The sequence below is a fragment of the Streptomyces griseus subsp. griseus genome (assembly GCF_003610995.1).
In the GTDB taxonomy this organism is placed as follows: Bacteria; Actinomycetota; Actinomycetes; order Streptomycetales; family Streptomycetaceae; genus Streptomyces.
The window spans coordinates 3,268,890-3,326,560 of the sequence record NZ_CP032543.1 but is presented as its reverse complement, the minus strand read 5'-3'; the positions used below and the strand labels follow the sequence as shown (position 1 = coordinate 3,326,560).

Genomic DNA, 57,671 nt, shown 5'->3' with positions numbered 1-57,671 from the left:
GGGGCGCGCCCGCAGCAACGGGACCGACCCGGCCGCGCTGACCGCCCGGCTCTCCGCGTTCGGCGATGCCGAACGGGACCGGGCTCTGCTGGACCTCGTGCGGACGCACGCGGCGGCCGTCCTCGGCCACGCCGGACCCGAGGCGGTGGACGCCGAACGCGGCTTCCTCGACATCGGCTTCGACTCGCTGACGGCGCTCGAACTGCGCAACCGGCTCACCGCTGTCACCGGCAGCCGGCTGGCCCCGACGCTGATCTTCGACTACCCCTCGGCCACCGATCTCGCCGCGCACCTGAGCCGCGTCCTGTTCGGCGACCGGGTCCCCGACGACGACCTGAGCACGGCGACCGCGGACGAGCTGTTCGATCTTCTCGACGGCGACCTCCTCGGCGGTGACACCGGACTCGACGGCGGCACCGGACTCGACGGTGACCTCGGACCCGACCGTGACACCGGACCCCTGGCATGAGTGGCCATCGAGCGAACGAGGAGCGACTGTGCTGAAGAGGGTTGTCGTCGTGGGGGCGGCGGCCGCGGGGCTGACCGCGGTGGAGACGTTGCGGAGCAAGGGGTACGAGGGGGCGGTGACGCTCGTCGGCGACGAGGTCCACCTGCCGTACGACCGCCCTCCGCTGTCCAAGGACTTCCTGGCCGAGGGGTGGGAGCCTGAGCAGACCTGGCTGCGCCGGCCCGACGCGCTCGCCGCGGTCGACGCCGATCTGCGGCTCGGCCGCCGGGCGACCGCGCTGGACCGGGCGGCCCGTACCGTCACACTCGACACGGGGGAACAACTCCCCTACGACGCCGCGGTCATCGCGACCGGGCTCCGTCCGCGCCGCCTGCCGTGGGCCGAGGGGGTCGACGGGGTGCATGTGCTGCGCTCCCTCGACGACGCGGTACGGCTCCGCGCCGAGCTGGCCGCCCGCCCCCGGGTCGCCGTGGTCGGCGCCGGCTTCCTCGGCTCCGAGATCGCGGCCAACGCGCGGGCGTTCGGGCTCGATGTCACCCTGATCGCCCCCGAGCCCGTGCCGCTGCTGGCTCAGGTCGGACCCGAGGTCGGTGCGTACGTGGCGGGCCTCCACCGGGACCACGGCGTACGGCTGCGGCTCGGCGCGAAGGCGGTGGGGCTCGCCGACGACGGGGGGCGGGTGCGCTCGGTGCTCCTCGACGACGGCACCGAGATACCCGCCGAGCTGGTCGTGACGGCGATCGGCTCCGTGCCCGCCGTCGACTGGCTCGCCGGCTCCGGCCTCAACCTCGGCGACGGAATCCTCTGCGACGCCCACTGCCGGGCCGCCCCGGGTGTGTGGGCGGCCGGGGACGTCGCCAACTGGCCGCACCCCGCCCTCGACGGCGAACGCGTACGGCTGGAGCAGCGCACCAACGCCGGACAGCAGGCCATGGCGGTCGTCGGCAACCTGCTGGCCGCCGGTGACGCCCTGCGCCCGTACGCGCCCGTCCCGTTCGGCTGGACGCACCAGTTCGACATGAAGATCTCCACGATCGGCTGGTGCCCGCCCGACGCGCGTACCGAGATCGTCAGCGGCTCCCCCCAGGACCGGGAGTTCGTCGCCGCGTACCACCGGGGCGGGAGGCTCGTCGGCGCCGTCGGCTGGAACAGCGCCCGTGGCCTGCGTCGCTGCCGGCAGTTCCTCGGTGGGTCGTCCGCGGAGTTCGCGGCCGCCGCCACCGCCGGTGCCTGAGGCCGTGCGGACCGGGCCGGTAGGGCGTAGCATCCCCGCGCGCCGGGCTTTTCCGGGCTGTCGGGGGCGGGCTACGGCAGCGTGTATAGCATATTCTCTGCGTGCGTGATACGCACGGCCCTGCATCCACGAAGGTGAGCACCTTATGACGACTGACGACGGCACCGGTACGGGAGATGTCGCTCTGCCGCACAGCATCGAGGTGCTGTGGAGCCTGCGCAGCCGCCAGCAGCGCACCGTCAGGACCGGGCTGACCGTGGAGCGGATCGTGACGGCCGCGATCGAGTGCGTGGACGCCGACGGGCTGGCCGCCCTGTCGATGGCGCGTGTCGCCAAGCGCCTCGACTTCGCGACCATGTCGCTCTACCGGCATGTGACCAGCAAGGACGAACTCCAGCAGCTGATGCTGGACATGGCGTACGGCACCCCGCCGCGCATCGACACCGCCGACTGGCGCACCGGGCTCGAACGCTGGGCGCGGGCGTTCCAGGAGGTGTTCCGGCGGCATCCGTGGATGCTCCAGATCTCGGTGAGCGGCCCCCCGCTGGAGCCGGGGCAGCTCAGCTGGCTGGAGTGCGGGCTCGGCACGCTCTCCGCCACCAGCCTGCGGCCGGACGAGAAGCTGGCCGTGATGATGCTGATGATCGGCTACGTACGCAACAACGTGCAGCTGTCCGTGGGCGTGTCCGACCAGGGCATCAGCGACGCCGACCTCATGGCCCACTACGGCCGTGCCCTGGCCAAGTACGCCGATCCCGAGACGTTCCCGGCGATCGCCGAGCTGGTCGAGGCGGGCGCCTTCGAGGAGCCCGACGACGACTTCACGTTCGGCCTCCAGCGGGTCCTGGACGGGGTCGAGGTGCTGGTCCGGATCCGCGACGGCGAGAAGCCCCTGACCTGACACACAGGCCGAAGGGGGCTGGTCCCCCGCCCCGGACTCCGGGGCGGGGGACCAGCCCCCTTCAGGTGTGCCGACCGGCACGGCCGGATCAGCCGGCAACAGCGCCCGTTCCTCCGCCCGCGACCGACAGGGACCCGGCCCCGGCCCCGGCCTTCCGGGAGCTGTCCGGGCCGGTGCTGTCGGGGGTGGTCTCGTAGTCGCCGAGCTCCATCGGGTCGACGGGCTTCTCGGTCTCGACGGGCACGTTGCGGAGCAGGAAGACCACGAGGGCGCCGACCACGACCATGGCGGCCGCGCCGGAGAGCGCGGCGACCTGGAGCCCGTGGGTGAACGCCTCACGGCTGGTGTCCATCAGCTGGGAGCCGAGCGTTCCCGGCTGCCGCGCGGCCACGGTCGCCGCCCCGCCGATCGTGTTGCGTACCGCTTCCAGCGCCTCGCCGTCGAGCCCGGGCAGCGAGGCGGCGGCCATGTCGTGCCGGTAGATCGCCGAGCCGATGCTGCCGATGACGGCGAACCCGAAGGCGCTGCCGAACTCGGTGAACGTCTCCGAGGTCGCCGTCGACGCCCCGGCCTGCTCCTTGGGCGCCGAGGTCACGACGATCTCGGCGGTCAGGGTCTTCGAGGCGGTCATACCGCCGGCCATCAGGCCTACGCCGACCAGCAGCACGGCGACGTTGGACTCCACCGTGAGGGTGCTGATCACTCCGAAACCGACCGCCATCACCAGCATGCCGGCGCCGACCAGGTACACCGGCTTGACCTTGCGGGAGAACGCGCCGACCAAGGCGACCGCGATGCCGATGCCGGGCATGACGCAGATGGACCAGAGCGCCGCCTTGAACGGGGTCATACCCAGGACCACCTGGAGGTACTGGTTGGTCAGGATGCTGATGCCCATGAAGGAGAACATCACCATCAGGTTCGTGATGATCGCGCCCACGAAGCCGCTGTAGCGGAACAGTGCCACGTCGATCAGCGGGTGCGACGTCATCCGCTGCCGCTGCACGAACCCGATCAGCAGGACCGCGCCCACCGCCGCGTACACGGCCGCGCTCTGGCTGTAGCCGTCCACGACCAGTTCCTTGAGACCGTAGATGAACGCCATGATGCCCGCGATCGACAGGAGCGCGCCCAGCACGTCCAGCTTCCCGCGGTTCAGGTCGCGCCGCTCCGGCAGCAGGATCGGCGCCAGGATCAACACCAGCACCATCACCGGGGTGTTGATGACGAAGACCGAGCCCCACCAGAAGTTGTTGAGCAGCAGCCCTCCGACCACGGGGCCGATCGCCGCGCCCGTGGCCAGGGTGCCGCCCCAGGCGGCGATGGCGGTCTTGCGCTGGGCAGAGTCCTGGAACATGTTGCGGATCAGGGCCAGCGACGTGGGCGTCAGCGTCGCCGCACCGAGGCCGAGCAGCGCCCGTGCGCCGATCAGGACCACCGCGCTGTCGGCGGTGGCCGCGAGCGCCGAGGCGGCGCCGAACACCAGCGCACCGATGATCAGCAGTTTGCGCCGGCCGAAACGGTCGCCGATCCACCCCATGGTGATCAGGGCACCGGCCAGGACGAAGCTGTAGATGTCCATGATCCACAGCAATTGGGTGGCACTCGGCTTGAGCGCCTCACTGACCGGCGTGATGGCGAAGCCCAGTACCGAGATGTCGATGGCGATCAGCAGGGTGACCAGCACGATCACCACGAGGCCGAGCCACTCCTTGGTACCTGCCTTGGGCCTGATGTCTGTCATGGCAAGAGTCCATGTCCTTTCCTGGCGTACCTGATGAGTACGCAACACGCTGAGCGTATCAAGTACGCATACGCGTGTCACGTACTCTTCGAAGAGGGAGGTGCTCCCTCAGTGGTCTCTTCCGAGCCTTTCCTCGGCCCACCGGACGAGCGTTCTGCGGTCGATCTTCCGGTTGGAGTTGAGGGGGAACTCCCCTACGTGAAAGAGGTGTTGGGGGATCACGGCGCGCGGCAGCGTCCGGCTCAGCTCGCGGGCGAGGGCGACGGGCGCCACCGGCCGACCGGTGTGGAAGGCGGCCAGTTCCACGGTCTGGCCCGACGGCAGCGCCACGGCCACGGCGTCCAGCACCCCGGGGCAGGCGCGCAACGCCTCGTCCACCTCGGCCAACTCGACCCGTACACCACGCACCTGCACCTGCTGGTCCATCCGGCCCAGATAGAGGAGGTCGCCGCCCTCGGCCAGGCGCACCCGGTCCCCCGTCCGGTAGAAGCGCTCGCCGTCCCGCTCCAGGAACCTGCCGGTGTCGTCCGCCGCATCCAGATAACCGGCCGTCAGCTGCGGTCCGGCCACGCAGAGTTCGCCCTCCTTCCCATCCGGCGTACCGTCGGCGCCGAGCAGCAGCCAGGCGTGGCCCGCGTGCACCTCGCCGATCGGCATCACCCCGGCCACGGCGATCCGCGGCGAGTGCTCGGGCGACCAGCGGTGGCGGGTCACGGTGATGGTCAGCTCGGTCGGCCCGTACAGGTTCTCCACCGCCGACCCGGGCGCCGCCGCCTGCCAGTCCTGGGCGTCCTGGCAGGTGACCGCCTCGCCCGCGAAGAAGCTCCAGCGCACCGAGGGCATCGCCCCGGGCGCCAGCCCGCCCGTACGCCGCACCAGGGCGATCGCGCTGGGCGTCGAGAACCACACGGTGACGCCGTGCTCCGCGACGAAGGCGGGCAGGCCGAGATAGGCGTCCGGTGTCACCGCGAGCAGCGTCCCGCCCGCACCCCAGGCGCAGAACAGGTCGAACATGGCGCAGTCGAAGTTGAGGTCGAAGTTCTGCGAGAAGACGTCCTGCGGACCGAAGTCGTAGCGGGCGTCCAGCAGTCCGAAGTAGTGCGCGGTGTTCGCGTGGGTGACGGGCACCCCCTTCGGGCGGCCCGTCGACCCGGATGTGAACAGGACGTACGCGACGTCGTCGGCGGCGACGGGCCGCGGCTCCGCCAACCGCAATGCCGGTTCGGGCACGGTGTCCTGAGCGGTATTCGGTGTGATGTCCCGTGTGCTGTCCGGCGAGGTCGTCGGCCCGCCGCCGGTCCCGGGGGCCCCGGGCATCAGTACGGGCAGGTCGACCCCCTCCGCCCGCAGCCGCTCCAGCGCCGGGGCCGACGCGGTGTCCACGATCAGGGCCTCCACCCCGGCCGCCTCGATCATCTGCCGGGTCCTGAGGGCCGGGAAGCCGGGCTGCAACGGCACCATCGTCACCCCGGTGTAGAGGCAGGCGAGGATGCCGGTGTACGCCTCGACGCCCTTGCCCACCAGCACACCGACCGCCTTGGGCGGTGCGGGCAGGCGGGCGAGTAGCGAACCCGCCCAGGTCAGCGCCTGGTCGTGGAGTTCCCGGTAGGTGAGCGTGGTCCCGGCTGCGCTGACGGCGGTGCCGTACGGCGAGCGGGCGAGGCCGCGCAGGAACCGGTGGTGAAGGGCGTACGACGACGTCTGGTCCATGGTGGAGCCCCGGGGAGGTAGAGGAGGGACGGTGAGGGCGCGGGGTCCGCGCCCCGTGGGCGGTGTCCGTCCCCGGGACAGGTCCGTGCGGGAACGGCTCAGAAGACGGCGGCGGCCGGACGCGGCCCGCGTGCGCGGTGCGCGGGTACGGGTGCGGGTGCCGCGGACTCGTAGGGGTCGTGCGGGAGCCTCTGCCGGCCGCTGACGCCCAGGAGGACGTCGGCAAGTGTCGACCAGGGGCAGAACGCCGGGTTGAGGTGGAGGCTGACCCGGGGGTTGGCCGCCAGCCAGGCGCGGACCTCGGGGGAGCCTCCGGCCGCCCTGCTGTCGACGACGACGGACAGCCGGGGGTGCGGGTGCAGCCTGACGGTGCGGTCCAGGAACGCCAGGAACGGCGCGTGGGGCGGGGGAGCGGCTCCGGGGGCGAGGGGCAGAGGTGCGGCCCCGGCCGCGTGGACCGAGGACGACGCTCCGGGCGCGTGGGCCGGGAACGCGGGTCCGACCGGCGTACGGCCCCGTACGGGGCCGCCGGCGTACCCGGTGCGCACCCCGTCGTCACCGTGCGGGAACGTGGGATCGTCCAGGCCTCGGGGCGTCTGCTCACCCGTCCTGACGACCACCGTGTTCCACGGCGGCGCGAGGAGTACGCCGACCACGCCGTGGACGCCCGGCGCGAGCCGGGGCACGGTGGGGAAGCGGTACGCGTCCGGCAGATGCGGCCGCACACCCCACTTGCGCCACACCTTGGCGACGGTGGAGTGCGCGAGCCCCAGCTCGGCGCCGAGCAGCCGGGAGGACCAGCGGGGGGCCGCCAGCCGTGCGGGCGGCCGTCCGCCGTCGGCGAGCGTGGCCACCAGGACGGTGACCTCGTCGACCACGCCGGGCCTGCCGGGCCGTGGCAGATCGCCCAGCGCCTCCAGGCCGTCCTCGGCGTACCGGGTGCGCCACTTGATCACGGTCTGCCGGGACACGCCCAGCCGGGCGGCGACCTCGGTGTTCGAGACGCCTCCGGCGGCGAGCAGGATGATCCGTGCCCGCCGCACCAGCGCGGCGGGCGCGGTGGACATCCGGGTCAGCGCCTCCAGCCGGGCGTGGTCGCCCGCGCGGAGCCGCAACACCGACGTGGAGTTCATCGCCGTCCCCGTCCCCCGTCCCGTCCCTGCCCCTGAGCCCGCCCTCGTGCCGCCGGCTTCAGCGAAGGCTCTGCACGGTCTTCCAGAGGACGTCCGGCGTCCGGAACGTCTCCAGCGTCAGTGCCTCATCCCGGAAACGTATGTCGTAGGCGGTTTCCAGACCGGACAGCAACTCGATCGTGCCGAGTGAATCCAGGCCGTAATCGCGCAGTTCCATGCCGCCCTGGATCTCTTCGTCCGGGGGCAGAAAAGAGAGCTGCTTCCGCAGAAGAACCTCGAACTGCTCATCCCACATGATGACTCCGGTTTCGATGCGTACGCCGCTGTCCTTTTCCGGCCGCCGACGCTAGTGGACAACGCCCTCGGCCAGTACCCCTATCGCCTGGGGTGGCGGCCCCCTAAGGCACGCCGAAGCGACGCGCCTCCGCCCGGCCCGTGAACGTACGCCCAGGTCAAAGCCGTTGACCGGTGAGGTGCCTGGGTCCGGGCCGCCCCCGGCCCCGGTCCGTGGCGGCCCCGGGGCTGGGGTGGGCTGGGGTGGGGACGAGCCGGTTTTGCGGGGTCCCCCGGCCGACTCAGGGGTGGGCAGACAAGGCGCGACAGCCGTAGTTTTCCCAGCTGTCCGGGTCTTTCTTCCGGGTTTTCGGAGCTCGGCCCTCCCCGGCTGTTCCGGGACCCACGGCCCGCTGTGACATCGCGACTTCAGAAAGGTGTGCTCGGTGAGCAACGAGGAAAAGCTTCTCGAATATCTACGCCGAGCCACCACCGATCTGCGGGAGCTGCGCAAAAGGCTCGCCGCAGCGGAACGCAGGGCGGGCGACGAGCCGTTGGCGATCGTGGGGATGGCGTGTCGTTATCCGGGTGGGGTGCGGTCGGCTGAGGGTTTGTGGGAGTTGGTTGCTGGGGGTCGGGATGGTGTGTCGGGGTTTCCGGTGGATCGTGGGTGGGATGTCGAGGGGTTGTATGACCCGGTGGGTGGGCGTCCTGATCGTTCGGTGACGCGTGAGGGTGGGTTTCTGTACGACGCGGGTGATTTTGATGCTGAGGTGTTCGGTATCTCGCCGCGTGAGGCGTTGGGGATGGATCCTCAGCAGCGGTTGTTTCTTGAGGTGTCGTGGGAGGCGGTGGAGCGGGCGGGTATCGACCCGTTGTCGTTGCGTGGCAGCCGTACGGGCGTCTTCGCCGGCCTGATGTACCACGACTACGGCCTGGGCACGGAGGCCGCGGCCACCACGGGCGGCAGCCTCGTCTCGGGCCGGGTGTCCTACACCCTCGGCCTCGAAGGCCCGTCCCTGACGGTCGACACCGCCTGCTCCTCGTCGCTGGTCGCCCTGCACCTCGCCGGCCAGGCACTCCGGTCGGACGAGTGCTCGCTGGCGCTGGTGGGCGGTGTGACGGTGATGACGGAGCCGGACATGTTCCTCTACTTCAGTCATCAGCGGGGGATGGCGGCGGACGGCCGGTGCAAGTCCTTCGCGGCGGAGGCGGATGGTACGGGCTGCTCGGAGGGGGTCGGTGTCCTGCTGGTGGAGCGTCTGTCGGACGCCCGGAAGAACGGCCACCCGGTCCTCGCGATCGTCCGGGGCAGCGCGGTCAACCAGGACGGCGCCTCCAGCAGCCTGACGGCACCGAACGGACCGTCGCAACAGCGGGTCATCCGGGCCGCGTTGGAGAGCGCCGGACTGACCGCCACGGATGTCGACATGGTGGAGGCACACGGTACGGGGACGCGTCTGGGTGATCCGATCGAGGCGCAGGCGGTGTTGGCGACGTATGGGCAGGGTCGTCCGGAGGATGATCCGGTGTGGCTGGGGTCGCTGAAGTCGAATCTGGCGCATACGCAGGCCGCCGCAGGTGTGGGCGGTGTGATCAAGGCGGTGGAGGCGATCCGGCACGGTGTGATGCCGAAGACGCTGCACGCGGGGACGCGTTCACCTCACGTCGACTGGGAGGCGGGTGCGGTTGAGCTGCTGACGGAGGCGCGTGCGTGGCCTGAGCGTGGGCGTCCGCGTCGGGTGGGTGTGTCGTCGTTCGGGCTGAGTGGGACGAACGCGCACGTGATTGTGGAGCAGGCCCCGGAGGTTGATGTGCCGGTGGGGGCCGCGGTGCCGCCGGTGGTGGTGCCGGTGGTGCTGTCGGGGCGCAGCGATGTCGCGCTGTCGGCTCAGGCCGAGCGGCTGTTGGCGCTGGTGGAGAAGGACGGCGCGGAACTGTCGTTGTTGGATGTGGGGTTCTCGTCGGTGGTGTCGCGTGCGGTGCTGGAGCATCGTGCGGTGGTGACGGCGGGGGACCGTACGGAGCTGGTGGCGGGCCTGCGGGCGCTGGCCCGGGGCGATTCGGCGGCGAACGCGGTTCGGGGTGTGGGCCGTTCGGCCGGTGAGACGGCGTTCCTGTTCACGGGTCAGGGCGCGCAGCGGTTGGGGATGGGCCGTGAGCTGTACGAGGCGTATCCGGTGTTCGCGGAGGCGTTCGACGCCGTGCTCGCTGCGGTGGACGTGCACTTGGGTCGCTCGCTGCAGGAGGTCATCTGGGGTGCGGACGAAGATGCGTTGAATCGTACGGGGATGGCGCAGCCGGCGTTGTTCGCGGTGGAGGTGGCGCTGTTCCGGCTGGCGGAGTCCTGGGGTGTGCGGCCGGACTTCCTGGCCGGGCACTCGGTGGGCGAGATCGCCGCCGCGCACGTGGCGGGGGTGTTCTCCCTCTCTGATGCGGCTCAACTGATCGTGGCGCGTGGTGGGTTGATGGAGGCGTTGCCTGAGGGTGGCGCGATGGTGGCGGTGGAGGCGACGGAAGCCGAGGTCATGCCGCTGTTGTCCGATTTGGTGAGTATCGCTGCGGTGAACGGGCCGCGTTCGGTGGTGGTTTCGGGCGTCGAGGATGCGGTGGCGAAGATCGCGGAAGTATTCACGGCGCAGGGGCGGAAGTCCTCGCGTCTGCGGGTCTCGCACGCGTTCCATTCGCCTTTGATGGAGCCGATGCTCGCGGAGTTCGAGAAGGTCGTCTCCGGGCTGTCGTTCAGTGCCCCGAAGGTCCCGTTGGTGTCGGGTGTCACGGGTGAGGTGTCCTCGGAGGTCGCGACGGCCGGGTACTGGGTGCGGCACGTCCGCGAGGCGGTGCGGTTCGCGGACTGCGTCAGTCATCTCGAAGCGCGTGGCGTCCTCTCGTATGTGGAGATCGGCCCGGATGGTGTGCTGAGCGGGATGGCGCAGCAGTCGGTGACCTCGGATGCGGCGGTGTTGGTGCCGTTGGTGCGTAAGGGACGTGCGGAGGTTACGACGACGGTGTCGGCGCTCGCCCGGCTGCACGTCAGTGGCGTACGGGTCGACTGGGCCGCGTACTACACCGGCACCGGCGCCCGGCGGGTCGACCTGCCCACGTACGCCTTCCAGCACCAGCGGTACTGGCTTCTCCCTGAGCGCGCCGGAGCGGACCCCGAGGCGCTCGGTCTCGACACGGCTGATCACCCCCTGCTCGGCGCGTCCGTGACGCTTCCGGACAGCGGTGGGCTCGTCCTGACCGGGCGGCTGTCCGTAGAGGCCCAACCCTGGCTCGGCGACCACCGGATGGGGGAGACCGTCCTCTTCCCCGGCGCTGGTCTGGTCGACCTGGCGCTGCGTGCGGGCGGTGAGTTCGGCTGTGACGTACTCGATGAGCTCACCCTGCGCGCACCGCTGGTGCTCCCCCCGCACGGCGGGGTGCGCCTGCGTGTCCGGGTCGGCACCGAGGACGCCGCCGGGGCGCGGAGCGTAGCCGTGTACGCGCGGCCCGAGGCCATCGGCGACGAGACGCCCTGGACCCTGCACGCCGAGGGCGTGGTCGTCCCAGGGGCGCCGCTGTCGGCCGAGCCCCCGGCCGGCACGGCGGCCTGGCCGCCGGAGGGCGCTGTCCCCGTCGCCCTCGACGGTGCGTACGACCGGCTGTTCGCCCTCGGTTACGACTACGGGCCGGCCTTCCGGGGCCTCACGGCCGTCTGGCGCCGGGGCGACGAGACGTACGCGGAGGTGGCGCTCCCGGAGTCCGCGCACGCCGACGCGGAGCGCTTCGACCTCCACCCGGCCCTGCTGGACGCGGCCCTGCACGGCACCCTTCTGGCCGAGACGCCGGACGACGCCGAGCACGGTGGCGGGACGGCGTCCTCCGGAGACGCGCGGGGGACCCTGCTCCCCTTCGCCTGGCAGCAGGTCCGCGTCCACGCCGTCGGCGCCACCCGGCTGCGCGTGCGGATCGTGCCGTCCGGCACCGACAGCATCGCCGTCACCGGCGCGGACGTGACGGGCCGGCCGGTGTTCTCGGTCGCCTCCCTCGTCTCCCGGCCGGTCGCCGTGGAGCGGTGGACCGAGGAGGCCCCCCGGGGTGCGCTGTACTCCGTCACCTGGGTGCCCGCGCCGGTCGGCCAGGCGTCCTGGACCGGCCCCGTGGTGGCCTGGCACGACCGCGAAGGGACCGAAGCGGCCCGGGAGTCGGCCGTTCTGGTGTGGCACAGCCCCACATCGTCCGCCGATGCGGCGGCCGGTGCGCGGACCGCGACGGCCGAGGCCCTCGGGGTGCTCCAGGAGTGGCTGGCCGACGAGCGGTTCGCCGCGTCCCGGCTGCTCGTCGTCACCCACGGCGCGGTCGCCCTGCCCGGCGAGGACGTCACCGATCTGGCGGGGGCCGCGGTACGAGGGCTGGTCCGGGCCGCCCAGGCGGAGAACCCGGGGCGGATCCTCCTGACCGACACCGTTACGGGGGTGGGCGCGGGAGCGGGGGTCGACGTGGTCGCGCTCGTCGCCTCGGGCGAGGCGGAGACCGCCGTACGGAACGGCGCTCTGTGGGCCCCTCGGCTGACCCGCGTCCCGGCCGCGCCCCCGGCGGACGGCGAGGGCCACGGCGAACCGGTCGCCGCGTCCTCTTCCCCGTACGGGCCCGTCGACGGCACCGTGCTCCTCACCGGCGGGACCGGCACGCTCGGCGCTCTGGTGGCCCGCCATCTCGTCACCCGGCACGGCGTCCGGCACCTCGTCCTGGCCGGCCGGCGCGGCGCCGACGCACCCGGTGCCGGGGCGCTGCGCGAGGAGTTGGCGGCTCTGGGCGCCGAGGTGACCCTCGCCGCCTGCGACCTGGCCGACCGCGAGGCGGCCGCCGCCCTCGTGGAGCGGCACCGGCCCAGCGCCGTCGTGCACTGCGCGGGGGTGCTGGACGACGCCACGATCGGCTCGCTGACCCCCGGACGACTGGCCGCCGTGCTGCGGGCGAAGGCCGACGCCGCATGGAACCTGCACGAGCTGACCTGCCACCTGGACCTCTCCGCCTTCGTGCTCTTCTCGTCCGTCGCGGGCGCCCTCGGCAACCCCGGCCAGGCCAACTACGCGGCGGGCAACGCCTTCCTGGACGCCCTGGCGGCCCACCGCGCGGCGCTCGGCCTGCCGGCCCGGTCCCTCGCCTGGGGGCTGTGGGCCGACGGCGACGGCATGGCGAGCACCCTCGCCGGTACCGACCTGCGGCGCATGAGCCGCTCCGGCGTCGAACCGCTCACCCCGGAACAGGGCCTGGCCCTCCTCGACGCCGCCCTCGCCACCGACGTCCCCTGCCTGCTGCCCGTCCGCCTGGACCTGGCCGCTCTGCGGGCGGCGCCGGACACGCTGCCGTCCCTCTTCTCCGGCCTGGTGCGGCCCCGGCCGCGCGCCGCCGCGGCGGCTGCCTCCGGCGCCCCCGCGGTGATCGACGAGCTGGCCGGGCTGGCCCCGAAGGAACGGTCGCGCGCCCTGCTGGAGCTGGTCCGCGCCCAGGTAGCCGTGGTGCTCGGGCACGGCACCGCCGCCGGCGTCGAGCCCGACCGGGCCTTCACCGAGCTCGGCTTCGACTCCCTCACCGCGACCGAACTGCGCAACCAGCTCACCTCCGTGACCGGACTGCGGCTGCCGTCCACCCTCGTCTTCGACCACCCCAACACCCGCGCCGTCGCCGACCACCTCGACGACCTGCTCGCCGGTGAGCGCGACACCGCCCCCGGCGAGGGCGCGGCAGCGGCGACGGACCCGGCGGGCGACACCGACGACCCGGTCGTCATCGTGTCGATGGCCTGCCGCTATCCCGGTGGCGTGCGCTCCCCCGAGGACCTGTGGCGGCTCGTGGACGAGGGGGTCGACGCCATCACGGAGTTCCCGCGCGACCGTGGGTGGGACCTCGCGGGCAGTTACGACCCCGAGCCCGGGAAGCCCGGCAAGTGCTACGTACGGCACGGTGGATTCCTGCACGACGCGGCCGAGTTCGACCCCGGCTTCTTCGGCATCAGCCCCAACGAGGCCCGGACGACCGACCCCCAGCACCGGCTGCTCCTGGAGGTCGCGTGGGAGGCACTGGAGCGGGCCGGTATCGACCCGGCGTCCCTGAAGGGCACCAGGACCGGCGTCTTCGCCGGGATCATGTACCACGACTACGCGGGCAACAGCGCGGCAGGTTCGCTCGGTTCGGGGCGGGTGTCGTACACCCTCGGGCTCGAAGGCCCGTCCCTGACGGTGGACACCGCCTGCTCGTCGTCGCTGGTCGCCCTGCACCTGGCCGCCCAGGCCGTACGGTCCGGCGAGTGCCCCACCGCGCTGGTCGGCGGGGTGACGGTCATGTCGACGCTGGAGACGTTCATCGAGTTCTCCCGGCAGCGGGGGCTCTCCCGCGACGGCCGGTGCCGCTCGTTCTCCGCCGCCGCCGAGGGCGCCGCCTGGTCCGAGGGCGTCGGCGTCCTCGTCGTCGAGCGGCTCTCCGACGCCCGGCGCCTGGGCCACCCCGTCCTGGCCGTGCTGCGCGGCAGCGCCGTCAACCAGGACGGCGCGAGCAACGGGCTCATGGCCCCCAACGGCCCGTCCCAGCAGCGCGTCATCCGGCAGGCGCTCGCCCACGCGGGGCTGGCCCCCGCCGACGTCGACGCCGTGGAGGCCCATGGCACCGGCACCACCCTGGGCGACCCGATCGAGGCGCAGGCGGTCCTCGCCACGTACGGCCAGGAACGTCCGGCGGGCCGCCCGCTCTATCTCGGCTCGGTCAAGTCCAACATCGGGCACAGCCAGGCCGCCGCGGGCGTCGCCGGAGTGATCAAGATGGTGGAGGCGATGCGGCACGGAGTCCTGCCGAGGTCGCTGCACCTGGACGAGCCGTCGCCCCAGGTGGATTGGACGGCGGGAGATGTCGCCCTGCTGGCCGCCGCCCAGGAGTGGCCGGAGACCGGACGCCCGCGCCGGGCCGGGATCTCGTCGTTCGGCATCAGCGGCACCAACGCGCACGTGATCATCGAGGCGCCCGCCGCTCCGGTGGCCATCCCGGCCGCCGCTGCCCTCGCCGTCCGGGAGACCGCCGCCTCCCAGGAGAGCGTCGGCCAGGACGGCCAGGGGGTTCAGGGGGTTCAGGACGGCCAAGACGCCCAGGGCACCCAGGGCACCCAGGGCACCCAAGGCGGTCCCGGGACGTCCCCCGTACCCGTCCCCACCCCCGTACCGTGGCTGCTGTCGGCGCGTGACCCCGAGGGCCTCGCACGTCAGGCCGGGCGGCTCCTCGCGCACCTCACGGAGCGGCCGGAGGCCGACGTCCGCGATGTCGGCTTCTCGCTGGCCACCACCCGGACGGCGATGGCCCACCGGGCCGCGCTCGTCGTCACCGACCGCGCCCGGGCCCTGCGGGAGCTGGCCGGCCTCACCGCGAGCGTCGGCGGCACGGCCGCGCCCGCCGGGCTCACCGCGTTCCTCTTCTCCGGGCAGGGTGCGCAGCGCGTCGGGATGGGCGACGGCCTGCGCCAGGCCTTCCCCGCCTTCGCCGCCGCCCACGACGCCGCGCTCGCCGCCCTCGACCCCCACCTCGACCGGCCGCTCGGCGCGATCGTCAGCGGCGACGAGCGCGCGCTCCACCGCACCGAGTACACCCAGGCCGGCCTGTTCGCCTTCGAGGTGGCGATGTTCCGGCTCCTGGAGTCCTGGGGCGTCCACCCCGACCTGCTGGCCGGGCACTCCGTCGGGGAGATCGCCGCCGTCCACACCTCGGGGGCCCTCACCCTCGCGGACGCCGCGAAGCTGGTCGCCGCGCGCGGCCGGCTCATGCAGGCACTGCCCGAGGGCGGCGCGATGATCGCCGTACGGGCGGCGGAGGACGAGGTGCTCCCACTGCTCGCGGAGTGCGGGGACCGGGCGGCCGTCGCCGCCGTCAACGGACCGGAGGCGGTCGTCGTGTCCGGTGCCGCCGACGCCGTCCAGGCCGTGGCCGACCACTTCGCCGCCCTGCGCCGCCCCACAAAGCGGCTGCGGGTCTCGCACGCCTTCCACTCGCCGCTCATGGAACCGATGCTGGCGGAGTTCGCCCGGGTCGCCGCGGAGATCACCGTCAGCGCGCCGGCCGTACCCGTCGTGTCGAACCTGACCGGCCGGATCGTCACCCCCGAGGAGCTCGCCGACCCCGGCCACTGGGTGCGGCACGTCCGTGAGGCCGTCCGGTTCGCCGACGGCATGCGGACCCTGCACGGCGCGGGCGTCACCACTTACCTCGAAGTCGGCCCGGACGCCGTCCTGTCCGCCCTCGGCCCGGCCTGCCTGCCCGACACGGCGGAGGCCGCGTTCCTGCCGCTGGCCCGCCGCGAACGTGAAGAGCCCACCGAGGCCGTCACCGCGCTGACCCTCGCGCACACCCGCCATGTCCCGGTCGACTGGCGGGAGTTCTACGCCGGCAGCGGCGCGCGGCGGATCGATCTGCCGACGTACGCGTTCCGGCGTGAGCCCTTCTGGGCGCGCGGCGCCCGCACCGGCACCGATCCCGCCGCCATGGGGCTCACCGCCGCCCACCACCCGCTGCTGGGCGCCTTCGTGACCTCACCCGACACCGGTGCCGCCGTCCTCACCGGCAGGCTCTCCCTCGCCGATCAGCCCTGGTGGGCCGACCACGACCTGCTGGGCACCGTCGCCCTGCCGACGAGCGCGTTCGTCGAACTCGCCCTGCGTGCCGGGGCCGAGACCGGATGCCCCCGGCTGGACACCCTGACCGTGGAGGCCCAGCTGCCGCTGCCCGCCGACGCGGACCGTGAGCTGCGGGTGACCGTCGGCGCACCCGACGACGAGGACCGCCGGGCGGTCGGTGTCTACGCCCGCCCCGCCGACGGTCCCGAACTGCCCTGGACGCTCCACGCCCGTGGTGTCCTCTCCCCGGCCGGACCGCCGCCGGTGGCCGCCGCGGAGAGCTGGCCACCGCCCGGTGCCCTCCCCGCCGACCCCGACGAGGTGTACGAGGCGCTGCTCGCCGCCGGCAACGCCTACGGCCCCGCGTTCCGCACCGTCCGCTCGGCATGGCGGCTCGGCGACACCTTCTTCGCCGAGGCCGCCGTGGTCGGCGTCGCCGCAGGGTACGGCGTGTCCGCCGTGGACGACACGGTGGCCGTGGACGAGGCGTCGGAAGGCGGCGGGACGGCGGGCGGGGACTTCCTCGTCCATCCCGCGCTGCTGGACGCCGCCACCCGGATCGACCTGCTCGCCGGTGCCCGGGACGGCGCGCGGGTCTCCGCCCGCTGGACCGGCGTCACCGTCCACGGCCCCGGCGCCCCCGAGGTGCGGATACGGGCGAGGGCCACCGGCGAGGCGACCCTGTCGCTGGACATCGCCGACACCCTCGGCAACCCCGTCCTGACGGTGGAGGAGGTCACCTGCCGCCCGGTCACCACGGCCGAGCTGACGGTGGGGGAACCCGCGGGCGCGCTGTACCGGGTGGAGTGGACGGCGTACGACACGGCCGCCGCCCCGGACAGCGCGGTGCGCCCGGTCGTCCGCACGGACGGCGACGCCGTACCCGCCCTGCCCTTCCCCGCCTACGCCCCCGACGGCCCGGACGACCCCGACGGCCCGGTGGACTTCCTGCTGTGGCAGGTCCCGGACGGCCCGGCCGAGGTCCTCACGGCGGTACGTGAACACCTCGCCGACGCCCTCGGCCGGGTGCGGCGGCTGCTCGTGGGCGACGGCGACACCGCGACGAAGCTGGCCGTCGTCACCAGGCAGGCCACCGGTCCCGCCGGTACAGCCCCTCCGGCCGGTCCCGCCGGCCCCGCCCCTCTCGCCGGTCCTGCCGGTCCCGCCGGAGCACCCGTCACTGAGGCCGACGTACACCGGGCCGCTCTGCGGGGTCTGGTGCGGGCCGCGCAGAGCGAGCACCCCGACCGGTTCGTCCTGCTGGACCTCGACGACACGGAGGCGTCCGCCAGGGCCGTGCCCGAGGCGCTCGCCACCGGAGCCGACGACCTCGTCGTCCGGGCGGGCACGGTGTACCTGCCCCGGCTCGTGAAGGCGGTCCCCGGCGACGGCACACCGCCCGACCTGGCGCGTGGGACGGTCCTGGTGACCGGCGGTGCGACCGGGGCGGGCGCGGTCCTCGCCCGGCACCTGGTCACGGTCCACGGCGTACGCCATCTGCTGGTCACCGGCGCCGCCCCGGCAGCGGACGCCCCCGACGGCGACGGGCACAACGCCGACGGGCCCGCCGGCACCGACGGCCCGGGTGTGCTCGGCGGGCTCGGCGTCCTCGGCGCGGAGGTCACCCTCAGCGCCGTCGACCCGGCCGACCGGGACGCGCTCGCCGCCCTCCTCGCCCAGATCCCCGCCGACCGGCCGCTGACCGGGGTCATCCACACGGCCCCCACCGGGCCCCACGCGCCGATCACCGACCAGACCCCCGAGCGACTGTCGGAGGTCCTGCGCCCGGCAGCCGACGCCGCCTGGCACCTGCACGAACTCACCCGCGACACAGGGCCGTTGGTGTTCGTGATGCTCTCCGGATCGGACGGGCTCGTGCACGGCGCCGGGGCGTCCGCCTCCGCCGCCGCCCACACCTTCCTCGACGCCCTCGCCCGGCATCGCCACGGCCTCGGACTGCCCGCCACCTCGCTCGCCGTCGGTCCCTGGGAGGCGGACGGCACGTCGGAGGCGACCCGGCACCAGCTGGCGGCCCTGGGCCTGCCACCGCTGCCCGCCGACCGGGGCGCCGCCCTGCTGGACGAGGCGCTGCGCGGTACGGAGCCGGTGGTGTACCCGCTCCATCTCGACCAGGGCGCCCTGCGGTCCCAGGCGGACCGGCTGCCGCCCGTCCTCGCGTCCCTCGTGCCCTCGGCGGTACGGACCGGGGCCCGCGGCCCCGGCTCGGGCGCGGAGCTGCGGCGGAGGCTGGCCGGACGCGGGGCTCCCGAGCGGGCCCGCATCCTCCTCGATGTCGTCACCTCCCAGGTGGCGGGGCTCCTCGGCCACGCCTCCGCGGAGGCCGTGGGCACCGACCGGCCCTTCCGGGAACTGGGCTTCGACTCGCTCGCGGCCGTCGAACTGCGCAGGCGGCTGGGCGCGGTGACCGGCCTCGCCCTCCCCGCCAGCCTCGTCTTCGACCACCCCGACTCGCGCGCGGTCGCGGACTTCCTGGACGGGGAGATCGGCCAGGACGGCGAGAACGACCACGACGCCACGGCCGACGCGAACCGGGCCCTGCTCGGGATGCTCGACCAACTCGACACGGGCCTCACCGCCGCGACCCCCGACGCGGCGGACAGGCTCAGGATCACCTCACGGCTGGAGGCGCTGCTGCGCCGCTGGCGTGACACCCACGGCTACGGCACGACCGAGGCCGTACCGGACGAGGACCTCGGCTCCGTCAGCGACGACGAACTGTTCGAGGCACTGGACCAGGAGATCGGGCTCGGCTAGCACCCGACCGGACGACTGACGGAAGCCGAAGCTCTGAGATTGGTTGGGATGAAGATGGCGGCGACCCAGGACAAGCTCCGCGAATACCTCCAGCGCGCCACGGCGGACCTGCGCCAGGTCAAGCGGCGCCTGCGGGAGGCCGAGGCCCGCGAGCACGAGCCGATCGCGATCACCGGCATGAGCTGCCGCTACCCCGGCGGGATCACCTCCCCCGCCGGGCTGTGGGACCTCGTGGCGCGCGGCGGCGACGGCATCAGCGGCTTCCCCGAGAACCGGGGCTGGGACACGGTCGGGCTCTACGACCCGGAGCCCGCGACCCCCGGCAGGACGTACGCCCGCGAAGGCGGCTTCCTGCACGAGGCGGACCAGTTCGACGCCGACTTCTTCCGGATCAGCCCGAAGGAGGCGCGCGAGACCGACCCGCAGCAGCGGCTCCTGCTGGAAACCTCCTGGGAGGCACTGGAGTACGCGGGCATCGACCCGCTCTCCCTCAAGGGCAGCCTCACCGGGGTCTTCGCCGGGGTCGTCTACCACGACTACGCGGCCGACGGCGGCACCGGCGGACTCGGCAGCGTCGCCTCCGGCCGGGTCGCCTACACCCTGGGGCTCCAGGGCCCGGCCATCACCGTCGACACCGCCTGCTCGTCGTCGCTCGTCGCCCTCGACTGGGCGGTCAAGGCCCTGCGCGCGGGCGAGTGCACGCTCGCCCTGGCCGGCGGCGTGACGGTCATGGCCACCCCCACGTCCTTCGTCGGCTTCAGCCAGGAGCGCGGACTGGCCCCCGACGGCCGCTGCAAGTCCTTCGCCGCCGCCGCCGACGGCACCGGCTGGGGGGAGGGCGCCGGGATGCTGGTCGTCGAACGGCTCGCGGACGCCCGGCGCAACGGCCACCCGGTGCTCGCCGTGATCCGGGGCAGCGCCGTCAACTCGGACGGCGCGAGCAACGGGCTCACCGCGCCCAACGGCCCCGCCCAGCAGCGGCTCATCCGGCAGGCACTGGCCGCCGCCCAGCTCACCGCCGACCAGGTCGACGCCGTGGAGGCGCACGGCACCGGCACCACCCTCGGCGACCCCATCGAGGCGCAGGCGCTGCTCGCCACGTACGGCCAGGACCGGCCCGCCGACCGGCCGCTCTACCTGGGGTCCATCAAGTCCAACATCGGGCACGCGCAGGCGGCGGCCGGGGTCGGTGGCGTCATCAAGATGGTGCAGGCGCTGCGCCACGACGTCCTCCCGCAGACGCTGCACGTGGACGAGCCGACGCCCGCCGTGGACTGGTCCACGGGCCACATCTCCCTGCTGACCGAGCCGGTCGCCTGGCCCCCCGGGGACCGCCCGCGCCGCGCCGCCGTCTCCGCCTTCGGCCTCAGCGGCACCAACGCGCACGTGATCATCGAGGAGGCGCCCCCGGCCCCGGAGACCTCGGCTTCCGGCCAGGCATCGGAGGCAGCCGCCTCCGTCCCGGCGACGCAGGCCGGGGTGGAGGCCGAGACGTCGCCCACGGCCTCGCGCCTCACCCCGCTGCCGCTGTCGGCGAAGACCCCGGACGCCCTGCGGTCCCAGGCGGCCCGGCTGCTGGCCCATGTCACCGAGGCCGAGACCGCCGGGAACGCCACGACCCCCGACGACATCCGCGACCTCGGCCACTCCCTCGCCACCACGCGCGCCGCCCTCGACCACCGCGCCGTCCTGCTCGCCGCCGACCGCGACGAACTCTTGCGCGGGCTCACCGCCCTCGCCGACGGCGACGACACCGCGATCCCGTCACGGTCGTGCGCCGAGCCGCCCGGTGCGACGGCGTTCCTGTTCTCGGGTCAGGGTGCGCAGCGGTTGGGGATGGGCCGTGAGTTGTACGGGGCGTTCCCGGTGTTTGCGGAGGCGTTCGACACCGTACTCGCTGAGGTGGACGTGTACTTGGGTCGTTCGTTGCGGGATTTGGTGTGGGGTGTGGATGAGGGGGCGTTGAATCGTACGGGGGTGGCGCAGCCGGCGTTGTTCGCGGTGGAGGTGGCGCTGTTCCGGTTGGTGGAGTCGTGGGGTGTGCGGCCGGACTTTCTGGCGGGGCATTCGGTGGGGGAGATCGCTGCGGCGTATGTGGCGGGGGTGTTCTCGCTTGCGGATGCGGCGCGACTGGTGGTGGCGCGTGGTGGGTTGATGGAGGCGTTGCCTGAGGGTGGGGTGATGGTGGCGGTGCAGGCCTCGGAGGAGGAGGTCGTGCCGTGGTTGGTGCCGGGTGTGTCGGTCGCGGCGGTGAACGGTCCTTCGGCGGTGGTGGTCTCGGGTGCCGGGGACGCGGTGGATGGGGTGGTGGGGCGCTTCGGGGAGCTGGGGCGCAAGACGAGCGCGCTGCGGGTCTCCCACGCCTTCCACTCACCCCTCATGGACCCCATGCTGGACGACTTCGACGCCGTCGCCCGCACCATCGCGTACCAGGAACCCCGGCTCCCCCTCCTGTCGACCGTGACCGGCCGCCTCGTCGAAGCGGCCGACCTCACCACCCCTGCGTACTGGGTGCGCCAGGTCAGGGAGCCGGTCAGGTTCCGTGACAGCGTGCGGACGCTGTACGGGCAGGGCGCCCGCGCCTTCGTCGAGATCGGCCCCGACGCCGCGCTGGCCCCGATGGCCGCCGCCTGCCTGGAGGAGACGGCCGACACGGTGGTCGCCCCCACGCAGCGCCGCGCACGGGACGAGGAACGCACCCTCGTCGCCGCCGTCGGCCTGGCCTTCGCCCGGGGAACCGCCGTCGACTGGCCCGCGTTCTTCGCCGGACGGGGTGCCCGCCGGGTGGCGCTGCCCACCTACGCGTTCCAGCGCCGCGCTTACTGGACGGACAGCGTCAGGCCCGCGACGGCCGGTGACGCCCTCGCCGACCCGGCGGGCACCGCCTTCTGGGACGCCGTCGACCAGCAGCAGGTCTCCCGGCTCGCGGACACGCTCGCCGTGGAGGAGACCGCCCTCGGCGCGGTCCTCCCGGCCATGGCCCGCTGGCGCCGGCAGCACCAGGAGCGCACCACGCTGGACTCCTGGCGCTACCGCATCGTCTGGCAGCCGTCCGCGCCCGCAGCACCCGTCGCTCACACAGCAGCCAGCGCACCCGCCGGACCCCCCGCCCGCACCGGCCCCTGGCTCGCCGTGATCCCCGAGGGCCTGGCCGACACGGGCCCCGTCCCCGCGGTCCTCGCCGCGCTCACCGCACGCGGAGCGGTCGTCGAGGTCCTGGAGGTGGCTCCCGGACAGGACCGGGCGCGGCTCACCACCCTGCTGGCCGCCCACCGTGACCGCCTCGGTGCCGCACCCGACACGGCCGGGGTCCTCTCCCTGCTCGCCCTCGACGAGGACCCCGACCCCGCCCTGCCCCCGCTGTCCCGGGGCATGACGGCCACCGTCGCCCTCGTCCAGGCCCTCGGGGACGCGGAGATCGCCGCCCGCCTGTGGTGCGTGACCAGCGGCGCCGTCTCCACCGGCGAGACGTCGGAACCGGTCGCCCTGGCGCAGGCCCCCCTCTGGGGCCTCGCCGGCGGCCTCGCCCTCGACCACCCCGACACCTGGGGCGGCATCGCCGACCTGCCCGCCGAGCCCGACGCGACCGCCGTCGACCGGCTGTGCGCCGTGCTGACGGCGCCGCCCGGCGAGGACGCGGTCGCCGTCCGGCCCTCCGGTGTCCTCGTCCGCCGCCTGGTCCGGGCCCCCCTCGGCGACCGGGCACCGCGCCGCGTCTGGGAACCCCGGGGCACCGCCCTGGTCACCGGCGGCACCGGCGGCCTCGGCGCCCATGTGGCGCGGATGCTCGCCGCCGACGGCGCCGACCACCTCCTCCTGCTCAGCCGCAGCGGTGCGGCGGCACCCGGCGCCGCCGCCCTGGCCGCCGAACTGGAGGCCGCCGGAACCCGCGTCACCCTTGCCGCCTGCGACATCACCGACCGGTCCGCGCTGCGCGCCGTCCTCGATGGCGTACCGGCTGACCTGCCGCTCACCACCGTCGTGCACGCGGCGGGAGCCATGCAACGCATCGCGCCCCTCGCCGAGCTCGGTGCGGAGGAGTTCGCCGGTGTCGTCCACGCCAAGGCCGCGGGCGCCGAGCTCCTCGACGAACTGACCGCCGACCTGCCGCTGGAGGCGTTCGTCCTGTTCTCGTCCGGAGCCGCCGTCTGGGGCAGCGCGGGCCAGGGCGCCTACGCGGCGGCCAACGCCCACCTGGACGCCCTCGCGCACCGGCGGCGCGCCCGGGGCCGTACCGCCACGTCCATCGCCTGGAGCTCCTGGCAGGGCGGCATGGTCGACGCCGAACTCAGCGCCGTGATGGACCGCATCGGCGCGCCCGCCATGCGTCCCGCGCTCGCCATCGGCGCCTTGCGCCAGGCCCTGGAGCACGAGGACGGCCACCTCGTCGTCGCCGACTTCGACTGGGCGCGGTTCGCCCCCACGTACACCCTCGCCCGCCCCCGGCCGCTGCTGGACGCCCTGCCCGAGGTACGTGACCTGCTCGCCGCGGGCCCGGACGACGAGGCGTCCGCCGGAGCGGAACTGCTGGCGAGGCTGGCGGAGCTGAGCACCGCCGAACGCGACCGGGCGCTCCTCGACCTCGTCCGCAACCGGGTCGCCGGCCTCCTCGGCTACGACAGCCCGGCCGAACTCGACCCCCAACGCGCCTTCGAGGAGCTGGGGTTCGACTCGGTGTCCGCCGTCGAACTCCGCAAGGTGCTCACGGTGGCGACCGGGGCGCCGCTGCCGGCGACGCTCGTCTTCGACCACGCGACCCCTGCCGCGGTCGCCGCTCATCTGCACACCGTGCTCTACCCGGACGGCGACGGCGCGAAGGCCCCCCTGCTCGTGGAACTCGACCGGTTCGAGGAGCTGGTCACCTCCCTCGGCGTCGAGGAGGTGCGCGGAAGCCACCTCACCTCCCGCCTCCAGACCCTGCTGGACAAGCTGACGGCGCTCCAGAGCGGCGGAGTACAGGACGACGGGCGCGATGCCCTCGACATCGCATCCGCCGACGACGTCCTCGCCTTCATCGACAACGAACTCGGCCTGGCCTGAGAGCCTTCGCCGACGACGAACTCGGCCTGGCCTGAACGCCTTCATCGACAACGAACTCCGCCTGGCCCCAACCGGGCGACACCCCCGGCCCGGGCGCCCCCTGGTCCGGGCGACACCCCGGCAGCTGACCCGAAGGACTCGGTGAGACCCGACATGGCGAACGACGAGAAGATCCTCGACTACCTGAAGAAGGTCGTTGCCGAGCTGCGCCAGACCCGGCGCCGCCTGACCGACGTCGAGGCCCAGGCGCAGGAGCCCATCGCCATCGTGGCCATGGGCTGCCGCTACCCCGGGGAGGTGACCACGCCCGAGGAGCTGTGGCAGCTCGTCGCCGAGGGCCGCGACGCCGTCTCCGGCATGCCGGAGGATCGCGGCTGGGACCTCGACCAGCTCATGGCGGGTGACGAGGGTCCGGGCAGCAGCTATGTCCACCAGGGCGGATTCCTGCACGGCGCGGGCGACTTCGACCCCGGCTTCTTCGGGCTGAGCCCCCTGGAGGCGGAGGCGACCGACCCGCAGCAGCGCCTCACCCTGGAGGTCGCCTGGGAGGCGTTCGAGCGGGCCGGGATCTCCCCCGAGTCCCTGCGCGGCGGCCAGGTCGGCGTCTACATGGGGTCCGGCATCCAGGATTACGGCGACTTCCCCGAAGGCGTCCCCGAGGCCGTCGAGGCGTTCATGGCGACCTCCCGCGCCTCCTCCGTGATCTCCGGCCGCGTCTCGTACACCTTCGGCTTCGAGGGGCCCTCGTTCACCGTCGACACCGCCTGTTCCTCCTCGCTCGTCGCCCTGCACCTCGCCGTCCAGGCCCTGCGCCAGGACGAGTGCTCCCTCGCCCTCGCCGGTGGCGTCATGGTGATGTCCACCCCCGCGCCGTTCGTGGCGTTCAGCAAGCAGCGCGGGCTGGCCCCCGACGGCCGGTGCAAGGCCTTCTCCGACGACGCCGACGGCACCGGCTGGTCCGAGGGCGCCGGCGTCCTCCTGCTGGAGCGGCTGTCCGACGCCCGGCGCAACGGGCACCCGGTGCTGGCCGTCATCCGTGGTTCGGCCATCAACTCGGACGGCGCGAGCAACGGTCTCACCGCGCCCAGCGGCCCGTCCCAGCAGCGCGTCATCCGGCAGGCCCTCGCCAACGCGCGCGTCCCCGGCAGCCATGTCGACGTCGTCGAGGCGCACGGCACCGGCACCACCCTCGGCGACCCGATCGAGGCGCAGGCGCTCCTGGCCACGTACGGCCAGGACCACCCCGCCGAGGGTCCGCTGCGCCTCGGTTCGTTCAAGTCGAACATCGGCCATGCGCAGGCGGCCGCCGGTGTCGGCGGCGTCATCAAGATGGTGATGGCGCTGCGCCACGGCCGACTGCCGAAGACCCTGCACGCGGGGCGGCCCTCCAGCCACGTGGACTGGTCGGCGGGCAACGTCGCCCTCCTCACCGAGGCGGAGCCTTGGCCACTGCGCGACCACCCCCGTACGGCGGCGGTCTCGGCCTTCGGCCTCAGCGGGACCAACGTCCACGTGATCCTTCAGGAGACGCCTGCCGAGGAACCGGTTGCCGAGGAGCCGCCCGCCGAGGGCGGTGAGACGCGGGGCGGTGCGGCCTCCCGGGCCGCGGCCGCTGACACCCCGTCCTCCGCCGCAGCGTCCTCCGGCGCCACGTCCTCCCTCACCGTCCCGGTCGTGCGGAAGCCCGGTGGGCCTTCCCCGATCACCCCGTTCGTGGTGTCCGGGCGCGGCGCCGCGGGCCTGCGCGGACAGGCGGCCCGCCTCGCCACCTTCCTGCGCGACACCGGGGCCGGGCAGACCGGCCCGGGCGAGGACGCTGCCCCGGGCGAGGGCGCCGCTCCGGGTCTGGACGCCGTGGCGCACGCGCTGATCACCACCCGTACCGCCCTCGAACACCGGGCCGTCGTCCTCACGGGCGGCGAGACCACCGCAGGCGCCGAGACGACCGCCGACGGGAGCAGCACCGCTGACAGGAGCGGTACCGCCCACGGGAGCGGCACCGACGCCGGCCGTACGGGGGGTGACCTCGGCACGCTGCTCGCGGGACTGGACGCGGTCGCCGACGGCACGAAGGCACCGCACGTGGTACGCGGCACGGCGGGCGGCCCGGCCCAGATCGCGTTCGTCTTCCCCGGCCAGGGCTCGCAGTGGGTCGGTATGGCCGTCGAACTCCTCGACGTGTCACCGGTGTTCGCCGCCCGGATGCGGGAGTGCGCCGACGCGCTGGCCCCGTACGTCGAGTGGGATCTCCTGGACGTCCTGCACCAGGCACCCGGCGCGCCCTCGCTGGACGAGGTGGACGTCGTCCAGCCCGTGCTCTGGGCGGTCATGGTGTCGCTCGCCGCGCTGTGGGGCTCCTTCGGCGTGGAGCCCGCGGCTGTCGTCGGCCACTCCCAGGGCGAGATCGCGGCCGCGTGCGTCGCCGGGGCCCTCTCCCTGGAGGACGGCGCCCGCGTCGTCGCCCTCCGCAGCCGCGTCATCCGTCACGACCTGGCGGGACGCGGCGGCATGATGTCCGTCGCGCTGCCGTCGGCCGAGGCCTCGGAGCTGCTGCTGCGCTGGGAGGGCAGGCTCCAGCTCGCCGTCGTCAACAGCCCCACGTCGACGGTGGTCTGCGGTGAGGTCGCCGCACTCGACGAGCTGTACACGCACCTGGAGGCGGAGGGCGTCCAGGTCCGCCGGATACCGGTGGACTACGCCTCGCACTCCCTGTTCGTGGAGGAGATCCGCGACCGCCTTCTCGCCGAACTCGGCCCCATCACCCCCCGCCGATCCGGCATCACCTTCTACTCCACCGTCACCGGCGGACCCTTGGACTCCTCGCGACTCGACGCCGACTACTGGTACCGGAACCTCCGCCAGACGGTGCGCTTCGAGGAGACCACCCGCGCCCTTCTCGACGACGGCTTCACCCTGTTCATCGAGGCCAGCCCGCACCCCGGCCTCGTCGTCGGCCTCGGCGAGACGGTGGCCGACGCGGGGGCGACCGCCGCCGCCGTGGGCTCGCTGCGTCGCCGCCAGGGCGGCATGGACCGCTTCGTTACCTCGCTCGCCGAGGCGTACGTGCACGGCGCGCCCGTCGACTGGCAGCACTTCCTCGCCGCCGCGCCGCACCCCCGGGTGGAGCTGCCGACGTACGCCTTCCAGCGCGAGCGCTACTGGGTGAGCGCCCCCACCGGCACCGGCGACGTCCTGGCGGCGGGCCTGGAGCCCGCCGACCACCCGCTGCTCGGCGCGGTCGTCTCGTCGCCCGACGCCGACACCCTCACCCTGACCGGCCGCCTCTCCCTGGCCACCCACCCCTGGCTGGGGGACCACCGCGTCGGCGACACGGTCTACTTCCCCGGCACCGGCCACGTCGAACTCGCCGTCCGCGCGGGTGACCAGGTGGGCTGCCACCACATCGACGAACTGGCCCTGGAAGCACCGCTGATCATCCCCGAGCGGGGCGGCGTGGTGGTCCGCGTCACCGTCGGCGCCGCACAGGACGGCGGCACCCGTACCTTCACCGTCCACGCACGCGGTGAGGACGCCGACCAGCCGTGGACCCGGCACGCCACCGGCGTCCTGCGCCCCGGCACCCCGGCGGCCGGCACCCTGCCGGGCGGCCCCTTCGATGCCACGCGGTGGCCGCCGCCCGGTGCGCTCCCTGTGGACCTGGACGGCTTCTACGACGCCACCGCCACGGCCGGCCTCGCCTACGGCCCCGCCTTCCGCGGCCTCACCGCCGCCTGGCGCCAGGGCAACGAGGTCTACGCCGACGTCACCCTGCCCCCCGGCACGGACGCGACCGGCTTCCAGCTCCACCCCGCGTTGTTCGATGCGGCGTTGCATGGGGTGGCGTTGAGCGGTGTGGTCGGTGAGGGGGCGGTGTTGCCGTTCGCTTGGTCGGGTGTGTCGGTGGTGGCGTCGGGTGCGTCGAGTGTTCGTGTGCGGGTGTCGGCGCGTGGCGATGGTGTGGTGTCGGTGGTGTTGGCGGATGCGGTGGGTGTGCCGGTTGCGTGGGTTGAGTCGTTGGTGTTGCGGCCGTTGGCGGATGTCGGGCGGGCTGCGGCGGAGTCGGGTGCGTTGGGTGCGTTGTTCGCGGTGGAGTGGTCGCCGGTGGAGTCGGTTGCGGCTCTGAGCGGGGCTGTGGTTTCGGCTGGGTTGGTGGCGTGGCGGGATGGGCTGGTGGTTGGTGAGGTGCCGGCTGGTGGTGTGGTGGTTCTGGATTGTGTGAGGGATCCGGGTGCGGGTCTGGATGCGGGTGTGGTGCGGGGTGTGGTGTCGGGTGTGCTGGGTGTGGTGCAGGCGTGGTTGGGGGGTGGTGAGGAGTTTGCTGGGGTGCGTCTGGTGGTGCGGACGCGGGGTGCGGTGTTGGTGCCGGGTGAGTCCGGTGGTGTGGATGTGGTGGGTGCGGCTGTCTGGGGTTTGGTGCGGTCGGTGCAGTCGGAGCATCCGGGGCGTGTGGTGTTGGTCGATGGTGAGTCGGCTGATGTGGTTGGTGCGGTTGCGGTGGGTGAGTCGCAGGTGGCGGTGCGTGGGGGGCGGGTGTGGGTGCCGCGTCTGGTACGGGCTACGGCCGGTGAACAGGCCGGTGAGCAGGCCGTCGGCGGGGCCGGGTTCGATCCGGCGAGCACGGTCGAGTCGGCTCAGGGTGGCGGGGCCGACTCCGCAGCCGCGGTTGCGCAGGCCGGTGATGGCCGCTTCGATCCGGCGGGGACGGTGTTGCTGGTCGGTGGTACGGGCACTTTGGGTGCTGTGTTCGCCCGTCATCTGGTGGCTGAACGGGGTGTGCGTCGGCTGGTGTTGACGAGTCGTCGGGGTGTGGAGGCGCCGGGGGCTCGGGAGTTGGTGGCTGAGCTGTCGGCGTTGGGTGCGGAGGTGGTGGTCGCGGCGTGTGATGCGGCGGACCGGGCTGCGCTGGCGGAGGTGGTGGGGGCGGTTCCGGTCGATCGTCCCTTGGTGGGTGTGGTGCATCTGGCGGGTGTGCTGGATGACGGTGTGGTGGAGTCCTTGACGCCGGAGCGGGTGGAGAAGGTGTTCCGGCCGAAGGTGGATGCGGCTCTTAACCTGCATGAACTGACCCGCGATCTGCACCTCACCGACTTCATCCTCTTCTCCTCCGTCGCCGGTGTATTCGGCAACCCGGGTCAGGCCAACTACGCGGCGGCCAACGCCTTCCTGGACGCCCTCGCCGTAAGGCGCCGTGCCGAGGGTCTCCCCGCCCAGTCGCTCGCCTGGGGTTTCTGGGACGAGGCCAGCGGCATGACCGGCAAGCTCACCGGCGCCGAACGCACGCGCATCGTGTCGCAGGGCGGCGTCTTCCCCATCACCTCCGAGGTGGGCACGGCACTCTTCGACGCCGCCCGCCGCACCCCGTACCCGCAGGTGCTGCCCGTCCAACTCGACCTGGCCGCGCTGCGAGCCCAGGGGGACCGCTCACGCGAGCTGTTCCGTACGCTCGTCCCCGTCGTCACCCGCCGTAAGGCCAACGCCGCCGCCGAGGCGGGTGCGCTCCAGGACCGGTTGGCGCGCCTCACGAAGCCCGAGCGGGAAGCGTTTCTGCTCCACCTCGTCCTGGAGCAGGCCGCAGGCACCCTCGGGTTCAGCTCCGCGTCGGCCATCGAGCCGGAACGCGCCTTCAAGGACCTCGGCTTCGACTCGCTGCGGGCCGTGGAGTTCCGCAACGGCCTCGCCGAGGCCACCGGGCTCCGGCTGCCCGCCACGGTCGTCTTCGACTACCCCAGCCCCGTGAGCCTCGCCCGCTACCTCTTGGGCGAGGTGGCGGGACCGGACGAACCGACCACCGCACCGGTGGTCGCCCGCCCCCCGTCCGACGGCGCGGACGAGCCGATCGCCATCGTGGCCATGGCCTGCCGCTTCCCCGGCGGCATCGACTCCCCGGAGGCCCTGTGGCGTGCCGTCGCCGACGGAGCCGACGTCATCGGGGACTTCCCCGCCGACCGTGGCTGGGACCTGCGGAAGATCTACGACCCGGAGGGCACGCGCCCCGACACCAGCTACGTCGCCCGGGGCGGCTTCCTGGACGACGCCGCAGGATTCGACCCGAACTTCTTCGGCATCAGCCCCAATGAGGCGCTCATCATGGACCCGCAGCAGCGCCTGCTGCTGGAGACGTCCTGGGAGGCGTTCGAACGGGCCGGCATCGACCCGCTCTCCCTCAAGGAGAGCAGGACCGGTGTCTTCGCCGGGATGATGTACCACGACTACGCGCACAACGCGAGCACCGGCGGCATCGCCTCGGGCCGCATCTCGTACGTGCTCGGCCTTGAGGGCCCGTCGATGACGGTGGACACGGCGTGCTCGTCCTCCCTCGTCTCGCTGCACCTCGCGGCGCAGGCCCTGCGGTCGGGCGAGTGCTCGCTGGCGCTGGCCGGTGGCGTCGCCGTCATGTCGGAGCCGGAGGTCTTCGTCGAGTTCAGCCGGCAGCGCGGGCTCGCACGCGACGGCCGGTGCAAGTCGTTCGCGGGTGCCGCGGACGGCGCTGCCTGGTCCGAGGGCGTCGGTGTCCTGCTGGTGGAGCGTCTGTCGGACGCCCGGAAGAACGGCCACCCGGTCCTCGCGATCGTCCGGGGCAGCGCGGTCAACCAGGACGGTGCGAGCAACGGCCTGACCGCGCCCAACGGCCCCTCACAACAGCGCGTCATCCGCGCCGCGTTGGCGAACGCGGGACTGGCCGGCACGGACGTCGACATGGTGGAGGCGCACGGCACGGGAACCCGTCTGGGCGACCCGATCGAGGCGCAGGCACTGCTCGCGACCTACGGTCAACAACGCCCCGATGGGGACCCGGTCTGGCTGGGATCGCTGAAGTCGAACCTCGGCCACGCCCAGGCTGCCGCGGGTGTGGGCGGTGTGATCAAGGCGGTGGAGGCGATCCGGCACGGTGTGATGCCGAGGACGCTGCATGTGGATGAGCCGACGCCTGAGGTGGACTGGGAGGCGGGTGCGGTTGAGCTGCTGACGGAGGCGCGTGCGTGGCCGGAGCGTGGGCGTCCGCGTCGGGTGGGTGTGTCGTCGTTCGGTCTGAGTGGGACGAACGCGCACGTGATTGTGGAGCAGGCGCCGGAGGTTGATGTGCCGGTGGAGGCTGCGGTGCCGCCGGTGGTGGTGCCGGTGGTGTTGTCTGCGCGCAGCGATGTCGGGCTGTCGGCACAGGCCGAGCGGTTGTTGGCGCTGGTGGAGAAGGACGGCGCGGACGTCTCGCTGGTGGATGTGGGGTTCTCGTCGGTGGTGTCGCGTGCGGTGCTGGAGCATCGTGCGGTGGTGACGGCGGGGGACCGTACGGAGCTGGTGGCGGGCCTGCGGGCGCTGGTGGACGGTGCGGTGTCGGCGGGCGCGGTGCGTGGTGCGTCGCGGACGTCGGGCCGGACGGCATTCCTGTTCACGGGTCAGGGTGCGCAGCGGTTGGGGATGGGTCGTGAGTTGTACGAGGCCTTCCCCGTCTTCGCGGAGGCGCTTGACGTGGTGGTGGCCGAGGTGGACGTGTACTTGGGTCGTTCGTTGCGGGAGGTCATCTGGGGTGCGGACGAGGATGCGTTGAATCGTACGGGGGTGGCGCAGCCGGCGTTGTTCGCGGTGGAGGTGGCGCTGTTCCGGCTGGCGGAGTCCTGGGGTGTGCGGCCGGACTTCTTGGCGGGGCATTCGGTGGGCGAGATCGCTGCCGCGCACGTGGCAGGGGTGCTCTCGCTTGCGGATGCGGCCCAAATCATCGTTGCACGGGGCCGGTTGATGGAGGCGTTGCCGGAGGGTGGAGCGATGGTGGCGGTGGAGGCGACGGAAGCCGAGGTCATGCCGCTGCTGTCGGACTCGGTAAGTATCGCTGCGGTGAACGGGCCGCGCTCCGTGGTGGTTTCGGGTGCTGAGGACGCTGTCGTGAAGGTTGCGGACGCGTTTACGGCGCTGGGGCGGAAGTCGTCGCGTCTGCGGGTGTCGCACGCGTTCCATTCGCCTTTGATGGAGCCGATGTTGGCGGAGTTCGCTGCGGTGGCGGAGGCGTTGACGTACGCGGAGCCGTCGTTGCCGTTGGTGTCGGGTGTCACGGGTGAGGTGTCGTCGGACGTGGCGACGGCGGCGTACTGGGTAGGGCACGTCCGCGAGGCGGTGCGGTTCGCGGACTGTGTGACGTACCTGGAGGGTCAGGGTGTTGCCTCGTACGTGGAGATCGGCCCGGATGGTGTGCTGAGTGGGATGGCGCAGCAGTCGGTGACCTCGGATGCGGCGGTGGTGGTGCCGTTGGTGCGAAAGGGGCGTGCGGAGGTTACGACGGCGGTGTCGGCTCTCGCCCGGCTGCACGTCAGTGGCGTACGGGTCGACTGGGCGGCGTACTACACCGGCACCGGCGCCCGGCGGGTCGACCTGCCCACCTACGCCTTCCAGCACCAGCGCTACTGGATCGTCGGTGACCAGGACGGCAGCGACCCGGAGTCGATCGGTCTGGAGTCCGCCGGCCACCCGCTGCTGAGCGCGGTCGTGAGCTCGCCCGACTCGGACGGCGTGGTGCTGACGGGCCGCCTCGCGCCCACGACGCAGCCATGGCTCGCGGACCACAAGGTCGGTGACGCGGTCCTCTTCCCCGGCACAGGCTTTGTGGAACTCGCCCTGCGCGCCGCCGAAGAGGTCGGCGCCACGGCGATCGAGGAACTCACCCTGGAAGCACCCTTGGTGCTGCCCGACAGCGGGGGCGTCGCCCTCCAGGTGGTGGTCGGCGAATCCGATGGAAGCGGCACCCGCACCCTCACCGTCCACGCACGCGGTGAGGACGGCGACCAGCCGTGGACCCGGCACGCCACCGGTGTGCTCGTGGACGCGGTGCCGGACACCGGCCGGGCGTCCCTGGGTGAGGGCGCCTGGCCGCCCGCCGGAGCGGAGGAGCTGGACCTCGCGGGGTTCTACGACGGCATGGCGGATGCGGGACTGGAGTACGGCCCGGCGTTCCGAGGGCTGCGCGCGGCCTGGCGATCCGACGGCGATGTGTACGCGGAGGTCGGCCTGCCCGAGGGGACGGAGCCCGGCGCGTTCGCCCTGCATCCGGCGTTGTTCGATGCGGCGTTGCATGGGGTGGCGTTGAGCGGTGTGGTCGGTGAGGGGGCGGTGTTGCCGTTCGCTTGGTCGGGTGTGTCGGTGGTGGCGTCGGGTGCGTCGAGTGTTCGTGTGCGGGTGTCGGCGCGTGGCGATGGTGTGGTGTCGGTGGTGTTGGCGGATGCGGTGGGTGTGCCGGTTGCGTGGGTTGAGTCGTTGGTGTTGCGGCCGTTGGCGGATGTCGGGCGGGCTGCGGCGGAGTCGGGTGCGTTGGGTGCGTTGTTCGCGGTGGAGTGGTCGCCGGTGGAGTCGGTTGCGGCTCTGAGCGGGGCTGTGGTTTCGGCTGGGTTGGTGGCGTGGCGGGATGGGCTGGTGGTTGGTGAGGTGCCGGCTGGTGGTGTGGTGGTTCTGGATTGTGTGAGGGATCCGGGTGCGGGTCTGGATGCGGGTGTGGTGCGGGGTGTGGTGTCGGGTGTGCTGGGTGTGGTGCAGGCGTGGTTGGGGGGTGGTGAGGAGTTTGCTGGGGTGCGTCTGGTGGTGCGGACGCGGGGTGCGGTGTTGGTGCCGGGTGAGTCCGGTGGTGTGGATGTGGTGGGTGCGGCTGTCTGGGGTTTGGTGCGGTCGGTGCAGTCGGAGCATCCGGGGCGTGTGGTGTTGGTCGATGGTGAGTCGGCTGATGTGGTTGGTGCGGTTGCGGTGGGTGAGTCGCAGGTGGCGGTGCGTGGGGGCGGGTGTGGGTGCCGCGTCTGGTACGGGCTACGGCCGGTGAACAGACCGGTGAGCAGGCCGCCGGCGGGGCCGGGTTCGATCCGGCGGGGACGGTGTTGCTGGTCGGTGGTACGGGCACTTTGGGTGCTGTGTTCGCCCGTCATCTGGTGGCTGAACGGGGTGTGCGTCGGCTGGTGTTGACGAGTCGTCGGGGTGTGGAGGCGCTGGGGGCTCGGGAGTTGGTGGCGGAGCTGTCGGCGTTGGGTGCGGAGGTGGTGGTCGCGGCGTGTGATGCGGCGGACCGGGCTGCGCTGGCGGAGGTGGTGGGGGCGGTTCCGGTGGATCGTCCCTTGGTGGGTGTGGTGCATCTGGCGGGTGTGCTGGATGACGGTGTGGTGGAGTCCTTGACGCCGGAGCGGGTGGAGAAGGTGTTCCGGCCGAAGGTGGATGCGGCTCTTAACCTGCATGAACTGACCCGCGACCTGGACCTCACCGACTTCATCCTCTTCTCGTCGGCCGCCGGTGTATTCGGCAACCCGGGTCAGGCCAACTACGCGGCGGCCAACGCCTTCCTGGACGCCCTCGCCATGAGACGCCGTGCCGAGGGGCTGCCCTCACGGTCGCTCGCCTGGGGCCCCTGGGCCGACGGGGGAATGGCGGACGAGCTGGACCCGACCCACGTACGCCGGATGAACCGCACCGGTATCGATGCCCTGTCCGTCGCGGAAGGCACGTACCTCTTCGACACCGCGCAGACCATCGAGGCGGCCGCGCTCGTCGCGATGCGACTCGACCTCGCCGGGGCCGGCGCTCCGAGCGCGGCGGAGCTGCCCCCGCTGCTCCAGGGGCTGGCGCGGGGCAGGTCCCGTACCCGCCGGTCTGCCGACGCCGCCTCCGGCGCCGCGTCGTTCCGCGACCGGCTGGCCGCTCTGCCGGACGAGGCCCGCGGGAAGCAGGTGCTCGACCTCGTACGGGCGCACGCCGCCGCCATCCTCGGCTACGCGGGCCCAGCGTCCGTCGAGCCCGACCGCGCGTTCAAGGACCTCGGCTTCGACTCGCTGGCCGCCGTCGAGTTCCGCAACGGCCTCGCCGAGGCCACCGGGCTGCGTCCCCCGGCCACGCTGATCTTCGACTACCCGAACTCCAGCATGCTGGCGGAGTTCCTCGCCGGAGAGCTGCGCCCTGCCGCGGACGCCACCGGGGGAGCCGAGGGCGAGGAGAGGATCCGCCGGATCCTCCAGGGCATCCCCCTGAGCCGCCTCAAGGACGCGGGGCTCATGGACGTGCTCTTCGAGCTCGCGGACGCCCGTGAGGAACAGCCGGAGCCGCAGAAACCCGATGACGACCCCTCGATCGACGAGATGGACCCGGAGAGCCTGATCAGCCTGGCGCTCGAAGGTTCCGGCCTGGACGACGCAACGCAGGGAATGTGAGAGGCCCGATGAGCAACTCCGACGAAAAACTGATCACCGCCCTGCGCGCTTCGCTCAAGGACAACGACCGGCTGCGGGCGCAGAACCGCAAACTGGCGTCCGCCTCGCGCGAGCCGATCGCCATCGTCTCCATGAGCTGCCGGTTCCCGGGGGACGTCACGTCGCCGGAGGATCTGTGGCGGCTCGTGGAGAGCGGCGGCGATGCCACCACCGAGTTCCCGGAGAACCGCGGCTGGGACGTCGAGGGCGTCTACGACCCCGACGGCTCCCGGCCCGGCACCAGCTATGTCAACCGCGGCGGGTTCCTGCACACGGCCGACACCTTCGACGCGGAGCTGTTCGGCATCAGCCCGAACGAGGCCCTCACGATGGACCCGCAGCAGCGCCTGCTGCTGGAGACGTCCTGGGAGGCGTTCGAACGGGCCGGCATCGACCCGCACACGCTCAAGGGCAGCAGGACCGGTGTCTTCGCCGGGATGATGTACCACGACTACGTCCACAACAGCGCCACCGGCTCCATCGCCTCGGGCCGTATCTCATACGTGTTCGGGTTCGAGGGCCCGTCGATGACGGTGGACACGGCGTGCTCGTCGTCCCTGGTCTCGCTGCACCTCGCGGTGAAGGCGCTGCGGTCGGGCGAGTGCACCCTCGCGCTGGCGGGCGGCGTCGCCGTGATGGCCACCCCCGAGGTCTTCGTCGAGTTCAGCCGCCAGGGCGGCCTGGCGAAGGACGGCCGCTGCAAGTCCTTCGCGGGATCGACCGACGGCACCAGTTGGGCGGAGGGCGCAGGCGTCCTCCTGCTGGAGCGGCTCTCGGACGCCCGGCGGAACGGTCACCCGGTCCTCGCGGTGGTCCGGGGCAGCGCGGTCAACCAGGACGGTGCGAGCAACGGCCTGACCGCGCCGAACGGCCCGTCACAGCAGCGCGTCATCCGCGCCGCACTGGCCGACGCGCAGATATCGGCCGACCAGGTCGACGTGGTGGAGGCGCACGGTACGGGGACCCGTCTGGGCGACCCGATCGAGGCGCAGGCACTGCTCGCGACGTACGGGCAGGGGCGCCCGGAGGGTGACCCGCTGTGGCTGGGATCGCTGAAGTCGAACCTCGGCCACGCCCAGGCCGCCGCCGGTGTCGGCGCGGTGATCAAGGCCGTGGAGGCGATCCGGCACGGTGTGATGCCGAGGACGCTGCATGTGGATGAGCCGACGCCTGAGGTGGACTGGGAGGCGGGTGCGGTTGAGCTGCTGACGGAGGCGCGTGCGTGGCCTGAGCGTGGGCGTCCGCGTCGGGTGGGTGTGTCGTCGTTCGGGCTGAGTGGGACGAACGCGCACGTGATTGTGGAGCAGGCGCCGGAGGTTGATGTGCCGGTGGGGGCCGCGGTGCCGCCGGTGGTGGTGCCGGTGGTGCTGTCGGGGCGCAGCGATGTCGCGCTGTCGGCTCAGGCCGAGCGGCTGTTGGCGCTGGTGGAGAAGGACGGCGCGGAACTGTCGTTGTTGGATGTGGGGTTCTCGTCGGTGGTGTCGCGTGCGGTGCTGGAGCATCGTGCGGTGGTGACGGCGGGGGACCGTACGGAGCTGGTGGAGGGCCTGCGGGCGCTGGCCGGGGGCGATTCGGCGGCGAACGCGGTTCGGGGTGTGGGCCGTTCGGCCGGTGAGACGGCGTTCCTGTTCACGGGTCAGGGTGCGCAGCGGTTGGGGATGGGCCGTGAGCTGTACGAGGCGTATCCGGTGTTCGCGGAGGCGTTCGACGCCGTGCTCGCTGCGGTGGACGTGCACTTGGGTCGTTCGTTGCGGGATGTGGTGTGGGGTGTGGATGAGGGGGCGTTGAATCGTACGGGGGTGGCGCAGCCGGCGTTGTTCGCGGTGGAGGTGGCGCTGTTCCGGCTGGCGGAGTCGTGGGGTGTGCGGCCGGACTTCCTGGCCGGGCATTCGGTGGGGGAGATCGCTGCGGCGTATGTGGCAGGCGTCCTCTCCCTGACGGACGCGGCCCAACTCATTGTTGCCCGAGGTCGGTTGATGGAGGCGTTGCCTGAGGGTGGCGCGATGGTGGCGGTGGAGGCGACGGAGGCGGAGGTCGTACCGCTGCTGTCGGATTCGGTGAGTATCGCTGCGGTGAACGGGCCGCGTTCGGTGGTGGTTTCGGGTGCTGAGGACGCTGTCGTGAAGGTTGCGGACGCGTTTACGGCGCTGGGGCGGAAGTCGTCGCGTCTGCGGGTGTCGCACGCGTTCCATTCGCCGTTGATGGAGCCGATGTTGGCGGAGTTCGCTGCCGTGGCCGAGGCGTTGACGTACGCGGAACCGTCGTTGCCGTTGGTGTCGGGTGTCTCGGGTGAGGTGTCGTCGGAGGTGGCGACGGCTGGGTACTGGGTGCGGCATGTGCGTGAGGCGGTGCGGTTCGCGGACTGCGTCAGCCACCTTGAAGCGCGTGGCGTCCTCTCGTATGTGGAGGTCGGCCCTGATGGTGTGTTGAGTGGGATGGCGCAGCAGTCGGTGACCTCGGATGCGGCGGTGTTGGTGCCGTTGGTGCGTAAGGGGCGTGCGGAGGTTGCGACGGCGGTGTCGGCGCTCGCCCGGCTGCATGTCAGTGGCGTACGGGTCGACTGGGCCGCGTACTACACCGGCACTGGCGCCCGGCGGGTCGACCTGCCCACCTACGCCTTCCAGCGGGAGCGGTACTGGATGGTGGCCGAGCAGACCGGTACGGACCCGGAGTCGCTCGGCGTGAAGACCGCCGACCACCCGATGCTCGGCGCTGCGGTGACTCTGGCCGACACGGACGAGACCGTGCTCACCGGCAGGCTCACGCTGGGCAACCAGCCCTGGGTGGCCGACCACGCTGTCCTGGGCAGCGTCCTGTTGCCGGGCACCGCATTCGTGGAACTGGCGATCCGCGCCGCCGACCAGGTCGGGTGCGACCTTCTCGAAGAGCTGACGTTGCAGGCGCCGCTCGTCCTCACGGAGCAGGGAGGCGTGTCGCTCCAGGTCGTGGTCGGCGCGGCGGACGACTCCGGGCGTCGCTCGGTGGCCGTGTACTCGTCCCGGGACGAGGCGGACGACGACGCCTGGACCAGGCATGCGGAAGGGACGCTGGTACGGGGCGCGGCCGCTCCGGCGGACGGACTGGCCTCATGGCCCCCGCCTAGCGCCACCGCCATCGGCGTCGACGGCGCCTACGAGCTGCTGTCGAGCCGAGGCTACGGCTACGGCCCCATGTTCCAAGGGCTCACGGCGGCATGGACGTCCGGCGAGGAACTGTACGCGGAGGTCGCGCTGCCGGAGTCCGCGCATGCGGACGCGGAACGGTTCGGGCTGCACCCCGCCCTGCTGGACGCCGCGATGCACGTAGCTCTCATCGACGACGGCGCCCACACGGACGAGGCGACGGTCCTGCCCTTCGTCTGGACCGATGTCGCCCTGCACGCCTCGGGAGCCACGGCCCTGCGCGTCAGGATCGCGCCCTCGGGCCAGGACAGCGTCACGATTCGGGTGGCGGACGGCACGGGACAACCCGTCCTCACCGTCGGCGCCTTGGTGTCCCGTCCGGTGTCGGTGGAGCAGTTGGGTGCGGGTGTGGGGGAGTCGTTGTGGGAGGTGGTGTGGCGTCCGTTGACGGGGCCGAGCAGTGGTCCGTCTTCGTGGGTGTGTTGGGGGGATGTGCCTGCTGTTGGGGATGTTCCCGGGGTGGTGGTGTTCGAGGCTCCAACAGCGTCGGGTGATGTGCCGGATGCTGTGCGGTCGTGTGCTGGGGCTGTGTTGGACGTTGTGCGTGACTGGCTTGCGGATGAGCGGTGTGCGGGGTCGCGGTTGGTGATCGTGACCCGGGGTGCTGTGGACGCTGGTACTGGTTCGGGTGTGGTGCTGGGTCAGGCTCCGGTGTGGGGTGTGGTGCGTGCGGCTCAGGCGGAGTATCCGGGGCGTGTGGTGCTGGTGGATGCGGACCCGGGCACGGACTCGGATGGTTTGTCCGGGCTGGGGTGGGTGGTGGCGTCGGGTGAGCCGGAGGCGGCGTTGCGTGGCGGCGGGGTGGTGGTGCCTCGGCTGGTGCGGGTGAGCCCTTCCGAGGTATCCCCGGCCGAAGTTCCCAAGGCCGATGGCGTGGTGCTGGTGACGGGCGGTACCGGTGGTCTGGGTGCGTTGGTGGCCCGGCATCTGGTCACCGAGCGGGGCGTTCGCCGTCTGGTGCTGACCAGCCGCCGTGGCCTGGCAGCCCCGGGAGCGGAAGAGTTGGTGGCCGAGCTGTCCGGGTTGGGCGCTGAGGTCTCCGTAGCGGCCTGCGACATGGCCGACCGTAACGCCGTGGTGGCTCTGGTGGCCGGGTTGGCAGGTCAGTTGGCCGGTGTGGTGCACGCGGCCGGCGTAGGTGACAACGGCCTGATCGCCTCCATGGATGCGGCCCGGCTGGATCGGGTCCTGGGCCCGAAGGCGGACGGAGCGTGGTATCTCCACGAGGCGACACGGGAGCTGGATCTCGGTTTCTTCGTGATGTTCTCGTCGGCAGGCGGGATGGTGCTGGCTGCGGGTCAGGCGAACTACGCGGCGGCGAACGTGTTCCTGGACGCTTTGGCGGTGCATCGCCGGGCGCAGGGGCTGCCCGCCACCTCCCTCGCCTACGGCCTGTGGTCGGGTGAGAAGGGCATGGGCCAGTGGCTGCGTGAGGCGGATCTGCGGCGTATGCGACGGCAGGGCCTGCCTGCCCTGGACCCCGCCGAGGGACTGGCCCTCTTCGATGCCGGGCTGGCGTCGGGCCGTGCGGTGGTCGTCCCGCTGACCATCGACAAGGCGGCCCTCCGCGCCCGTACCGGCACCCTCCCCGCCCTCCTCCGCGACCTCGCTCCTCCTCAGGGCGGGCGGCCCGCCGCGCGTGCCGTCGCCGGACGCGCCGACGCCTCCGAACTGCTCCACCGGCTGACCGGACTCACCGACGACGAACGCCGGTCGGCGTTGCTGGACACGGTGTGCGCGCACGTCGCACGCGTGCTGGGACACACGTCGGCCCACGCCGTCGAACCCGACCGCGCCTTCCAGGAACTCGGCTTCGACTCACTCAGCGCGGTCGAACTGCGCAACCAGCTGAACGGGACCACCGGCCTCCGGCTGCCCGCGACCCTCGTCTTCGACTATCCGAACGCGCGGGCCGTCGCCGACTACATCGACGGTGCGCTCGACGATGAACTCAGCAGTACGCCCCGCGCGTCCGCCCCGACGACCGCTCCCGCCGCCCGTGCCACCGATGACGACCCGATCGCCGTCGTCGCCATGTCCTGTCGCTACCCGGGCGGGGTCAACTCGCCCGAGGACCTGTGGAACCTCGTCGCCGAAGGACGCGACGCCGTGGCCGGGTTCCCCCTCGACCGTGGCTGGGACGTGGCAGGGGTGTACGACCCGGAGCCCGGCACACCGAGTAAGACGTACACCAAGGAAGGCGGCTTCCTGCACGACGCGGGCGACTTCGACGCGGACCTCTTCGGCATCAGCCCGAACGAGGCGTTGATCATGGATCCCCAGCAGCGGCTCCTGCTGGAGGCCTCGTGGGAGGTCCTTGAGCGCGCCGGCATCAACCCCCGCTCGTTGAAGGGCAGTAGGACCGGTGTCTTCGCCGGGCTGATGTACCACGACTACGGCCAGGGTACGGAGGCCGCGGCCACCACGGGCGGCAGCCTCGTCTCGGGCCGGGTGTCCTACACCCTCGGCCTCGAAGGCCCGTCCCTGACGGTCGACACCGCGTGCTCCTCGTCGCTGGTGTCCCTGCACCTGGCGGCCCAGGCCCTGCGCTCCGGAGAGTGCTCCCTCGCCCTCGCCGGCGGTGTCGCCGTCATGGCGACCCCCGACATGTTCGTCGAGTTCAGCCGGCAGCGCGGGCTCGCGCCCGACGGCCGGTGCAAGTCGTTCGCGGGTGCCGCGGACGGCGCTGCCTGGTCCGAGGGGGTCGGTGTCCTGCTGGTGGAGCGTCTGTCGGACGCCCGGAAGAACGGTCACCCGGTCCTGGCGGTGCTTCGAAGCAGCGCGGTCAACCAGGACGGCGCGAGCAACGGCATGACCGCGCCGAACGGCCCCTCGCAGCAGCGGGTCATCCGCGCGGCGCTGGAGAACGCTGGGCTGACCACCGCCGATGTCGACATGGTGGAGGCGCACGGTACGGGGACGCGTCTGGGTGATCCGATCGAGGCGCAGGCGGTGTTGGCGACGTATGGGCAGGGTCGTCCGGAGGGTGATCCGGTGTGGTTGGGATCGCTGAAGTCGAATCTGGCGCATACGCAGGCTGCCGCGGGTGTGGGCGGTGTGATCAAGGCGGTGGAGGCGATCCGGCACGGTGTGATGCCGAAGACCCTGCATGTGGATGAGCCGACGCCGCAGGTGGACTGGGAGGCGGGTGAGGTTGAGCTGCTGACGGAGGCCCGCCTGTGGCCCGAACGTGAGCGTCCTCGCCGGGTGGGTGTGTCGTCGTTCGGGCTGAGCGGGACGAACGCGCACGTGATTGTGGAGCAGGCCCCGGAGGTGGTTGAGCCGGTGGAGGCCGCGGTGCCTCCGGTGGTGGTGCCGGTGGTGCTGTCGGCGCGGGGTGAGGCGGCTCTGTCGGCGCAGGCGGGCCGGCTCCTCGCCCTCGTGGAGGAGCGCGCGGGCCTGTCGCTGCTGGACGTGGGGTATTCGTCGGTGGTGTCGCGTGCGGTGCTGGAGCACCGTGCGGTGGTGACGGCGGGGGACCGTACGGCCCTCGTGGCGGGCCTGCGGGCTCTCGCCGACGGCGGGACCTCCACCGAGGCCTGCCGAGGCCTGGCTCGTACGTCGGGCCGGACGGCGTTCCTGTTCACGGGTCAGGGTGCGCAGCGGTTGGGGATGGGCCGTGAGTTGTACGAGGCGTATCCGGTGTTCGCGGAGGCGTTTGACGCTGTGCTCGCTGAGGTGGATGTGCACTTGGGTCGTTCGTTGCGGGATGTGGTGTGGGGTGTGGATGAGGGGGCGTTGAATCGTACGGGGGTGGCGCAGCCGGCGTTGTTCGCGGTGGAGGTGGCGCTGTTCCGGCTGGCGGAGTCCTGGGGTGTGCGGCCGGACTTCCTGGCCGGGCATTCGGTGGGGGAGATCGCCGCTGCTCATGTGGCGGGGGTGCTCTCGCTCCCGGATGCGGCTCAACTGATTGTGGCGCGTGGTCGGTTGATGGAGGCGTTGCCTGAGGGTGGCGCGATGGTGGCGGTGGAGGCGACGGAGGCGGAGGTCGTACCGCTGCTGTCGGATTCGGTGAGTATCGCTGCGGTGAACGGGCCGCGCTCCGTGGTGGTTTCGGGCGTCGAGGACGCTGTCGTGAAGGTTGCGGACGCGTTTACCGCGCAGGGGCGGAAGTCCTCGCGTCTGCGGGTGTCGCACGCGTTCCATTCGCCGTTGATGGAGCCGATGCTCGCGGAGTTCGAGAAGGTCGTCTCCGGGCTGTCGTTCAGTGCCCCGAAGGTCCCGTTGGTGTCGGGTGTCACGGGTGAGGTGTCCTCGGAGGTCGCGACGGCCGGGTACTGGGTGCGGCATGTGCGTGAGGCGGTGCGGTTCGCGGACTGTGTGACGTACTTGGAGGGTCAGGGTGTTGCCTCGTATGTGGAGGTCGGCCCGGATGGTGTGCTGAGTGGGATGGCGCAGCAGTCGGTGACCTCGGATGCGGCGGTGTTGGTGCCGTTGGTGCGTAAGGGGCGTGCGGAGGTTACGACGGCGGTGTCGGCGCTCGCCCGGCTGCACGTCAGTGGCGTACGGGTCGACTGGGCGGCGTGCTACGCGGGCACGGGGGCTCGGCGGGTTGATCTGCCTACCTATGCGTTTCAGCGGCGGCGGTTCTGGTTGGAGTCGGGTGGTGGTGGCTCTGGTGTGGTGGGTGTGGGGCAGGGGGTGGTGGATCATCCGCTGGTCGGTGCGGTGGTGTCGTTGCCGGATGCGGGTGGGGTGCTGCTGACGGGTCGGTTGTCGGTCGATGGTGTGCCGTGGCTGGCCGATCATGCCGTGTTCGGTCGGGTGTTGCTGCCGGGCACGGCGTTTGTCGAGTTGGCGGTGCGGGCGGGTGATGAGGTCGGCTGTGGTGTGGTGGAGGAGCTGACGTTGCAGGCTCCGTTGGTGCTGCCGGAGCGGGGAGGAGTGGCGCTTCAGGTCGCGGTGGGCACCGCCGACGACACCGGACGCCGCACCCTGAGCATCCACTCGCGCCGTGAGGACGGGAGCGACGACGTCTGGACCCGGCACGCGGAAGGAGTCGTGGCACAGGACATCGCGGCCCCGCCCGCCGGCATCACCGAGTGGCCGCCGCCCGGAGCCACCCCGCTGGCCGTCGACGAGGTGTACGGGTCGCTGCTCGCCCGGGGCTACGGCTACGGGCCGGTGTTCCAGGGCCTCAGGGCGGCGTGGTCCCAGGGCGGGGACCTTTACGCGGAGGTGGCGCTGCCGGAGTCCGCGCATGCGGACGCGGAACGGTTCGGGCTGCACCCCGCCCTGCTGGACGCCACCATGCACGCCCTCAACCTCAGCACCCCTCAGGACGGCGGAGGCGCGGAAGGGGGCGCGGCGCTCCCCTTCTTCTGGGAGGACGTGCGGCTGCACGCCACCGGGTCGACCCTCCTGCGGGTACGCCTCTCCGGTTCCAGCGAGGACACCATCAGCCTGACGATCGCGGATGGTGCGGGTGCGCCGGTGGTGTCGGTGGGTGGTCTGACGCTGCGTCCGGTGTCGGTGGAGCAGTTGGGTGCGGGTGTGGGGGAGTCGTTGTGGGAGGTGGTGTGGCGTCCGTTGACGGGGCCGAGCAGTGGTCCGTCTTCGTGGGTGCGTTGGGGGGATGTGCCTGCTGTTGGGGATGTTCCTGGGGTGGTGGTGTTCGAGGTTCCAACAGCGTCGGGTGATGTGCCGGATGCCGTGCGGTCGTGTGCTGGGGCTGTGTTGGACGTCGTGCGTGACTGGCTTGCGGATGAGCGGTGTGCGGGGTCGCGGTTGGTGATCGTGACCCGGGGTGCTGTGGACACCGGTACTGGTTTGGGTGTGGTGCTGGGTCAGGCTCCGGTGTGGGGTGTGGTGCGTGCGGCTCAGGCGGAGTATCCGGGGCGTGTGGTGCTGGTGGACGGGGACCCGGACATGGACCCGGACTCGGATGGTTTGTCCGGGCTGGGGTGGGTGGTGGCGTCGGGTGAGCCGGAGGCGGCGTTGCGTGGCGGCGGGGTGGTGGTGCCTCGGCTGGTGCGGGTGAGTTCCTCCGAGGTATCCCCGGCCGAAGTTCCCAAGGCCGATGGCGTGGTGCTGGTGACGGGCGGTACCGGTGGTCTGGGTGCGTTGGTGGCCCGGCATCTGGTCACCGAGCGGGGTGTACGCCGTCTGGTGCTGACCAGCCGCCGTGGCCTGGCAGCCCCGGGAGCGGAAGAGTTGGTGGCCGAGCTGTCCGGGCTGGGCGCTGAGGTCTCCGTAGTGCCCTGTGACGTAGCTGACCGTGAGGCGGTACGGGATCTGGTGGCCGGGTTGGCAGGTCAGTTGGCCGGTGTGGTGCACGCGGCTGGTGTCGGTGACAACGGCCTGATCGCGTCGATGGATGCGGCCCGGCTGGATCGGGTCCTGGGCCCGAAGGCGGACGGAGCGTGGTATCTCCACGAGGCGACACGGGAGCTGGATCTCGGTTTCTTCGTGATGTTCTCGTCGGCGGGCGGGATGGTGCTGGCTGCGGGTCAGGCGAACTACGCGGCGGCGAACGTGTTCCTGGACGCTTTGGCGGTGCATCGCCGGGCGCGGGGGCTGCCCGCCACCTCTCTCGCCTACGGCCTGTGGTCGGGTGAGAAGGGCATGGGTCAGTGGCTGCGTGAGGCGGATCTGCGGCGTATGCGGCGGCAGGGCCTGCCTGCCCTGGACCCTGCCGAGGGGCTGGCCCTCTTCGATGCCGGGCTGGCGTCGGGCCGTGCGGTGGTCGTCCCAATGACCATCGATAAGGCGGCCCTCCGCGCCCGTACCGGCACCCTCCCCGCCCTCCTCCGCGACCTCGCCCCCGCCGTCCGCCGTCCCGGAGCCTCGGGCGCGGCCGCCGGGACGGAGAGCGAACCGCTCTGGCAGCGCATCGCACACACCCCGGCGGCCGAGCAGGAAGCCGTCCTGCGTGCCCTCGTACGGGAACGGGCCGCCACCCTGCTCGGGCACAGTGACTCCGAAGCCCTCGACCCCGAACGGGACTTCCTGGAGAGCGGCTTCGACTCACTCAGCGCGGTGGAACTCCGCAACGCCCTGATGAAGGACACCGGACTGCGCCTGCCGCCCATGGTGGTCTTCGACTCGAAGAGCCCGGCGGCACTGGCCCGACTCCTCCACACCGAACTCCTCGCGGCGCCCCTCGACCCCACCGACCCCACTGACCCGACCGCCCCCACTGTCCCCACCACCGTCACCGGACCCGCCACGCCCATCACGCCCACCGACCCCGCCACCGACAGCAGGAGGAACACCAGCGGCCCCATCGGCGACACCCTGCGCGACCTCTTCCACGGCGCCGTCGTCTCCGGCCGCTCCGACAAGGGGTTCGAGCTGCTCCGTATCGCCGCCGACATCCGCCCCGGCTTCACCTCCGCCGACGAACTGGACCACCTCCCCAGCGCGGTGCGCCTCGCCGACGGCCCCGGCGCCCCCCACCTGATCTGCCTCAACTCCCCCATGGCCACCGGCGGGGCCCACCAGCACGCCCGGCTCGTCTCCCACCTCCAGGGCCGGCGCAAGGTCTCGGCGCTCCCCGTTCCCGGCTTCGTCGCGGGCGAGAGCCTCCCCGAGAACGCCGACGCCGCCGTCCAGGTGATCGCCCGCAGCGTGCTGGAGACCGCGGCCGGCGAGCCGTTCGTGCTCCTCGGCTACTCGGCCGGCGGCACCCTCGCGTACGCCACCGCCGAGTACCTGGAACGTGAACTCGGCGTCCGCCCGGCCGGGGTCATCATGCTGGACACCTTCAAGGTGTACGACGACGGCTCCGCCGACGGCGGAGTCCCCCTCGACGACCTCGCCCTCGGCCTGTTCGAGAAGGAGGCGGCGTTCGGGCGCTTCGACAGCAGCAGGCTCTCCGCGATGGGCCGCTGGGTCCAGCTCGTCCCCGACCTGGCGCCTGAGCACGTGGAGGCGCCCGTCCTCTTCGTCCAGTGCACCCGGTCCTTCGTCCCCGACGGCGACAACCCGTCCCCGGAACTGGCCACCGGCCGCGCCGAGCCGTGGGAGCCCACGCACACGCTGCGGACCGTGGACGCGAACCACTTCACGATCGTCGAGGACCGGGCCGCCGGGACCGCCGGTGTGATCGAGGAATGGCTGGACTCCGGCGAAGTCGCCGCACCCCTCGCCGGCACCGCCCCCACCGCAACCGCAATCGCACACCGAAGTGAGGCGAAGTGACATGACCGTCGCACCCAGCAGCAAAGGCACCGTACGGTTCGGCGAACACGAGACCTGGTACCGGGTGACCGGGGACCTCTCCTCGCCCCGCCCCGCCCTCGTGGTCGTCCACGGCGGCCCCGGGAGCACCCACGACTACCTCCAGAACCTGTCCGGCCTCGCCGCCGGGGGCCGTGCCGTCGTGCACTACGACCAGCTCGGCAACGGCGGATCCACCCATCTGCCCGACCGGGGACCTGACTTCTGGACGGTCGACCTGTTCGCCGCCGAGCTCGACAACCTCCTGGACGGGCTCGGCATCGCCGGCGACTACGTCCTGTTCGGCCAGTCCTGGGGCGGCATGCTCGCCACCCGGCACGCCGCCTCCCGCCCCGCCGGTCTCCGCGGTCTCGTCATCGCCAACTCGCCCGCCTCCTACCCCCTGTGGCTCCAGGAGGCGAAGATCCTCCGGGACCAGCTCCCGCCCGGCGTCAACGACACGCTGCTCCGCCACGAGGCGGCGGGTACGACCGATTCCGACGAGTACCACTCCGCGATGCGCGTGTTCTACGAGCGCCACGTCTGCCGTCTCACCCCCTGGCCGCGCGACTACCTCGCGTCCTTCTTCGAGGTGTACAACGACCCCACCGTCTACTACGCGATGAACGGCCCCAGCGAGTTCCACGTCAACGGCACCCTGCGGGACTGGTCGGTCACCGAGTTCTGCCCCGACGTCGCGGTGCCCACCCTGCTGATCTCCGGACGCCACGACGAGGCCACCCCCGCCACCGTGCAGCCCTACCAGGACCTCATCCCGGGGGCCCGGTGGGAGATCTTCGAGGAGTCCAGCCACCTCCCGCACCTGGAGGAGCCCGAACGCTTCACCGAGGTCATGGAGACCTTCCTCGACGGCCTGGACGCTCCCCACTGACCCCGCGACCCACCCACGTACGGTCGGGTCCGTCAGCCGGTCGTCCCCTCCGGATAGGCCGCCTCGAACGCCGAGCGGAACAGGGCCTCGACGTCCTGGCCCGTCAGACCCTCCGCCCGGGCCTGGTCCATCCACTCGCCCAGGGACGCGCGGAGAGGTGAGCCGGGGCCGGACTGGGGCTGGACGAGGGAGCGGGTGATGAACGTGCCCGCTCCCTGGCGCACCTCGGCCAGGCCCGCCCGCTCCAGCTCCCGGTAGGCCTTGAGCGTGGTGTTCGGGTTGACCTTGGTCGTGGCGGCGACCTGAGCCGCGGTGGGCAGCCGGTCGCCCTCCTCCAGGGCTCCCATGCGCAGCGCCTGCTCGACCTGGCGGACGATCTGGAGGTACGTCGCCACCCCGCTGCGCCGGTCGATGCGGAACACGACCACGGACTTCACCTTCCGCTCGATTGCCGACACTTTACGTAGAGGATGCGCACGGCCCCTACAGTGGGCGGCGCGAGACCCTCCACAGCACGAACGCCGTGAGGAGCGCCGTCCCGGCGAGCAGGATGCCGGCCGCGGTCCACTGCATCGCCGCCATCTGGTCGTAGTCGAGGTACTCGATGACGTCGTTGATGATCCCGTGCTCCTTGATGCACGCGTTCTGCGCCTTCTCGGTGGCCTCGGCGCAGGTCCCCCAGCCGAAGAGCTCCCCCTGCGCGTTGCCGACCCAGCGGTCCACCTCGTACGCCTGGTCGAAGCGGGCCGGGAGCTCGCTCTCCATCGGGTACGTGAACATCTGGGTGGAGCCGAGCCGGACCCGGATCTCGTCCCAGAGGTAGGAGAAGACTCCGGTGAAGGCGAGCGCCACCGCCATGGCGGGCACCAGACGGCGCAGCAGCACACCGATGGTGATGCTCGCGGCGGTCATGAAGAGCAGCAGCGCGGGCAGGACCGGTCCCGTGTTGTCGAAGATCGGGCCCTCGACCCACTTGGAGAAGAAGAGGGTGCGGTGCGGCTGCCACCACCAGGTGAAGGCGGCCGAGAGCACCAGGCCGCAGACCAGGGCGAGGCCGTAGGCGAATCCCAGCTTGGCGACCAGCCACTGGCGGCGGGTCACGGACTGGGTGGTGACCAGCTGCGCGGTGCCGTTCTCCCGGTCCCCCGCGATCAGCGGGGCGCCGACGAAGACGGCGAGGATCAGCGGGAGGCCCGAGAGGAGGGAGGAGACGTAGCCGTAGCCCCGGCTCTCGTCGACCGAGTGCCGGACCCCCTTCTCCGGCCAGCCGCGCGCGTCGAGGAGCTGGACCATCTCGTACCGCTGGTACACGATCCAGAGGGTGCCGAGCACGGTGATGCCGAGGATGCAGGCCAGCGCGGTGCGGTGCTGGCGCACGACGAGCCAGGGCAGGCCGCGCAGCAGGCGGCGCCGGGGGCGGAGTGCGGCGGGGCTCTCGGTGAGGGTGGGGGTGCTCATGCGGCCTGGGTCCCTTCGGCGTCGACGCGGGCGCCCTGGGTGTAGAGCGAGGGTGCGTCCGGTGAGCGGAGATGGGCGAGCAGGACTTCCTCCAGGGAGGGTTCGACGCTCTCCCAGTCGGCGGACAGCGGCTCCTTCGGCCGGATCATCGCCTGGAACTGCCGTCCCTGGACGCGGGATTCGACCACGGTGTGCCGGTCCAGCTCGGCCGGCAGGGCCCCGTCCCGGGTCACGCCCGTCACCAGGGTGTGGGCCGGTACGAGCGCGTCGGCGTCCCCTGCCATCCGGATCCGGCCCTCCGCGACGACCAGCAGGTAGTCGCACATGTCCTCCAGCTCGGTCAGCATGTGGGAGGACATCACCACCGTGGTGCCGCGTTCGACGGCCTCGGCCATCAGCAGCGTGCTCATCTCGTCGCGGGCCAGCGGGTCGAGGTCCGACATCGGCTCGTCCAGGAGCAGCAGGTCGGGGCGCTTGCCGAAGGCGAGCGCGAAGGCGACGCGGGTGCGCTGCCCGCCGGAGAGCGTGCCGATCCTCGCGTGCGCCGGAACGTTTCCGGACCGTACGATCCGCTCCGCCGCCGCCGCGTCCCAGCCGGGGTTGAGCTCGGCGCCCAGCCGCAGGGTGTCGGCCACGGTGAACCGCTTGAACAACGGCTTGTCCTGGCCGAGGAAGGCGATCCTCGGCAGCACGGCGGGGTCGTCGACGGGGACGCCGAAAATGCTCAACGAGCCCTTCGTGCGCTGCACCTGACGGGTCGCCAGGCCCAGCAGGGTGCTCTTGCCGGCGCCGTTGGGTCCGACCAGCCCGCAGATGCGTCCGGCCGGGACGCGGAAGGAGCAGTCGCGCAGCGCCCAGTTGCCGAGATAGCGCTTGCCCAGGCCGCGGGCTTCCAGGGCCCAGCCGCCCGCGGTTCCGTTCGGAGTGCTCGTGTCTGCCACGCGCCTCGCCTCGATTCCACTAGTCAATTAATGGAATCATGGTGTTCTGAGGGGACGCCTGTCAAGGGCACGCCGATACGCGCACCGGTGAGGTCGGGGAGGGGGAGTCAGATGGGGTGGGTGTCCGTCAGGGCGCGCAGCCCAGCACCATCGCCACGGCGGCGTCCAGGCAGCCGCGTTCGGGTGCCGTCAGGAACGGGTTCTCGTGCTGGCGGGCCCGGGCGCCGGCCAGGTCGGCGGCGTCGGTGCCGCCGTCGCCGGCCAGCTCCGCGAGGAGCGCCGCCAGGAGCGTACGGGCCTCGGCCTCCGGCGCCGGGAACTCCGGGTCGAGGGCCACCCGGGCCAGGGTCAGCGCCGACATCGCCCGGTCCAGGCCGGGCGGGCCCTCCGTGGCGGTGGACCAGTCGATCACCACCGGACCCCGGTCCGTCAGCATCACGTTCTCCGGGTGCAGGTCGAGGTGGAGGATGCAGGCCTGCGGATCGGCCGAGACGCGGGGCGGGATCGCGTGCAGTTCGCGCAGCAGCCGGGCCAGCAGCGCGCCCCCCTCGGCGGCACCCATGGCCCCCGCCAGCAGGGCCTCGGACATGGTCGGGCCGGCCAGCCGCTGGAGCACCAGGTCGGTGGAGCGGGCGCCGTCGGTGGGCGGGCCGATGCGCGGCACCGGGTACCCGAAGGCGCGGACGTACGACATCACGGCCAGCTCCTCCGTGGTGTCGGAGCGGTCGCGGTAGCGGCGAAGGACCCAGGAGCCGTCGAGTTCGTATACGTCGGCGGTGCGTCCCGAGCCCAGAAGTTGCCCTGTGTGCATGGGGCCGAACCTACCCGGGCGTACCGGCGAAAGGGAGGGATCGGGTGGCTTCGTGCGCCTTCACGCGGCGAGGCGGGCCCGTGGGCCCCCCACGGCGCGGCAGGCCCCTCATGGCGCGGGAGGCCCCATAACGCGGGAGGAGGGGGTGAACGAGATCTCCTGTGCCCGGTCCGCGCGCGGCTACGGTGTCGGCAATTCCTTGGTCCGGACCAACCCCCACCGGACCCGGACACCCCCCTGAAACAAGGAGAGTTACGTGGAGAACACCAACCTCCGCAGACGCGTGCTCGCCACCGCAACCGCCACGGTGGCCGTGGGTGCGCTCGCCCTCGCGGGACTGACCGGAGTGGCGTCCGCAGGTCCTCCGGCGGTCACCGCCCCGGCCGCCTCCGCCGACAGCCTCTCGCCCGGCCTGCTGGCCGCCATGGAGCGCGACCTCGGACTCGACGCGGAGGCCGCCAGGACCCGGATAGCGGGCGAGTACCGCGCCGCCGCCATCGCAGCCGGCCTGGAGAAGTCCCTCGGCACCAGCTTCGCCGGGGCCCGCGTCAGCGGGGACACGGCGGACCTCACCGTCGCCACGACCGACGCCTCGGAGGCCGCCCTCATCACCGAGGCGGGCGCGAAGGCGGTGGTCGTCGGCCACAGCCTGGACCGGCTCGAAGCGGCCAAGGCCGCCCTCGACAAGGCGGCGCTGGCCAAGACCCCGAAGAACGTGCCCGTCTGGTACGTCGATGTCGCGGCCAACCGGGTCGTGGTGAACGGAGCGAGCACCTCCGCCGCCGAGGCGTTCGTCAGGGCCGCCGGGGTCGGCGACCAACTGGTCACCGTCGCCCGCACCACCGAGCGGCCCCGCGCCCTCGCGGACATCCGCGGCGGCGACGCGTACTACATGGGCGGCGGAGGCCGCTGTTCCGTCGGCTTCTCGGTGACGCGCGGCTCCACCCAGAACGGCTTCGTCACCGCCGGCCACTGCGGCCGGGCCGGCACCACCACCAACGGCGTCAACCAGCAGGCCCAGGGCACCTTCCAGGGGTCGACCTTCCCCGGCCGTGACTACGCCTGGGTGGCCACCAACGCCAACTGGGTGCCGCGGCCCCTGGTCAACGGCTACGGGCGCGGCGACGTGACCGTCACCGGCTCCACCCCGTCCGTCGTCGGCGCCTCGGTCTGCCGCTCCGGGTCCACCACCGGCTGGCACTGCGGCACGATCCAGCAGCTCAACACCAGCGTCACCTACCCGGAGGGCACCATCTCCGGCGTGACCCGCACCTCCGTCTGCGCCGAACCGGGCGACTCCGGCGGCGCGTACATCTCCGGCAGCCAGGCGCAGGGCGTCACCTCCGGCGGCTCCGGCAACTGCTCCGCCGGCGGTACGACGTACTTCCAGCCGCTCCTCCCCGCCCTCCAGGCGTACGGGCTGACGCTCGTCACCAGCGGCGGCACTCCGCCGACCACCCCGCCCACCACACCGCCGCCCACCGACCAGCCGGGCGGCACCTGGGCAGCCGGTACGTCGTACGCCGTCGGCGCCACCGTGACGTACGGCGGAGCGACCTACCGCTGCCTCCAGGCGCACACGGCCCAGGCCGGCTGGACCCCGGCCGCCGTCCCGGCCCTCTGGCAGCGCGTCTGACCGCCACCCGGCGGCCTCCACCTGACCGGCCCGGCGTCACCGAACCTCCTGAACCTCTCCGCCTCCCCGCACCGAGGACTCCGAGGAATCTGTCATGACCCCACAAAAGGACAACGCAACCCCCCACGAGCCGAACGCCTCCGAAGAGGCGACCACCTCTGACACGGCGTCGGCCGACCCGCGGCGGATCAGCCGCAAAGGCCTCCTGAAGGCCGCGATCGTCGCGAGCGCGGCTCCTCTGCTCGCCGGAGGAGGCGTCGCGCTCGCCCGGGACGCCGCACCGTCGGACGGGGGCGCTCTGCCGGCCCCCACCCCGCAGTGCGACGACGGCGACGACCCGACACCGCCGCAGATGGAGGGCCCGTACTTCAAGCCCGACTCCCCGCGGCGCACCAGCCTGGTGACGCCGGGCACCCCGGGCGTACCGCTCACCGTGAGCGGTTACGTCTTCGGGCGGGCCTGCCGCCCCGTCTCCGGGGCGCTCCTGGACTTCTGGCAGGCCGACACCAACGGGTCGTACGACATGGCCCAGTACGGCTTCCGGGGGCACCAGTTCACCGGTGCCGACGGGGCGTTCAGCCTCACCACGATCGTCCCGGGCCTCTACCCGGGGCGCACCCGCCACATCCATGTGAAGGCCCAGGCCCCCGGGGGCCGCATCCTCACCACGCAGCTCTACTTCCCGGGTGAGCCGCGCAACAACACCGACGCCCTGTTCGACCCGAGGCTGCTGATGAACGTCCGCAGCGTGGGCAACGGGCGCCAGGGCACCTTCGACTTCGTGCTGGACGTCGCCCAGACACCCGGCCCGAGCGATCCGCCCACGAGCCCGCCCACCGATCCGCCGGGCGGCACCTGGACGCCCGGAACCTCCTACCGCGCGGGAGACCGCGTCACCTACGGCGGGGTCGCCTACCGCTGCCGGCAGGCACACCAGTCCCTGACGGGCTGGGAGCCGCCGCACGTCCCCGCGCTGTGGGAACGCGGGTAGACGCGGCAGCAGCGCAGGCGCACCACCGCCCCGCGCCCCGTTCACGCCGTCCGGCGCGTGAACGGGGCGCCTCCGCGTGCGGTCCTCCCCGGCGGGCCCGTTCACTTCGCGTCCGAGTACCGCTCCACGACCGCCGTCGTGAACGGGAACCGCACCGGCGTCTCCCCGAAGGCGATCCGTCCGGCCAGCTCGCCGGCCGCCCGGATCGCCTCGGTCACGGCGGCGGTCTCCTCGGCCGGGCAGTGCACGATCACCTCGTCGTGCTGGAAGAAGACCAGCTCGGCGCGGAGCCCCTGCTCATGGAGGGTGCGGCGCAGCCCGGCCAGGAGGAGCAGGGCCCAGTCGGCGGCGCTGCCCTGGACCACGAAATTCCGGGTGAAGCGGCCCCTGGCCCGGGCCAGACCCCCGTCGGAGACGGGCTCGCCGCCCTCCTGGGGGATGCCCGCCTCCTCGTCCTGGCCCGCCAGCGCGACCGGCGGGCTGGTGCGGCCCAGCCAGGTCCGCACCGTGCGCCCCTCCTCGCCCGCCCGCGCCGCGTCGTCGACATAGGCGACGGCGAGCGGGAAGCGGCGGCGCAGGGCGGCCAGGTTCTTCAGCCCGTCCCCGGACGTCTGGCCGTAGACCGCGCCGAGCAGGGCCAGCTTGGCGTGCTCGCGGTCGCCGTGGAACGCCCGGTCGGAGAGGGACTTGTAGAGGTCGCCGTCATGACCGGCCACCTCCATCAGGCCCCGGTCGCGGGAGATCGCGGCCAGCACCCGTGGCTCCATCTGGTCGGCGTCCGCGACGACCAGGCGCCACCCCGCGTCGGCGACGACGGCCTGCCGGATGACCTTGGGGATCTGGAGGGCCCCGCCGCCGTTGGTCGTCCAGCGGCCGCTGACCGTGCCGCCCGGCTGGTACTCCGGGCGGAAGCGGCCCTCGCGCACCCAGTCCTGGAGCCAGCTCCAGCCGTGTGCGGTCCAGATCCGGTACAGCTTCTTGTACGCGATCAGCGGTTCGACCGCCGGGTGGTCCAGCTCCGCCAGCTCCCACCGCCGGGTCGACTTCACGGAGATCCCGGCCTGTGCGAACGCCTTCACGACATCGGCGGGCAGATCGGGGCGGACCCGTCTGCCGAAGGCCGCCGAGACCTCGTCCGCCAGCTCGGCGAGCCTGCGGGGCTCGCCGCCGCCCGCGTACCGCTCGCCCAGCAGCCCGTGCAGCACCTCCCGGTGCACATCCGCCCGCCAGGGCAGCCCCGCCCGGTGCATCTCGGCCGCGACGAGCATCCCCGCCGACTCCGATGCGGTCAGCAGCCGCATCCGGTCCGGGTGCTCGGCCGTGTCGTGGCGGCGCACCTGGTCCGCGTAGACCCGCAGCAGCCCCTCGAAGGGGACCCCGGGGCCGGAGGACGGCTCGAAGAGGGAGGACTGGGCGCCCGGTTCGGCGGAGCGGGCGGGCGGGTCCGGCGGCACGGGCGCGTTCTCCAGCCGGGCCAGCGCGGCGGCCGCGGACCGGGGCTCACCGAGCCGCCCCGCGTGCCCGAGCAGCAGGAGCTCGGCGCACTCGATGTCGTAACACCGCTCCACGCGGACCCCGGCGGCGAGCAGCCGGGGGTAGAGCTCGGCGGTGGACCGCCACACCCAGCGGGCCACCTCGGGCCGGGAGCGGACCGCCTCGACGAGATCGGGCTCGGCCAGGACCGGCCCGGCGGGCGCACCGTCCCCCGCGAGCGGCACGAGCAGCGCCCCGCCCCCGTCCGCGGCCGCCACCGCCCACCGTTCCCGTCCGGTCATGGGTGCGAGTCTGGCACCCCCCACTGACACCAGCTCGGAACGTGGCCCACGCCGTCCTGTCCGGTACGGCCACCCACCGCGCCCGGACGGCCTGGAGCCGGGGCCGCGGCACCCGGGGCCACGCCTTCCGCCACGCGAACACGGCCGCCCACCCCGCGAGGTCCCCGCGGCCCGGACCGACCAGCCACCCGCACCCCCGCACCCCCGCACCCCGCCTACCCTGGTCGGATGGAACCGGTGATCGACCAGGCATGCGCGGCGGCGCTCTACGCGGAGGGTGACGCGGCTCTGGACACCGGGGCCTCCCTGCTCGCCGCCGCCCCCGACGCGGACGACGCGCTGCACCGGCGCGGCGAGGAGTTCGTGACCCGGGCCTGGGGCAGGGGCTGGCACCCCGCAGATCTGGTCCGGTTCGTCCGGCTGGAGCTGGACGAGCGGCGGGCGGTGCTGGCGGCCACGCTGATCGCCGCCGAGACCGCCCGGTACGGGGAGCTGCCGCCCCGCTGGCGCGCCCAGCTCGCCGAGCTGCCCGGACCGATACCCGCCCCGCGCAACAAGCCCGACCGCTTCTCCTACGCCTCCGATCTTCTGGAGCTGTACCGGCTGCTGCTCCGGCTCCCCGCGATCGAGTCCGTCGGCCCGGCCCCCGGCACCGCAGCCGACCACCTGCACCGGCCGCCCGCCCCCGACGAGCCCCGCATGCTCACCCGGATCAGGGCGCTGCTGGCGAAGGCGGAGGCGACCGGGTTCCCGGAGGAGGCCGAGGCGCTGACGGGCAAGGCGCAGGAGCTGATGGCCCGGCACAGCATCGACGAGGCCCTCATCGCCGCCCGCAGCCACCGCACCGAGAGCCCCGGGGCGTGCCGGATCGGGGTGGAGCCCCCGTACGAGAGCGCGAAGGCGATCCTGCTGGACGCCGTGGCCTCGGCCAACCGCTGCCAGGCCGTCTGGAACGGCGACCTCGGCTTCAGCACGGTCGTCGGCTTCGAGCCGGACCTGGAGGCCGTGGAGCTGCTGTTCACCTCACTGCTCGTCCAGGGCACGGCGGCGATGACCCGGGCGGAGGCCGGGCAACGGGCCTCCGGCCGTAAGCGGACCAAGACCTTCCGGCAGTCGTTCCTGATGGCGTACGCGCAACGGCTGGGCACCCGGCTCGCCGACACCGCCGAACAGGCCACGGCGACCGCGGCCACCAGCGGCACCGCCACCGGCGCCGACACGGGCACCGGCGGCCTGCTCCCCGTCCTCGCCGCCCGGGACGTCGCCGTCACCGAGACCACCGAGCGGATGTTCCCCCGGACCACCACCACCCGGGTCCGCGGCGCCACCGACCTGGACGGCTGGAACCACGGCACCGAGGCCGCCGACCGTGCCCGTATGGGCAGCTCCTCAGAAGGCTCCCGCGAACGTGACGGCGAAATCATGGCGTAAGCCCGGCTTGTCCCTTCCGGAGGCTAGGCTCGGCCCATGAGCTGGCTCCGGGCGCTGAAGGAGACCGCCCGCTCGGGGCTGGAGATCGAGCGGCAGAGACTCGAACCGCTCATCGCCTTCCGCGGGGCGGCCGGGCTCGCCCTCGTCGTCGGGACGAGCCTGGTCCTCTTCGGGCCGGAGATCGCGGCGAGCTCGGCGTTCGGCGCCTTCCAGGCGGCCATCGCCACCTTCCAGCGCAGCTGGCGCCCGCGCCCCGTGCTCGCCCTCGTCTCCGGCGCCAGCCTCGCCGTCTCCACCTTCCTCGGCTACGTCACCGCCTCGCAGCCCGTGCTCTTCCTCTGCCTGCTCGGCGTCTGGACCTTCCTGGCCGGTCTGGCCTGGGCGGCGGGCCCGACGGGCGGGATCATCGCCTCGTCCAACGTCGCGATCATGCTGGTGACGATCACCCTGCCCACCTCCGTCGAGGACGCCGCCGCCCACGCCGGGATGATCCTGGTCGGCGGGGTGGTCCAGGCGGCGCTGATCGTCCTGTTCCCGGTCCGCAGATGGGGGGCCCAGCGCGACGCGCTCGCCGACGCGCTGGCCGCCGAGGCCGACTACGCCCGCAGGCTGCGCCACGACCCGGTCGCCCCCTTCGACCCGCTGCCCCTGATGACCGCCCGCAGCGCCGCCGCTGTCACCCCGCGCGAGGCCCGTCGCCGCCCCGCCGAACTCCACGGCGCCCGGGGCATCGCGGAGCGGCTGCGCCCGGTCCTCGCCTCGCTGGCCGATCCGGCGATGGGCGTCCCCGGCGACGGCCTGGAGCGGGCCTGGGTGAACGAGCTGCTCGGCGCGGCCGGGTCCGTGCTGGACGCCGCCGCGCGGGCCGTCCGGTACGGCGAGCCCGTCCACCTCTCCGCCACCGACCTCGGCGTCCTCAAGACCCCCGACAACGACGTGATCCTCGTCGGCCCCGCCCTCCGCGCCGCCGACCGCCTCGCCGCCCTGCTGGACGACGTCCTGGAGATCGCGGAGGGCACCGGCACCGAGAGCGGCCTGCCCGAGAACCTCGCCCCGGACACCCGGCACCGCCCGACCCTGCTGCGGCTCGTGCCGGTGGTGGTGAAGGCGATGCGCCGGGAGCTGCACCCGGGCTCCCCGATCCTGCGCCACGCGATCCGGGTCGCGGTGGTCGCCGTGGCCGGGTACTTCGTGGGCGCCGCCCTGCCGCTCGGGCACGGCTACTGGGCGCCGATGACCGCCGTCATGGTGATGCGCCCGGAGTTCTCGCAGACG

Annotated in this window: 20 protein-coding genes and 2 pseudogenes (2 of these 22 cut by a window edge); 13 read left to right on the top strand and 9 right to left on the bottom strand. The window is 72.8% G+C overall.

From position 1 onward, the window contains the following. The 3 genes from D6270_RS14855 to D6270_RS14845 all read left to right on the top strand — a co-directional run. Positions 1–469 carry the 3' end of a type I polyketide synthase gene (locus D6270_RS14855; RefSeq protein ID WP_413251964.1) on the top strand. Its footprint begins 4,856 nt before the window's first position, so the window shows 469 of its 5,325 coding nt (coding positions 4,857–5,325); the start codon falls outside the window, past its left edge; it ends in the stop codon at positions 467–469. 28 nt (positions 470–497) lie between these two features. After that, positions 498–1,703 carry an NAD(P)/FAD-dependent oxidoreductase gene (locus tag D6270_RS14850; RefSeq protein ID WP_109164957.1) on the top strand — a complete coding sequence of 402 codons (1,206 nt, stop codon included), beginning with the start codon at positions 498–500 and terminating at the stop codon, positions 1,701–1,703. 145 nt (positions 1,704–1,848) lie between these two features. Next, positions 1,849–2,604 carry a TetR/AcrR family transcriptional regulator gene (locus D6270_RS14845; protein WP_202419549.1) on the top strand — a complete coding sequence of 252 codons (756 nt, stop codon included), beginning with the start codon at positions 1,849–1,851 and terminating at the stop codon, positions 2,602–2,604. Positions 2,605–2,692: 88 nt separating this feature from the next. Here D6270_RS14845 and D6270_RS14840 read toward each other — a convergent pair whose 3' ends face one another. The 4 genes from D6270_RS14840 to D6270_RS14825 all read right to left on the bottom strand — a co-directional run bounded on the left by D6270_RS14840 (position 2,693) and on the right by D6270_RS14825 (position 7,486). Continuing rightward, positions 2,693–4,348: an MFS transporter gene (locus D6270_RS14840; protein ID WP_109164958.1), complete on the bottom strand. Its 1,656-nt coding sequence runs from the start codon at positions 4,346–4,348 to the stop codon at positions 2,693–2,695. Between the two features lie 108 nt (positions 4,349–4,456). After that, positions 4,457–6,058: an AMP-binding protein gene (locus tag D6270_RS14835; RefSeq protein WP_109164959.1), complete on the bottom strand. Its 1,602-nt coding sequence runs from the start codon at positions 6,056–6,058 to the stop codon at positions 4,457–4,459. A gap of 98 nt (positions 6,059–6,156) precedes the next feature. Continuing rightward, complete coding sequence (locus tag D6270_RS33070) at positions 6,157–7,191, bottom strand: helix-turn-helix domain-containing protein (RefSeq protein ID WP_225976852.1); 1,035 nt, start codon at positions 7,189–7,191, stop codon at positions 6,157–6,159. 58 nt (positions 7,192–7,249) lie between these two features. Beyond that, a complete protein-coding gene (locus D6270_RS14825) occupies positions 7,250–7,486 on the bottom strand; it encodes a phosphopantetheine-binding protein (protein WP_109164960.1) in 237 nt (78 codons plus the stop codon). A gap of 424 nt (positions 7,487–7,910) precedes the next feature. On the opposite strand from D6270_RS14825, the gene D6270_RS14820 reads away from it, so the two are divergent. The 6 genes and pseudogenes from D6270_RS14820 (at position 7,911) to D6270_RS14795 (ending at position 47,353) form a co-directional block, all read left to right on the top strand. Beyond that, positions 7,911–18,875: a type I polyketide synthase gene (locus D6270_RS14820; protein WP_109164961.1), complete on the top strand. Its 10,965-nt coding sequence runs from the start codon at positions 7,911–7,913 to the stop codon at positions 18,873–18,875. Between the two features lie 75 nt (positions 18,876–18,950). After that, positions 18,951–23,915: pseudogene (locus D6270_RS14815) on the top strand (type I polyketide synthase); the annotation flags it as partial. 153 nt (positions 23,916–24,068) lie between these two features. Then, positions 24,069–33,848, top strand: a complete 9,780-nt coding sequence (locus D6270_RS14810; protein ID WP_151414680.1) for a type I polyketide synthase — start codon at positions 24,069–24,071, stop codon at positions 33,846–33,848. Continuing rightward, a pseudogene (locus tag D6270_RS14805) lies at positions 33,737–34,825 on the top strand (type I polyketide synthase); the annotation flags it as partial. The gene D6270_RS14810 and the pseudogene D6270_RS14805, both read left to right, overlap by 112 nt. Positions 34,826–35,088: 263 nt before the next feature. Next, a complete protein-coding gene (locus tag D6270_RS14800) occupies positions 35,089–46,443 on the top strand; it encodes a type I polyketide synthase (RefSeq protein ID WP_109164965.1) in 11,355 nt (3,784 codons plus the stop codon). A gap of 1 nt (position 46,444) precedes the next feature. After that, a complete protein-coding gene (locus D6270_RS14795) occupies positions 46,445–47,353 on the top strand; it encodes a proline iminopeptidase-family hydrolase (protein WP_109164966.1) in 909 nt (302 codons plus the stop codon). 32 nt (positions 47,354–47,385) lie between these two features. Here the strand turns inward: D6270_RS14795 and D6270_RS14790 are convergent, their stop codons facing one another. The 4 genes from D6270_RS14790 to D6270_RS14775 all read right to left on the bottom strand — a co-directional run bounded on the left by D6270_RS14790 (position 47,386) and on the right by D6270_RS14775 (position 50,563). Further along, positions 47,386–47,790, bottom strand: a complete 405-nt coding sequence (locus D6270_RS14790; RefSeq protein ID WP_204117212.1) for a GntR family transcriptional regulator — start codon at positions 47,788–47,790, stop codon at positions 47,386–47,388. A gap of 46 nt (positions 47,791–47,836) precedes the next feature. After that, positions 47,837–48,811 (bottom strand): ABC transporter permease, encoded by a 975-nt coding sequence (locus tag D6270_RS14785; RefSeq protein ID WP_109164968.1) that lies wholly within the window; start codon positions 48,809–48,811, stop codon positions 47,837–47,839. Next, a complete protein-coding gene (locus D6270_RS14780; RefSeq protein WP_109164969.1) occupies positions 48,808–49,752 on the bottom strand; it encodes an ABC transporter ATP-binding protein in 945 nt (314 codons plus the stop codon). The genes D6270_RS14785 and D6270_RS14780 overlap by 4 nt, the downstream gene beginning before the upstream one ends. Positions 49,753–49,879: 127 nt before the next feature. Beyond that, the gene (locus D6270_RS14775) at positions 49,880–50,563 is read right to left on the bottom strand and encodes a phosphotransferase (protein ID WP_109164970.1); all 684 of its coding nucleotides are present in this window, start codon (positions 50,561–50,563) and stop codon (positions 49,880–49,882) included. A 256-nt stretch (positions 50,564–50,819) separates the two neighbouring features. On the opposite strand from D6270_RS14775, the gene D6270_RS14770 reads away from it, so the two are divergent. Then, complete coding sequence (locus tag D6270_RS14770; RefSeq protein WP_109164971.1) at positions 50,820–52,199, top strand: carbohydrate-binding protein; 1,380 nt, start codon at positions 50,820–50,822, stop codon at positions 52,197–52,199. Positions 52,200–52,293: 94 nt separating this feature from the next. Further along, complete coding sequence (locus tag D6270_RS14765) at positions 52,294–53,190, top strand: dioxygenase family protein (protein WP_109164972.1); 897 nt, start codon at positions 52,294–52,296, stop codon at positions 53,188–53,190. A 101-nt stretch (positions 53,191–53,291) separates the two neighbouring features. On the opposite strand, the gene D6270_RS14760 is transcribed toward D6270_RS14765, so the two are convergent. Continuing rightward, positions 53,292–54,965: a bifunctional 3'-5' exonuclease/DNA polymerase gene (locus D6270_RS14760; RefSeq protein WP_109164973.1), complete on the bottom strand. Its 1,674-nt coding sequence runs from the start codon at positions 54,963–54,965 to the stop codon at positions 53,292–53,294. Positions 54,966–55,193: 228 nt separating this feature from the next. On the opposite strand from D6270_RS14760, the gene D6270_RS14755 reads away from it, so the two are divergent. After that, positions 55,194–56,396 carry a DUF2786 domain-containing protein gene (locus D6270_RS14755; protein ID WP_109164974.1) on the top strand — a complete coding sequence of 401 codons (1,203 nt, stop codon included), beginning with the start codon at positions 55,194–55,196 and terminating at the stop codon, positions 56,394–56,396. A gap of 36 nt (positions 56,397–56,432) precedes the next feature. Then, positions 56,433–57,671 carry the 5' portion of an FUSC family protein gene (locus D6270_RS14750; RefSeq protein WP_109164975.1) on the top strand. The gene runs 900 nt beyond the window's last position, so only the first 1,239 of its 2,139 coding nucleotides appear in the window; the start codon lies at positions 56,433–56,435; its stop codon lies beyond the right edge, outside the window.

What these genes read in the sequence shown, in the direction of transcription:
- D6270_RS14845 (WP_202419549.1), top strand. Translation starts at nt 1,849, where the DNA reads ATGACGACTGACGACGGCACCGGTACGGGAGATGTCGCTCTGCCGCAC.
- D6270_RS14840 (WP_109164958.1), bottom strand. Translation starts at nt 4,348, where the DNA reads ATGACAGACATCAGGCCCAAGGCAGGTACCAAGGAGTGGCTCGGCCTC.
- D6270_RS14835 (WP_109164959.1), bottom strand. Translation starts at nt 6,058, where the DNA reads ATGGACCAGACGTCGTCGTACGCCCTTCACCACCGGTTCCTGCGCGGC.
- D6270_RS33070 (WP_225976852.1), bottom strand. Translation starts at nt 7,191, where the DNA reads ATGAACTCCACGTCGGTGTTGCGGCTCCGCGCGGGCGACCACGCCCGG.
- D6270_RS14825 (WP_109164960.1), bottom strand. Translation starts at nt 7,486, where the DNA reads ATGTGGGATGAGCAGTTCGAGGTTCTTCTGCGGAAGCAGCTCTCTTTT.
- D6270_RS14810 (WP_151414680.1), top strand. Translation starts at nt 24,069, where the DNA reads ATGGCGAACGACGAGAAGATCCTCGACTACCTGAAGAAGGTCGTTGCC.
- D6270_RS14800 (WP_109164965.1), top strand. Translation starts at nt 35,089, where the DNA reads ATGAGCAACTCCGACGAAAAACTGATCACCGCCCTGCGCGCTTCGCTC.
- D6270_RS14795 (WP_109164966.1), top strand. Translation starts at nt 46,445, where the DNA reads ATGACCGTCGCACCCAGCAGCAAAGGCACCGTACGGTTCGGCGAACAC.
- D6270_RS14785 (WP_109164968.1), bottom strand. Translation starts at nt 48,811, where the DNA reads ATGAGCACCCCCACCCTCACCGAGAGCCCCGCCGCACTCCGCCCCCGG.
- D6270_RS14775 (WP_109164970.1), bottom strand. Translation starts at nt 50,563, where the DNA reads ATGCACACAGGGCAACTTCTGGGCTCGGGACGCACCGCCGACGTATAC.
- D6270_RS14765 (WP_109164972.1), top strand. Translation starts at nt 52,294, where the DNA reads ATGACCCCACAAAAGGACAACGCAACCCCCCACGAGCCGAACGCCTCC.
- D6270_RS14760 (WP_109164973.1), bottom strand. Translation starts at nt 54,965, where the DNA reads ATGACCGGACGGGAACGGTGGGCGGTGGCGGCCGCGGACGGGGGCGGG.
- D6270_RS14755 (WP_109164974.1), top strand. Translation starts at nt 55,194, where the DNA reads ATGGAACCGGTGATCGACCAGGCATGCGCGGCGGCGCTCTACGCGGAG.